50 protein-coding genes and 3 tRNA genes (1 of these 53 running past the window's edge) are annotated in these 56,213 nt (G+C 71.5%); 21 read left to right on the plus strand and 32 right to left on the minus strand.

Annotated features, from left to right (window positions below):
* The first annotated feature begins 507 nt into the window (after positions 1–507).
* The 4 genes from ABZ374_RS15550 (at position 508) to ABZ374_RS15565 (ending at position 3,491) form a co-directional block, all read left to right on the plus strand.
* The gene (locus ABZ374_RS15550; RefSeq protein WP_360311066.1) at positions 508–801 is read left to right on the plus strand and encodes a hypothetical protein; all 294 of its coding nucleotides are present in this window, start codon (positions 508–510) and stop codon (positions 799–801) included.
* A 102-nt stretch (positions 802–903) separates the two neighbouring features.
* On the plus strand, positions 904–1,356 hold the full coding sequence (locus tag ABZ374_RS15555) for a hypothetical protein (protein WP_360311068.1): 453 nt from the start codon (positions 904–906) through the stop codon (positions 1,354–1,356).
* A gap of 130 nt (positions 1,357–1,486) precedes the next feature.
* The gene (locus ABZ374_RS15560) at positions 1,487–2,536 is read left to right on the plus strand and encodes a 5'/3'-nucleotidase SurE (protein ID WP_360311070.1); all 1,050 of its coding nucleotides are present in this window, start codon (positions 1,487–1,489) and stop codon (positions 2,534–2,536) included.
* A gap of 85 nt (positions 2,537–2,621) precedes the next feature.
* A complete protein-coding gene (locus tag ABZ374_RS15565; RefSeq protein ID WP_360311072.1) occupies positions 2,622–3,491 on the plus strand; it encodes a fused MFS/spermidine synthase in 870 nt (289 codons plus the stop codon).
* A 42-nt stretch (positions 3,492–3,533) separates the two neighbouring features.
* On the opposite strand, the gene ABZ374_RS15570 is transcribed toward ABZ374_RS15565, so the two are convergent.
* From ABZ374_RS15570 to ABZ374_RS15605, 8 genes are all read right to left on the minus strand, one after another.
* Positions 3,534–4,343 (minus strand): ABC transporter permease subunit, encoded by an 810-nt coding sequence (locus ABZ374_RS15570; protein WP_360311074.1) that lies wholly within the window; start codon positions 4,341–4,343, stop codon positions 3,534–3,536.
* Positions 4,324–5,238: a 2-aminoethylphosphonate ABC transporter permease subunit gene (locus ABZ374_RS15575; RefSeq protein ID WP_360311076.1), complete on the minus strand. Its 915-nt coding sequence runs from the start codon at positions 5,236–5,238 to the stop codon at positions 4,324–4,326. The genes ABZ374_RS15570 and ABZ374_RS15575 overlap by 20 nt, the downstream gene beginning before the upstream one ends.
* Positions 5,235–6,434 (minus strand): ABC transporter ATP-binding protein, encoded by a 1,200-nt coding sequence (locus ABZ374_RS15580; RefSeq protein WP_360311078.1) that lies wholly within the window; start codon positions 6,432–6,434, stop codon positions 5,235–5,237. The genes ABZ374_RS15575 and ABZ374_RS15580 overlap by 4 nt, the downstream gene beginning before the upstream one ends.
* A gap of 55 nt (positions 6,435–6,489) precedes the next feature.
* Positions 6,490–7,578, minus strand: coding sequence for a 2-aminoethylphosphonate ABC transporter substrate-binding protein (locus tag ABZ374_RS15585; RefSeq protein WP_360311080.1), 1,089 nt, complete (start codon positions 7,576–7,578; stop codon positions 6,490–6,492).
* Between the two features lie 27 nt (positions 7,579–7,605).
* Entirely contained in the window at positions 7,606–8,283 is a 678-nt protein-coding gene (locus ABZ374_RS15590) for a phosphonatase-like hydrolase (protein ID WP_360311082.1), read from the minus strand.
* A gap of 51 nt (positions 8,284–8,334) precedes the next feature.
* Positions 8,335–9,459, minus strand: a complete 1,125-nt coding sequence (locus ABZ374_RS15595) for a TIGR03364 family FAD-dependent oxidoreductase (RefSeq protein ID WP_360311084.1) — start codon at positions 9,457–9,459, stop codon at positions 8,335–8,337.
* Positions 9,460–9,601: 142 nt separating this feature from the next.
* Positions 9,602–10,273: a GntR family transcriptional regulator gene (locus ABZ374_RS15600; RefSeq protein ID WP_360311335.1), complete on the minus strand. Its 672-nt coding sequence runs from the start codon at positions 10,271–10,273 to the stop codon at positions 9,602–9,604.
* Between the two features lie 93 nt (positions 10,274–10,366).
* Positions 10,367–11,530, minus strand: coding sequence for a glycosyltransferase (locus ABZ374_RS15605; protein ID WP_360311337.1), 1,164 nt, complete (start codon positions 11,528–11,530; stop codon positions 10,367–10,369).
* 170 nt (positions 11,531–11,700) lie between these two features.
* On the opposite strand from ABZ374_RS15605, the gene ABZ374_RS15610 reads away from it, so the two are divergent.
* The 4 genes from ABZ374_RS15610 to ABZ374_RS15625 all read left to right on the plus strand — a co-directional run bounded on the left by ABZ374_RS15610 (position 11,701) and on the right by ABZ374_RS15625 (position 14,097).
* Positions 11,701–11,955: a hypothetical protein gene (locus tag ABZ374_RS15610; RefSeq protein ID WP_360311086.1), complete on the plus strand. Its 255-nt coding sequence runs from the start codon at positions 11,701–11,703 to the stop codon at positions 11,953–11,955.
* 209 nt (positions 11,956–12,164) lie between these two features.
* Positions 12,165–13,073: an LLM class F420-dependent oxidoreductase gene (locus tag ABZ374_RS15615; RefSeq protein WP_360311088.1), complete on the plus strand. Its 909-nt coding sequence runs from the start codon at positions 12,165–12,167 to the stop codon at positions 13,071–13,073.
* A complete protein-coding gene (locus ABZ374_RS15620) occupies positions 13,070–13,540 on the plus strand; it encodes an NIPSNAP family protein (protein ID WP_360311090.1) in 471 nt (156 codons plus the stop codon). Before ABZ374_RS15615 ends, ABZ374_RS15620 begins: the two co-directional genes overlap by 4 nt.
* Entirely contained in the window at positions 13,537–14,097 is a 561-nt protein-coding gene (locus ABZ374_RS15625; protein ID WP_360311092.1) for a Dabb family protein, read from the plus strand. Before ABZ374_RS15620 ends, ABZ374_RS15625 begins: the two co-directional genes overlap by 4 nt.
* Before the next feature lie 3 nt (positions 14,098–14,100).
* Here ABZ374_RS15625 and ABZ374_RS15630 read toward each other — a convergent pair whose 3' ends face one another.
* On the minus strand, positions 14,101–14,370 hold the full coding sequence (locus ABZ374_RS15630; RefSeq protein ID WP_360311094.1) for a DUF397 domain-containing protein: 270 nt from the start codon (positions 14,368–14,370) through the stop codon (positions 14,101–14,103).
* 202 nt (positions 14,371–14,572) lie between these two features.
* On the opposite strand from ABZ374_RS15630, the gene ABZ374_RS15635 reads away from it, so the two are divergent.
* The gene (locus ABZ374_RS15635; protein ID WP_360311096.1) at positions 14,573–15,010 is read left to right on the plus strand and encodes an ATP-binding protein; all 438 of its coding nucleotides are present in this window, start codon (positions 14,573–14,575) and stop codon (positions 15,008–15,010) included.
* Positions 15,011–15,035: 25 nt separating this feature from the next.
* On the opposite strand, the gene ABZ374_RS15640 is transcribed toward ABZ374_RS15635, so the two are convergent.
* A complete protein-coding gene (locus ABZ374_RS15640; protein WP_360311098.1) occupies positions 15,036–18,569 on the minus strand; it encodes an AAA family ATPase in 3,534 nt (1,177 codons plus the stop codon).
* Positions 18,566–19,822, minus strand: a complete 1,257-nt coding sequence (locus ABZ374_RS15645) for a DNA repair exonuclease (RefSeq protein ID WP_360311100.1) — start codon at positions 19,820–19,822, stop codon at positions 18,566–18,568. Before ABZ374_RS15645 ends, ABZ374_RS15640 begins: the two co-directional genes overlap by 4 nt.
* Before the next feature lie 195 nt (positions 19,823–20,017).
* Here ABZ374_RS15645 and ABZ374_RS15650 point away from each other — a divergent pair, with 195 nt between their 5' ends.
* Positions 20,018–20,365 (plus strand): hypothetical protein, encoded by a 348-nt coding sequence (locus tag ABZ374_RS15650; protein ID WP_360311102.1) that lies wholly within the window; start codon positions 20,018–20,020, stop codon positions 20,363–20,365.
* Positions 20,366–20,387: 22 nt separating this feature from the next.
* A tRNA-Val gene (locus ABZ374_RS15655) sits at positions 20,388–20,459 on the plus strand.
* Positions 20,460–20,463: 4 nt separating this feature from the next.
* Here ABZ374_RS15655 and ABZ374_RS15660 read toward each other — a convergent pair.
* The 3 genes from ABZ374_RS15660 to ABZ374_RS15670 form a co-directional block, all read right to left on the minus strand.
* Positions 20,464–21,012: a transglycosylase family protein gene (locus ABZ374_RS15660; RefSeq protein WP_360311104.1), complete on the minus strand. Its 549-nt coding sequence runs from the start codon at positions 21,010–21,012 to the stop codon at positions 20,464–20,466.
* Between the two features lie 153 nt (positions 21,013–21,165).
* Complete coding sequence (locus ABZ374_RS15665; protein ID WP_360311106.1) at positions 21,166–21,465, minus strand: hypothetical protein; 300 nt, start codon at positions 21,463–21,465, stop codon at positions 21,166–21,168.
* Between the two features lie 173 nt (positions 21,466–21,638).
* Positions 21,639–22,217, minus strand: coding sequence for a GNAT family N-acetyltransferase (locus ABZ374_RS15670; RefSeq protein ID WP_360311108.1), 579 nt, complete (start codon positions 22,215–22,217; stop codon positions 21,639–21,641).
* Between the two features lie 198 nt (positions 22,218–22,415).
* On the opposite strand from ABZ374_RS15670, the gene ABZ374_RS15675 reads away from it, so the two are divergent.
* From ABZ374_RS15675 to ABZ374_RS15685, 3 genes are all read left to right on the plus strand, one after another.
* Positions 22,416–24,548: a bifunctional glycosyltransferase 87/phosphatase PAP2 family protein gene (locus ABZ374_RS15675; protein WP_360311110.1), complete on the plus strand. Its 2,133-nt coding sequence runs from the start codon at positions 22,416–22,418 to the stop codon at positions 24,546–24,548.
* Positions 24,549–24,674: 126 nt separating this feature from the next.
* Complete coding sequence (locus ABZ374_RS15680; protein ID WP_360311112.1) at positions 24,675–25,106, plus strand: ATP-binding protein; 432 nt, start codon at positions 24,675–24,677, stop codon at positions 25,104–25,106.
* 274 nt (positions 25,107–25,380) lie between these two features.
* Entirely contained in the window at positions 25,381–27,339 is a 1,959-nt protein-coding gene (locus ABZ374_RS15685) for a phosphatidylglycerol lysyltransferase domain-containing protein (RefSeq protein ID WP_360311114.1), read from the plus strand.
* 96 nt (positions 27,340–27,435) lie between these two features.
* On the opposite strand, the gene ABZ374_RS15690 is transcribed toward ABZ374_RS15685, so the two are convergent.
* Positions 27,436–28,866, minus strand: coding sequence for a WGR domain-containing protein (locus ABZ374_RS15690; RefSeq protein ID WP_360311116.1), 1,431 nt, complete (start codon positions 28,864–28,866; stop codon positions 27,436–27,438).
* 628 nt (positions 28,867–29,494) lie between these two features.
* Here ABZ374_RS15690 and ABZ374_RS15695 point away from each other — a divergent pair.
* Positions 29,495–30,520 (plus strand): MBL fold metallo-hydrolase, encoded by a 1,026-nt coding sequence (locus ABZ374_RS15695; protein ID WP_360311118.1) that lies wholly within the window; start codon positions 29,495–29,497, stop codon positions 30,518–30,520.
* On the opposite strand, the gene ABZ374_RS15700 is transcribed toward ABZ374_RS15695, so the two are convergent.
* The 4 genes from ABZ374_RS15700 to ABZ374_RS15715 form a co-directional block, all read right to left on the minus strand.
* Positions 30,498–31,472, minus strand: a complete 975-nt coding sequence (locus ABZ374_RS15700) for a universal stress protein (RefSeq protein WP_360311120.1) — start codon at positions 31,470–31,472, stop codon at positions 30,498–30,500. The two genes, ABZ374_RS15695 and ABZ374_RS15700, sit on opposite strands and share 23 nt — an antisense overlap.
* Entirely contained in the window at positions 31,469–32,902 is a 1,434-nt protein-coding gene (locus tag ABZ374_RS15705) for an amino acid permease (protein WP_360311122.1), read from the minus strand. Before ABZ374_RS15705 ends, ABZ374_RS15700 begins: the two co-directional genes overlap by 4 nt.
* A 360-nt stretch (positions 32,903–33,262) precedes the next feature.
* Positions 33,263–33,335, minus strand: a tRNA-Arg gene (locus ABZ374_RS15710).
* 581 nt (positions 33,336–33,916) lie between these two features.
* Positions 33,917–34,005 (minus strand) — tRNA-Ser (locus ABZ374_RS15715).
* A 144-nt stretch (positions 34,006–34,149) separates the two neighbouring features.
* On the opposite strand from ABZ374_RS15715, the gene ABZ374_RS15720 reads away from it, so the two are divergent.
* Positions 34,150–37,416 carry a PAS domain-containing protein gene (locus ABZ374_RS15720; RefSeq protein WP_360311124.1) on the plus strand — a complete coding sequence of 1,089 codons (3,267 nt, stop codon included), beginning with the start codon at positions 34,150–34,152 and terminating at the stop codon, positions 37,414–37,416.
* 208 nt (positions 37,417–37,624) lie between these two features.
* Here the strand turns inward: ABZ374_RS15720 and ABZ374_RS15725 are convergent, their stop codons facing one another.
* The gene (locus ABZ374_RS15725) at positions 37,625–37,942 is read right to left on the minus strand and encodes a hypothetical protein (RefSeq protein WP_360311126.1); all 318 of its coding nucleotides are present in this window, start codon (positions 37,940–37,942) and stop codon (positions 37,625–37,627) included.
* A 338-nt stretch (positions 37,943–38,280) separates the two neighbouring features.
* Between ABZ374_RS15725 and ABZ374_RS15730 the strand changes: the two genes are divergently transcribed.
* Positions 38,281–39,936 carry a long-chain fatty acid--CoA ligase gene (locus ABZ374_RS15730; protein WP_360311128.1) on the plus strand — a complete coding sequence of 552 codons (1,656 nt, stop codon included), beginning with the start codon at positions 38,281–38,283 and terminating at the stop codon, positions 39,934–39,936.
* A gap of 77 nt (positions 39,937–40,013) precedes the next feature.
* Here the strand turns inward: ABZ374_RS15730 and ABZ374_RS15735 are convergent, their stop codons facing one another.
* The 6 genes from ABZ374_RS15735 to ABZ374_RS15760 all read right to left on the minus strand — a co-directional run bounded on the left by ABZ374_RS15735 (position 40,014) and on the right by ABZ374_RS15760 (position 45,894).
* Entirely contained in the window at positions 40,014–40,820 is an 807-nt protein-coding gene (locus ABZ374_RS15735) for a DUF1906 domain-containing protein (protein WP_360311130.1), read from the minus strand.
* A 158-nt stretch (positions 40,821–40,978) separates the two neighbouring features.
* Positions 40,979–42,160: a lipid-transfer protein gene (locus tag ABZ374_RS15740; protein WP_360311132.1), complete on the minus strand. Its 1,182-nt coding sequence runs from the start codon at positions 42,158–42,160 to the stop codon at positions 40,979–40,981.
* Positions 42,157–42,606 carry a MaoC family dehydratase gene (locus tag ABZ374_RS15745; RefSeq protein ID WP_360311133.1) on the minus strand — a complete coding sequence of 150 codons (450 nt, stop codon included), beginning with the start codon at positions 42,604–42,606 and terminating at the stop codon, positions 42,157–42,159. The genes ABZ374_RS15740 and ABZ374_RS15745 overlap by 4 nt, the downstream gene beginning before the upstream one ends.
* Positions 42,603–43,730 carry an acyl-CoA dehydrogenase family protein gene (locus tag ABZ374_RS15750; protein WP_360311135.1) on the minus strand — a complete coding sequence of 376 codons (1,128 nt, stop codon included), beginning with the start codon at positions 43,728–43,730 and terminating at the stop codon, positions 42,603–42,605. Before ABZ374_RS15750 ends, ABZ374_RS15745 begins: the two co-directional genes overlap by 4 nt.
* Positions 43,730–44,704, minus strand: a complete 975-nt coding sequence (locus tag ABZ374_RS15755) for a bifunctional MaoC family dehydratase N-terminal/OB-fold nucleic acid binding domain-containing protein (protein WP_360311137.1) — start codon at positions 44,702–44,704, stop codon at positions 43,730–43,732. Before ABZ374_RS15755 ends, ABZ374_RS15750 begins: the two co-directional genes overlap by 1 nt.
* Before the next feature lie 8 nt (positions 44,705–44,712).
* Positions 44,713–45,894, minus strand: coding sequence for an acyl-CoA dehydrogenase family protein (locus tag ABZ374_RS15760; protein ID WP_360311139.1), 1,182 nt, complete (start codon positions 45,892–45,894; stop codon positions 44,713–44,715).
* Between the two features lie 281 nt (positions 45,895–46,175).
* Between ABZ374_RS15760 and ABZ374_RS15765 the strand changes: the two genes are divergently transcribed.
* Entirely contained in the window at positions 46,176–46,787 is a 612-nt protein-coding gene (locus ABZ374_RS15765; protein ID WP_360311141.1) for a DUF4291 domain-containing protein, read from the plus strand.
* 12 nt (positions 46,788–46,799) lie between these two features.
* On the opposite strand, the gene ABZ374_RS15770 is transcribed toward ABZ374_RS15765, so the two are convergent.
* Positions 46,800–47,582, minus strand: coding sequence for a glucose 1-dehydrogenase (locus tag ABZ374_RS15770; RefSeq protein ID WP_360311143.1), 783 nt, complete (start codon positions 47,580–47,582; stop codon positions 46,800–46,802).
* Between the two features lie 172 nt (positions 47,583–47,754).
* Between ABZ374_RS15770 and ABZ374_RS15775 the strand changes: the two genes are divergently transcribed.
* Together ABZ374_RS15775 and ABZ374_RS15780 are read left to right on the plus strand one after the other, a co-directional pair.
* Positions 47,755–48,300: a nuclear transport factor 2 family protein gene (locus ABZ374_RS15775; RefSeq protein WP_360311145.1), complete on the plus strand. Its 546-nt coding sequence runs from the start codon at positions 47,755–47,757 to the stop codon at positions 48,298–48,300.
* 409 nt (positions 48,301–48,709) lie between these two features.
* Positions 48,710–49,711 (plus strand): helix-turn-helix domain-containing protein, encoded by a 1,002-nt coding sequence (locus ABZ374_RS15780; RefSeq protein ID WP_360311147.1) that lies wholly within the window; start codon positions 48,710–48,712, stop codon positions 49,709–49,711.
* An 18-nt stretch (positions 49,712–49,729) separates the two neighbouring features.
* On the opposite strand, the gene ABZ374_RS15785 is transcribed toward ABZ374_RS15780, so the two are convergent.
* Positions 49,730–50,629 (minus strand): MmgE/PrpD family protein, encoded by a 900-nt coding sequence (locus tag ABZ374_RS15785; protein ID WP_360311149.1) that lies wholly within the window; start codon positions 50,627–50,629, stop codon positions 49,730–49,732.
* A gap of 190 nt (positions 50,630–50,819) precedes the next feature.
* Positions 50,820–52,226, minus strand: coding sequence for a VWA domain-containing protein (locus tag ABZ374_RS15790; RefSeq protein ID WP_360311151.1), 1,407 nt, complete (start codon positions 52,224–52,226; stop codon positions 50,820–50,822).
* 137 nt (positions 52,227–52,363) lie between these two features.
* Here ABZ374_RS15790 and ABZ374_RS15795 point away from each other — a divergent pair, with 137 nt between their 5' ends.
* Positions 52,364–52,540, plus strand: a complete 177-nt coding sequence (locus tag ABZ374_RS15795) for a hypothetical protein (protein ID WP_360311153.1) — start codon at positions 52,364–52,366, stop codon at positions 52,538–52,540.
* Between the two features lie 314 nt (positions 52,541–52,854).
* Here the strand turns inward: ABZ374_RS15795 and ABZ374_RS15800 are convergent, their stop codons facing one another.
* From ABZ374_RS15800 to ABZ374_RS15810, 3 genes are all read right to left on the minus strand, one after another.
* Complete coding sequence (locus ABZ374_RS15800) at positions 52,855–53,553, minus strand: transglycosylase family protein (protein WP_360311155.1); 699 nt, start codon at positions 53,551–53,553, stop codon at positions 52,855–52,857.
* A 1,042-nt stretch (positions 53,554–54,595) separates the two neighbouring features.
* Entirely contained in the window at positions 54,596–55,252 is a 657-nt protein-coding gene (locus ABZ374_RS15805) for a response regulator transcription factor (protein WP_360311157.1), read from the minus strand.
* Positions 55,253–55,257: 5 nt separating this feature from the next.
* Positions 55,258–56,213 carry the 3' portion of a sensor histidine kinase gene (locus tag ABZ374_RS15810; protein ID WP_360311159.1) on the minus strand. It continues 229 nt past the right edge of the window, so the window shows 956 of its 1,185 coding nt (coding positions 230–1,185); its start codon lies beyond the right edge, outside the window — the gene reads right to left on this strand; the stop codon is at positions 55,258–55,260.

A 56,213-nucleotide genomic window follows, 5' to 3' on the forward strand; every position in this document is an offset into this window, starting at 1 on the left:
CGCTTTCCTCGCTTTCGGCTTCCACCGCGTTTCCGCGCTTTCCGCCTTCCGGACTCTAGCAGATCCTGCGACCCGCTTTTCGTCCGTTGCTTTCCACCTTCGAAACTCTCGTTTCCTCGGCTTCCGGCTCTTCGAGCTTACCAGGTCTTTCGACCCGCTTCGCTCACCGCTTCGGCTTCGGAAATTTGTTCTTCCCGCTGCTTTCTGCGACGCCCCGAACATTAGCGGATCGCATTTCCCACCGTCTAATCGGCAGTAATTTGCGTTCCGGCAATCCGCAGGGACTCCCGAGCACAGGACGACATGTGTGATGCGCATGCGCACCACACCCGGTTCAAGTGATCGGAATGGCCACCCCGGGACCAGCCAGCGCGGGCGCCTAGGCTCGCATCTGTCTCAGGTCTCCCTGTCGGGCAACTTGGAGGACCCTACCGGGGCCGGGGGCCGACTGCAAACCGGCGCCCACGGGCTCCGTTTCGGGTGTTCGAGTCCGAGCAGACTCCCGGCATGGTGACCTCTACCGCACGGCGAGTGAACCCGATCGCGACGGTCGTCAGCGTCGTCGCCGCAGGGATCGCAGTCGTCATCCTGCTGCACATCATTCTGTTCGTCTTCGAAGCCAATCCCGCCAACGGCGCGGTGGAGACCATCGCCGACTGGGCGGATTGGCTGACCCGGTGGGCGAGGGATCTCTTCACCCCCGACAACGTCAAGGCACGGGTCGCGGTGAACCAGGGGCTGGCCGCGGTGGTCTACCTGGCCGCCGGTGCGCTGATCTCGCGGCTGGTCGGCCGAGTCTGATCACGAGCGCAGTCGGCTCGATACTTCCGTACGGTGGCGGCGCATCAGTCGTAATGATTGGTGTGGAGTACCGAACTGCACCGCCGCCGACCGGAGGGCCCCATGTCCCTGCTCACCCCGGACAGCCTGGGCGATCTCCTGGGCTTGTTCGATTTCGGGAACGGGTGTGTCACCCGAGTACAGATCGACGACCCGTTCAGCCCGGGTGGGGCGACCGCGCGGGTGCTGGTCGATGCCCGGGACCGGGAACACGGCTGGCCGTGGATTCCGGTCGAGTTCACCCTTACGGGGCTTCGCGACTACCGGGTCGAACACGGCAAGGGTTTCTCCGGAATGCTCTATTTCGACCCGGTGCTGTCGCGTTTCACCGATGAGACGTACGGCGACCTCTTCTATCTGGACTTCGATCCGGTCGACGGGCCCGGGGCGTACGAACCCGTCGACGCCGGCGATGTCGTCGGACGCTCCCAGTGCTTCTTCGCCGCCGAGAGTTGCTCGTGGCGTGCTCTGCCGCCCACGGAGAGTCCCCGACTCAGGCTCATCGGTAACGCTTAGGTCTCAAACCTTTTACTCACTAGGTTTAGCTTCTACGTTCACTCGCACCTGAATCGGCCGCGAGTGTCGACGTCGTGGACACGCGACGGTCGATTCCTCCGTATTCGCCACGAAGTCGAGTCGAGGAAACATGAAGCTTCAGCGAAAGCGCTTCGTCGCCCTGCCCGCCGCCCTCGGCGCGGGCGCCCTGCTCCTGGCCCTGACCGGGAGTGCCGACGCGGCGCCCGGTCACGGCGACCACCGACCGTCCGTCGCCGGGATGCGCATCCTGCTGAGCAACGACGACTCGATGCAGAACGCCAAGCCCGACGGCGCCGACGGGCGGGGCGTCTACGAGGTACGGCGGGCGCTGTGTGCCGCCGGGGCGGATGTCGTGGTGATGGCGCCGTGGCAGTACATGAGCGGCTTCGGTACCGCGGCCACCGGCAGCGGCGCGCTCACCGTGTCCAAGCGCACCGCGCTGCCGACCGGCTTCGAGGGCGACTGTGCCCAGGCCCCGAGCAAGGGAGCCGTCTTCGGCGTCTGCAAGGGCAATGCCCCGTGCGGCCCGACGACCCCGAGCGCCACCCCCGTGGACACCGTGCGGCTCGCCCTGCGCGGCGGACTCGCCGCCAAGGTCGGCTGGCGCAACGGTCCCGACCTGGTGCTCACCGGCATCAACTCCGGGCCCAACGTCGCCTCGGTCACCAACGACTCGGGCACCCTGGGCGCCGCGATCGCCGCGATCGAGAACGGCAAGCCGGCCATCGCACTCAGCGGCGGCTTCGACATGGAGACGTTCAAGGTGACTCCGGCCACCTACCGGGCGTTCGCCGACTTCCTGCCCTCGTACGTGGCGCAGCTCAAGGACCGCAAGGCGCTGTCTGACGAATACGTCATCAACATCAACCACCCCAACGTGGTGCCCGGGAAGCAGCCGGGTCGGCCGGTGTGGACCGAGATCGGCACCGAGACCGTGGTCGCGATCGCGTATTCGGCCGCCCCCGACGGTGACACCTTCGCGATCGGTCAGGGCGACTGCGCGGAGCCCGGCACCTTCTGCCGTCCGGAGACCAAGCGGCACGCCGACTGGACCGAGCTGAACAAGGGGAACATCACCGTCTCCGCGGCGACCGGCGACCGCACCCTGCGCGGCGGCGCGGACGACAAGCTGGAGCGCTTCGTCAAGACCGGCCGCTGATCCTTGCCGGGAGTGCGCGGACCGTCTCGATCCGGCCGGATCGGGGCGGTCCGCATCGCGCGTCGACCGGCTCGATACTGGTCGGATGGCAGACAAGCAGCGTCGACGCGGGCGCGCGCCCGAGCCGGTCCGCGCCGAGGTGGGTTCCGGCAGTGTCGAGTTGGAGCCCGATCCGGATCGGGCCGGGGCATGGACGCTGCGCCTGCACGGGTCGCCGCAGTCGCATGTGGATCTGGGCGACCCGACCTGGTTGGAGTTCGAGTACGTGCGTCGGCTCGGCCACCTGGTCGACCTGATCGCCGACGCCGGCAAGCCGCTGCGGGCCTTCCACCTCGGTGGCGGTGGGCTCACCCTGGCCCGCTATGTGGCGGCCACCCGGCCTCGGTCGCGACAGCAGGTGGCCGAGTTGGACGCGGAGTTGGTGGAGTTCGTCCGGCGGGAACTGCCGTGGGACAAGAACTGGCAGATCCGGGTACGCGCCGGCGATGCCCGCGAGATCGCGGGCAGGGCGCCGGACGCGGCGTTCGATCTCGCCGTGGTCGACGTGTTCGCCGATTCCCGCGTGCCCGCGCATCTGACGTCGGCCGAGTTCGTCGGCGAGGTGGCCCGGACGCTTGCTCCCGGTGGGGTGTACGCGGTGAATCTGGCCGACGGGGGCCGGCTCGACTTCGTCCGGTCGCAGGTGGCGACGGTGCGCTCGGTGTTCCCGAATCTGCTGCTGATCGCCGACCCCGCGGTGTTGCGCGGACGTCGGTTCGGCAATGTGCTGGTGGTCGCCTCGCACGGCGAGCTGCCGGTCGCCGCGCTGGCGCGGCGCACGGCCGCCGACCCGTTCCCGGGTCGGGTCGAGCACGGCTCCGCGTTGGCCGACTTCCCCGGCGGGGCGGCCGTGGTGCACGACGCCACGGCGGTCGCGTCGCCGGCCCCGCCCGCCCGGACCTTCGGCCGGAACTGAACCGACGCGCACCGACGCACCACACGGCGAGTCGACGCACCGCTACCGCCGCCGCTTGCGCTCCTCCACCCGGCCCTTGAGCAGGCCGACGATCGTCAGCACGACCAGCGTCGCGACCAGCAGCACCACCGTGACCGCGGACCCGAGCAGCACCTTGCCCCGGTCGGTCAGGGTGAAGACCGAAACCGGCAGCGTCCGCCACTCGGCCGGGTAGACCATGATCGTCGCGCCGACCTCGCCCATCGACAGGGCAATCGCCAGGCTCGCCGCCGCCGTGATCGACGGCAGCAACATCGGCAGCCGTACCCGCAGCAGCACCCGGGCGGCGCTCGCACCGAGCGAGGCGGCCACGTCCGCGAAGGCCGCGTCGGTCCGGTCGAGTCCGGCCGACACCGTCGAGTAGGCGAACGTCACCACCAGCACCGCGTGGGCCGCGATCACGATCCACTTGGTGCCGTTGAGCAGGATCGGGCCGTCGCTGAAGGCCACCAGCATGCCGAGCCCGACCACCACCGACGGCACCGCGACCGGCAGGTGGAAGACCGCGTCGGTGAGCCGGCGAAGCCAACGCGGCGCGGTCCGGGCGGCGATCGCCGCCCAGGTGCCGACCACGATCGCGATCAGCGACGCGCCCAGCGCGGTCTCGATGCTGACCACGAGGCTGTCGTGGTTGGTGCCCGCCGTGGCCTCGCGGATGTTCTCGCTCGTCCAGGACGCGGGCAGCACGCTGTTCCAGTCGCCGGCGAACGCGGCGATGCCCAGGATCGCCAGCGGAGCGAGCACGAGAGGGGCGAAAACGAGTGCGAAAAGCGCCCAGACGAGGGCACGTCCGCTACGCGACCAGACCAGCACGGCCGGCTCCTGTCCGGGAGAAGACGAATCGGTAGACCGCGTAGAGCGTGAGCGAGAGCGCGACCTCGACCACCGCGACCACACACGCGCCCGGGTAGTCGAAGGTGACCGCGCCCTTGGCGTGCACGAGCATCGGCAGCGTGGTGACGTCCTTGGCGCCGATGAACAGCACGATGCCGAACTCGTTGAGGGTGAGCAGCAGGGTCAGGCTGCCGCCGGCCGCGAGGGCGGGCCACGCCTCGGGCAACAGCACCTGACCGATCACCCGCAGCGGCCCCGCGCCGAGCGAGGCCGCCACGTCGAGCCGGTCCCGGGGGACCAACGCGAACGCGGCGAGCAGCGGGCGCATCACGAACGGCGTGTAGAAGGTGATCTCGGCCAACACCACGCACCACGGCGAGTACAGGAAGCCGACCAGCGGCTCGCCCAGGCCGAGCTTGTCCGCCGCCGCGTTGACCACGCCCGCCGTGCCGTACAGGAAGGTGAAGGCCAGCGCGATCAGGAAGGACGGGAAGGCGAGCACGGTGTCCACGATCCGACCGACCGCACGGGCGCCGGGAAACGGGACGAAGGACAACACCAGGGCCAGGAAGAAGCCGACCACCAGGCAGCCGAGCGTGGACAGTACGGCGATCTTGACCGTGTTCCACAGCGCGTCGCCGAACGAGGGCGAGTTCAGCACGTCGCGCCATACGTCCAGGCCGACCCGCTCGTTCTTGTCGACGAAGGACTGCTTGACCACGAGGGCGAGCGGATAGAGGAAGAATCCGGCGGCGAGCACGAGCGGCGGGAGCACCCACAACGCCCGGGACGCCCCGCCGCGGGCCTTGCTCGCGCGCGCCGGGGCCAAAATCGACTCGGCCGCGCTCGTCGGCTCGGTCAGGGTCGCGCTCATCCGGCCGCTCCCGCCGGGACCAGGACGCACGGTTCGGCGGGCAGCGCCACGCCGAGTCGCTCGCCCAGCGCCGGGACGTCGGCCAGGTCGGTCACATCGATCCGGATCTCCCGACCGGCGCGACCCGACTGCTCCGACCGCCCCGACTCGTCCGACTCGTCCGCCGGACCCGCCGCGCCGTCCAGCACACAGGTCAGCCGGTAGTCGGCGCCGCGCCACTGGGTCGCGGTGAGCGTCGCGGGCAACGTGTTCGGGTGGTCGACCGCGGTCACCCCCAGGGTGTGCGGGCGGGCCACCAACAGCGCCCGCTCGCCCTCGGCGAACGCGCGGGTGGGATCGGCGGTCACGGTCAGCCCGCCCACCGCGACCTCGACCGCGTCGTCCCCGGCCGTGCACGCCGCGAGCAGCCGCGCGCCGAACAGGTTGGCCGCACCCAGGAAGGACGCGGTGAACTCGCTGGGCGGGCGTCGATACAGCCGATCCGTGGCGTCCAGGTCGACCAACCGCGCGTCCCGCATCACCGCGATGCGATCCGCGAGCGCGAGCGCCTCGGTCTGGTCGTGCGTCACGTACATGATCGCCACGTCCGGCAGGTCGGCGCGCAGCCGCTGCAACTCGCCGAGCAGGTCGGCGCGCAGCGTCGCGTCCAGCGCGGACAGCGGTTCGTCGAGCAGCAGTACGGGCGGCCGGATGGCCAACGCCCGGGCGATCGCCACCCGTTGCTGCTGCCCGCCGGACAACTCGCGGGGGTGGCGCCGGGCGTAGCTCGCCATGCCCACCATGTCCAGCGCCTCGGTGACCCGGCGGGCCACCTCGGCGCGCGGTATCCGGCGGGCCTTGAGGCCGAACGCGACGTTGTCCGCGACCCGCATGTGCGGGAACAGCGCGTAGTTCTGCACGACGACGCCGATTCCGCGCTTGTTCGGCGGTTCGTACGTCACGTCGCGACCGGCCAGGGTGATCCGCCCACCGGCGGGTCGGAGGAAACCCGCGACCGCCTTGAGCGCCGTGGACTTGCCCGAGCCGGACGGGCCCAGCAGGGCGACCGTCTCGCCTCGGGCGACCTCCAGGCTCAGTCCTTCCAGGGCCACGACGGATCCGTATCGGACCGTCAGATCCTGGATGCCGATCGCCGGCGGGGTCGGCGCTGCGCTCACGGTGATCGCCTCGGTGCGCTCGATGGCTGGTGCGGTCATGCGGGTTCCCTCCCTGTCCGCGGTCATCTCGGGGTGTGGGTGGACCTCGGTCGGGTCAGCGACCGACGGCCTTGTTGTACGCGGCCAGGTCGGCGTCCAGGTCCTTGAGGACCGTGTCCCACTCCGGCGCCCAGATCTCGACGCCCTCCAGGGCCTTGGTGATCTCGGCGGCGTTGGCGTCGGTCGGCTTGACGTCCTCGCGGGCGGGCAGGCCGAGCGCCTCGGCGGAGACCGAGGTCTGCGCCTCCGGGGAGAGCAGGTAGTCCATCAGCTTGCGACCGGCGTCGGCGTGCGGGGCGCCCGAGGACAGACCCATGAAGTAGGGCAACGCGAACGTCGACGCCTTGCCCGCGTCGTCGGCCGGGAACCAGACCTTGAAGTTGGACTTGTCGTTGTGGATGGACGCCAGGTTCATCTGGAGGTCGCCGTTGGCCACGGTGAGTTCGCCCTTGCCGACCTTGGGCTGGAGCTTGCCGGTGGAGGAGGACGGGCCGACGTTGTTCGATTCGAGCCGCTTGAGGTAGTCGAGCGCGCCCTGCTTGCCGTACAGGTGCTGGAGCTGGATCAGCACGGCGGTGCCGTCCCCGGCCTGGCCCGGCGTCGAGTACTGGAGCTTGGACTTGAACCGGCCGTCGGTCAGTTCCTGGAACTTGGTCGGCGCGGGCTTGGCCTGGTCGGGGTTGTAGATCCAGGACGCGTAGTTGTTGACCACGGCCACGTAGCGGCCCTGCGCGTCCTTGGAGGTCGCGGGCACCTGGTCGGCGCCGGCCGGCGCGTACGCGGTGAGCAGGTTCGCCTGGGCCGCGCGCTGGATGAACGGCGGCAGCGTGATCGCCACGTCGGCCTGCGGGTTGCCCTTCTCCTTCTCCATCCGGGTGACCACCTCGCCGGAGCCGGACTCGACCAGGTTGACCTTGATCCCGGTCTTCTTCTCGAAGTCCGCGAAGCGCTTGGTGTACCAGTCGGCGAGCCCGTCCACGGAGTAGACGGTCACGCTGCCCGAGCCCTTGGCCGGGGCGCTGCCGGGGGCGGCGTTCGCGGCGGGCCTGGTGTCGTCCGAACCGCTCCCGCCGGTCCCGCCGCAGGCGCTCGCGCTGAGCACGACCACGGTGGCTGCGGCGGTGAGGCCGAGAATGCGTCGCATGGGAAATCGCCCTTTCGAAAAGACGAATCAGCCCTGGAGCAGGGCGGGAAGTTCACGGATGGAGCCGAGTACGTGGGTGGCACCGGCCGCTTCGAGCGCGGTGCGGTCGTGGGCGCCGGTGAGCACACCGGCGGCGATACGGGCGCCGGAGCGCAGGCCGGTGAGCACGTCGAACGCGGTGTCGCCGACCACGGCGACCGCGCGCAGGTCCTCGACGCCCAGCCGCAGTACCGCGGTGAGCACCAGGTCCGGGTACGGCCGGCCGCGCCCGGCGTCGGCCGGGCACAGGGTCAGGTCGGCCAGGTCGGTCCAGCCGAGCGCGGTCAGGATCGCGTCCTGGGTGGGCCTGCCGAAGCCGGTGGTGAGGGCGACCTCGACGCCCGCCGCACGCAGTGCGCGGATGGCCTCCTCGGCGCCGTCGATCGGCGCGCAGCGGCCCTGGGACACCAGGTCGGCATAGGCGCTCTCGAACGCGAGGTTGGCGGCCTGCGCGCGTTCCTCGTCGCCGTCGAGCAGGGCCCGGAAGACGGTGATCTTGCTCTCGCCCATGGTGGCGTGGACGTAGCCGAGCTTGTCCTCGAAGTCGGCGGAGCCGGCCTCGACTCCGGCCGCGCCGATCGCCCGGGTGAACGCCTCGACGACGAGGCCGTCGTCGGCGACGGTGGTGCCGGCCATGTCCAGGACGGCGAGTTGATAGTGCGTCATGAGTAGTGCTCCGGTTGGGCTTTCGGCGACGGGCGGGGGAAGCGGGAGGGCTTAGAGACCGGCGAGCCGCGCGGTCTGTTCGGCAATGGCGGGCGAGCAGGTCATCCCGCGTCCGCCGGGGCCGGTCACCAGCCAGGTCGCCGGGGCGACCTGCTCGCGGTGCACGACGCGGGTGGTGTCGGTGGTCTGCGCGTACACCCCGGCCCAGCGGCGGCGAACGGCCGGCAGCGGGCGACCGAGCAGCGCTTCGGCGACCTGGGCCAGGTGCTCGTAGGGCGCGGAGTCCACGTCGAAGGTGAACGGCTCGTCGTATTCGTGGGTGTCACCGATGGTCAGGCCGCCGTCCAGGCGCTGGACCATCAGCAGCTGCATGCGGTGTTCGGTGGGCACCGGCGCCTGCGGACGGGCGCTCCTCAGCGCCTCCAGCGCGGTGCCGGCGTAGGCCGGGTAGTAGCGGAAGCTGTCCCCGTCGGCGACCGAGGTGGTCAGTGGCTCGTCGAGCGGGTCGGTCTGCATCATCTGCAGCCGCACCCGGCGCACCGGCAGCTCGGGGGCCAGCTCGCGCACCAGGCCGGTCAGCCAGGCGCCGGTGCACAGCAGCACCAGGTCGCCCTCGTGCACGTGTCCGTGGTCGTCGCGCACGCCGGTGCCGCTCGGCAGCAGGTCGCGCACCTCGCGGCCGGGCAGCCAGGTGTAGCGACCGCTCGCCGCGAGGTGCGTACGCAGTGCGGGCAGCGCGACCCGGGATTCGACCGCGCCGTCCCGCTCACACCACAGCGCCGCGTCGAAGGTGCCGCGCAGCGCCGGGTTGTGCGCCCGGGCCTCGCCCGGGGTGAGCAGCTTCAGGCCGCGCTCGGTGGCGTCGGGCAGGGCGAGGGCCGCCTCGGCCACCGCGACCTCCTCGGCGCCTCGGCACATGGTGAGCGAACCGTTGGGCCGAAAGCCGGTGCCGGGCACGTCGGCGCCGATGCGTTCCCACAGTTCGCGGGCCCGGACCGCGGTGTCCAGTTCGTCGCCACCGGCCCGGCCGCCGATCCACACCAGGCCGAAGTTGCGTACCGAAGCACCGCGCGCCTCGCGCTCGCGCTCGATGTGCACAACCTCGTGACCTCGATCGATGGCCTGCCAGGCGTGCATGGTGCCCAGCACGCCACCTCCGACGACGATGACTCGCACCGGCTTCCTCCACGTACTCGGGGGTGAATGCGACCAGCTTGGGAGTGGTCGATGCCGAGCATGCGGAGGCGGTATGTCGCCCGGGTGAACAGTCCGTTAAGGTCCGAACCTGTTACCTTTCCGTTATCGAAGCGGGTCGGGCCTACGCCCGCAGGCGGGTGGCGAATCCCATCCGGTCCCCCCGGAACAGCGCCCGGACCCGCTCGATGGGCACCCCCTCCGGGTCGTAGGACGTGCGCATCACCAGCAACATCGGCAGCGCCGGGTTGGTCTCCAGGAGCAGTGCCTCGCGCGGCGCGGCCAGCACGGTCTCCACCGTCTCCTCTATCTCCGCGAACACCACGCCCAGATCCTTTTGCAGGCACTGGTAGAGCGAGCCCTCCGGGCGCAGCACGTCCAGCAGGGTGGGAAAGCGGTCCAGCGGCAGATAGGTGCTCTCCAGGCCGATCGGTTCGTCGTCGGCGAGCAGCACCCGCTCCAGGTGCACGGTCAGGTCGCCGGTCCGCAGCCGCAGCCGGTCGGCCAGGTCGGGCTGCGCGACGTGGTGTTCCAGGGTGACCACGCGACGCCCGGGGGTCAGTCCCATCGAGCGCACCGCCTCGGTGTAGCTGCCGAGGCTGACCGGCTGCATCAGCTTGGGCGGCGCGACGTAGGTGCCCCGACCGCGGGCGGAGCGCAGTCTGCCCTCCATCACCAACTCGCCGATCGCCGATCGCAGGGTGCTGCGGGCGACCCCGTAGGTCGCGGCGAGCTCGCGTTCGGAGGGCAACAACGCGTCCTCCCCCAACTCGTCCATGAGTTGGAGCAGGCTCATCTTCACCGTGTACGACTTGGGGACGCGGCCGTGTTCGGGGACGCCGTCGCGATAGGGACGGGCGGTGGAGTCTGGGCTGGGCACGAACGGAGCCTATTCGGCCGGCGCCGGGTACGTGCGACCCTTCCACGCCGCCCCGCGCCCCCGAGCGTGCCGCAGCGCCGAATGCACCGTCATGCCCAGGTACAACAGGGCCGCGAACGGCAGCAACACCGCCGCCGCGGCGGGTTGTCGGTAATAACGCACCATGGGCAGATAGGTCGCGGTCATCAGCGCCCACACCGCGAGCCCGAGCAGCGCGAGCGGGCCGTTCGCGCCGACGATCCCGGCGAACAACGCGACGGGTGCCGCCAGATAGACCAGGGCCAGGCCCGGCACGGTGCCCGCGAGCAACAGCCAGGAGTGCCGCAACTGGGCGAACGCGCTGCGCGCGACCATGTTCCACAGATCGGCCAGTGCCGGATAGGGCCGCACACTGTCCACGTGCTGCTCGGGGTCCGCGAGCACGAGTCGGATCCGGCCGCCGGCGCGCTTGACCGCGGTACCCAGCGACACGTCGTCGATCACCGCGTCCCGGATCGCCGCCACGCCGCCGGCCCGCTCCAGCGCGGTGCGCCGCACCAACACACAACCGCCGGCGGCGGCCGCGACCCGTGAGCCCGGCCGGTTGACCCGGCGGAACGGGAAGAGTTTGCCGAAGAAGTACACGAAGGCGGGCACGATCAACTTCTCCCACCGGGTGTGGGTGCGCAGCCGGGCCATCACCGACAGCAGGTCGAGCCGGTCCCGCTCGGCCTCGCCGACCAGGCGGGCGAGCGAATCGGGCGCGTGCGCGATGTCCGCGTCGGTGAACAGGATCCAGTCCACCTCGCCGACCGATGCGACGCCGTGCCGCAGCGCCCACAACTTGCCGGTCCAGCCCGCGGGCGGATCGCCGGGCGAGGTCACGCTCAGGGGCACCCGGCCGGCCGTACCCAGCCGCCGGGCCAGCTCGCCGGTCCCGTCGGTGCTGCCGTCGTCGACCAGGAGCACCGCGGCCCGGCCGGGAAAGTCCTGCGCGAGCAGCGTGGGCAGGCTCTCGCCGAGCACCTCGGCCTCGTCCCGGGCGGGCACGATCACCGCCACCGACACGGTGTCGGCCACCGGCCCGGCCGAGGCCGCGAGGCGCACGTCGGTGCGCCAGAACCAGCCGTGGCACAGCGTCAGATAGAGCCACACGAGACCGGAAACGGCGGTGATCCACCACAGGACGTCCACACCGAAAGCCTGCCGGCTCGGCCGCGCCACTCGGGCGCTCCTTCCGGGTGAAGTCCGCGCGCGAACGGAGTCCTTGTCTCAAGAGCGTGCTCGCGCGGCCCGATATCGGGTACGGGACCCGTTCTCGAAGGTTGAGTCAACTACCCATCGGCAGAAGGGCGGTGCCCGTCATGGGCGACGCGACGACGAGGACCCAGGAGCATGTTCGCGGCGGGGCCACCCGCTGGCAGGGATTCGAGATCGGCACCCGGGTGCAGGTCCAGGTGGGTCTGAGTACCGGCCACATCGGCGAGGTGTGCGAGGTGTTCGCGGACGCGCATCGGCCGCCGTTGTCCCCGTACCAGTGGTACATGGTGCGCTTCGCCGACGGTCTGCGCCCGCTGTATCGCCACGACGAACTCGTCGAGCTCGCCCAGGGCGGGTAGCCGGGCCGCCCCACCGGTCTCCGCCCCTGCCGCTGCCCACCCGAACCGCGTGCGCCCGCGCCCCGATGGCGGGCGCACGCGGCATGCAGGGACCGAACACCGAGGTCAAGCGCCCTTCGGCCGCGTGTCCAACGACACCGTCGGTCGGGTCTTGCGCTCGCACGCCCGTCGCGGCAGGGTGCGGACACGGGATCTGAAAGGGCGTCAGAATGACGATCAAGCTGGGCGTGATGGCGCCCTTCGCGGACGGTCTGATCACCTCGGGCGGCTTCCTGCGCGACTTCGCCGGGACGCTGGAGGAGTGCGGCGTCGAATCCGTCTGGACCGTCGAACACGTCGTGGTCGCCGAGGACTACGAACCCCTGTACCCGTACTCGGATTCCGGGCGCACCCCCAGCGCCGCCGGCGTCGTGCCGATGCCCGACCCGCTGGAGACCATCGCCTTCCTGGCGGGCGCGTCGCGCACGTTGCGATTCGGCACCGCGATGGTGGTCGCCCCGCTGCACAGCCCGGTGGTGCTGGCCAAGCGGGTCGCCACCATCGACCGACACTCCGCCGGCCGATTGATGTTGGGTCTGGGCATCGGCTGGCAGAAGGAGGAGTACGCCGCGGTCGGCGCGACCTTCGGCGAGCGCGGCGCCCGCCTGGAGGAGTGCGTCGGCGCGATGCGCGCGTTGTGGGCCGACGCGCCGGCCACCTTCCGCGGTCGGTTCACCGACTTCGAGCGGGTGCACTGCCTGCCGCAGCCCGAGCGTGGCGCGGTACCGGTGATCCTGGGCGGCAACAGCGAGCCCGCCGTGCGCCGGGCGGGGCGGATCGGCGACGGTTGGTTCCCGTACACGATCACCGCCGAAGACTTCGAGGCCCGCGCCCAATTGTTGCGCGCGTCGACGCTCTCGGCCGGTCGGGCCGAGCACGCGGTCGAGATCACCGCGTGGCCCGGCTCGTGCGACCGGGAGCGCCAGCACGACCCGAACTGGGTGCGCCGGTTCACCGAGGCGGGCGCGAGCCGCCTGGTGTTCGCGCCCAACCCGGCCGAACTGGCCGGGCCGGGTGGGCTGGACACGTTGCGCGAGCGGATCGCGCAGTACCGCGAACGAGTGCTGGAAAAGTTGTGAGCAGCATCGACCCGGCCGCCGACTCCGCCGTCGAGACGGTCGACATCCTCGACCAGGTCACCCTGACGAACGATCAGGTGGCGTGGTGGCTGCGTCAGTTCCATGATCGTTACCTGCCCGGCGCGCAGCGGCGCGGGATGCGACTGGAACGGGTCTGGCGCTCGCCGGCGGGCCGCGAGGCGACCACCGTGCACATCCTGTGGGTGTTGCCCGGGATCCGGGCCTTCTACGCGATGCGCGGTGCCGCCGCGGCCGATCCGGACGTCGCGGCGTTCTGGGCGGCCACCGACGGCTACGCGTTGCACCGGCAACGTCGGGCGTTGCAACCGGCGATGCCCCCCTCCGGGGACGACCCGGACCCCGGGGCGGCGGACCCGACCGCGGCCGGAACGACCGGGACGCCTCCCACCGCCGCGGTCCCCGCCGAGGCGGACCGCGCCGCACACCGCACCGGAGCGCACGCATGACACGTTGGGTGGTACTCGCCCCGACCATGCCCGAGCCCGGACTCGGCGCGGTGCGCTCGGCCGGACCGGATCTGCCGGGCAGCGTCGGCGGGCACGGCTTCTCCTGGGATCTCGACGCCGACGCGGCTCCCGAACTGCCCACCGGGGCCCAGGCGGTCGCGTTGCGCCCGGTGCGGGCCGCCTTCGTGCCGCTGGACGGTCCCCGGATCAAGCGCACGCTGCTGTTGACCGTGCGTACCGGCGCATCCGCCGACGTGCTCGCGGAGTTCGAGTCGGACCTGCTGGGGATGCCGGAGCACATCGCGACGATTCGTTCGTGGGCGCTGTCCCGGGTGGCCGAACGGGCCGGGCCGGCGTCGCCGTGGACGCATGTATGGGAGCAGGAATACGCCACGGTCGAGGGGCTGACCGGCGAGTATCTGTTGAATCCGTACCACTGGGCGCATGTGGACCGCTGGTTCGACGGCGAGGTACCCGGGTCGATCGTCGAACCGGGTCTGGCCCACGTCTTCCGCCGCAGCGAGCCGCCGGTGCTCACCGCCGATGATGCTGACTGACCGTCAACTCCGGGCCCCGACAAGGGCAACCAACAGGTGCGTCCACTCTCGATCGGCGAATCGCAGGACCGCGCAGGCACGTTGCTTGGAATCGCGGACCGCCACCTCGCGCGGACACCGATTCGCCACCTCGACGCAGTTCCCCTGCACGCTGCTGTAGGAGCTTCGCCGCCACGTCGGTGCGTGGGTTTCCTGCAACAAGGTCGCCATCGGCCCGTCACCCCTGACTAGTCGAGGCCACGCCGACGGACGAGCAGAACCCGCTTCCTCCATGTGAGGGCCAGGGGCATCGCCCGATCGGGTGAACCGTGTACACGCGGACACCGAAGTGGCGGCGAGAGTTGCACCACCGGGTTTCGTGGAGCATCCTACCGAGCACCCTCACTTTACGCGCTTACAAGATCACTTAAAGCGACGGGACGGGGCGGGGCCGCTTGCGGGGGCAAACGCAGCCCACGCAACAGGAGGTAGCTGCATGACCACCCTGGCCGATCCGGAAGTGGCGGATGCAGAGGACGAGGTCAGCCCGACCATCACGCTGCCGGCGATGCCCGCCTGCGTGTCCGCCGTGCGGGAGCATGTCCGCGTGGCACTGACGGTCTGGGACCTCGACTCGTTGTCCGACATCGCCGTACTTCTCGCCTCCGAACTGGCGACCAACGCCGTACGCCACGCGGGCCTGGGACGCCCGTTCAGCGTCGTGGTCCGCCGAGATCGCGCCCCCGACGGCGCCGCCTGCGTCTGGATCGAGGTGCACGACACGGACACCCGGACGCCACAGGTGGTCGAGGCCGGCGACGACGACACCACCGGTCGCGGCCTGCTGCTGGTCGAATCGCTCTCGGACGGCTGGGAGTCGGTCCCCGAACCCGGTGGCAAGTGTGTGCGCTTCCGACTCGCGATGACCGCCTGACCCCGCACCCGGCAGGCCCGCCCGCTCACCCCGCCGCCGGCTCGCCCGTCACCGATCGGGCCGCGTAGACCGGCAGTTCGTGCACGTGGGCGCGGCCCGGCGCGAGCGTGTCCACGGCCAGCCGACCCAGGTGCGGGTGGTGGGTGAACAGCACCACCTGGAACCGGTCGGCCATCGCGTCCAGCACCGCGAGCATCGCCCGGGTCCGCCCGTCGTCGAAGGTCATCGCGATGTCGTCGAGCACGATCGGCATCGCCCGGCCGGCATCCGCGTACGCGTCCAACGAGGCCAGCCGCAGCGCCAGATACAGCTGATCGCGGGTGCCCTCGCTCATCTCGTCCACGCCGACCGCCCCAGCCGCGAAAGCGCTGCCGACGGCGTCCGCCGCGGCCGACGAGGAGCCGCCGGCGCGGCGCGCGCGCAACACCGGGGCACCCTTGCGGCCGTCGGTCTCCACGAGCAGCCGATCGAAACGGCCTGCGGTCAGTGCGGTGAAGACCTCCTCCGCGCGGGCCAGCACCGGGGCCTGGTTCTGTTTGCGGTAGTCCTCCATGCAACGCAGCAGCACCTCGCGGGCCAGCCGCAACCGGACGAACTCCTCGGTGTCCTCGGCGATCGCCGCCACCGTGCCGGCCGCCTCCTCCTGCGCCCGGGCGGCGGCCGTCGACTCGCGTTCCATCTCCAGCAGGATCTGCCGGCGCCGACCCAGCGTCTCGCCCGCCGCCGCGTAGGCGGTCTCGGCCTCCTCGACACGACGCGCGGCGTCCTCGATCTCCACGTCGAGTTCCTCGCCCGCGTGCCGCGCGACCTCCTGTTCGACCTCCGGTGTCAGCAACTCGCGATGCTCGGCGAGGGCCCGCTCGATCTCGCGCAGCCGGGCCGATCGCCCCACCGCGCGGCGCAGTTCGTCGGCGTCGGCGGTGCCGGCCGCGGCGACCAGCGCGGCGAGTTCGCCCGCGATCTGCTCGATGGCCGCGCGCCCGGCCGCCACCGCGAGCTCCAGCCGGGCGATGCGCTCGGCGATCCGATCGCCGGCATCCTCGGCGCCGCGGGCCGCGGTCAGCTCCTCGTGCAACGCGCGCACCGCCGCGAACGCCGGCCAACCGCCGTCCGCGCCGGGCACCGGGCGTCCGCAGGCGGCGAACACCTCGGCCACGCGCGCGTCGAACCCGGCCACCCGCTCGGCCGCGCGACCCCGGCGCTGGTCCGCCTCGGCCGCGTGGCCGACCGCCGCCGCGACGCCGGCCAGGGTGCCCACCGCGGCGGCGACCGTGTCGGGGTCGCCCTCGGGCAGGTCCAGGCCGTGCACCAGGTCGTGCCAGCGCCGCTCCCACGCGGCGCGCTCGTCCCGGGCCCGGTCCGACTCCGCGCCCGCCTCGGCGAGTTCGGCCTCTGCCTCGCGCACGGCCGCCAGCGCGCTCTCGCGCACCCGCGCCGCGTCGGCGAGCGCGTCGCGGCGGGCGTCGGCCTGTTCGATCAGCGCGGCCAGCGTGCCCGTCGTGGTCGGTGCGCCGGATTCGGCCAGCGCGGTACGAAACGCGGTCACCAACTCGGCGGCGCGCTCGCGACCGGCGGCCAGCCTGGCCCGCGCCGTGCGCGCCTCGACCTCGACCCGGGCCAGCTCCCGGATCGCGTCCAGCAACGCGGCGGCGTCGTGCGGTTCGGGCGCGGGCAGCCCGCCGGCCGCCCAGGTCCGCACCCAGCCCGCCGCCAGTTCGTCCCGACGCGCACTCGCCTCCTGCCGACGCTCGGCCAGCCGGGCCAGCGTGCGTTCGTCGTGTTCCAGGTCCACCTGGAGCCGGCCGCGCCGAACCGCGTCCTCGGCCCGGCGGGCGATCCGCTCGGCGATCTCGTCGGCGGCCCCGACCGCCTGCTCGAACGCGTCGATCCGGTCGTCGGTCAGCGGCGGGCTCGCGCAGATCTGCGTCCACAACCGATCGCGCTCGGCACGGGCGGCGGCCCAGTCCGCAGGCGTGGGCGGCGGATCGGCCAGGGCCGACACGGCCCATTCGCGGCGCCGCTCGTCGTGCTCGGCCACCGCCGCGTCCTGCGCCCTGGTGATCGTGTGCAGTTCGTCCAGGGCCCGGGCGAGCTGCTCCACGTGCTCGGCGACCCGCTCCCGGCCGGGCAGCTTCAACCGCGCCGCGTGGTCGTCGGCGAACAGGGCCGGATCGTGCAGATCGTGCCGGGCGCGCAGATCGGCCGCTTCGTGTTCCAGCTCGGCCACCCGCTGCTCGTCCCGGACGACGTCCTCGACCAGGCTGCCCGGCACGGCCCGACGCAGCGCGCGCAACGCGGCCGGGTCGCCGGGCTCGGGGGTCAGGTCACAGGCCGCGCGGGCCGCGTCCAGCCGGGCCCGACGATGCGCGACCTGCTCGGCGGCGCCGGCGAGCCGGGCCTCGCACATCTTGAGCCGATCGCGCAGCTCGGTCACCCGTTCGCCGACGCCGGCCGGCACGTCGTACGCGGTGGGATCGTCGAGGGCTCGATCCGGGCGCACCCGGGCCAGCAGGTCGGCGGCGCCGGCCCGAGCCGCCGACGCCTCGGCATCGGCCTCGGCGGCCAGGTCCACCGCGTCGCGAACGGCCGCGACGTCCGCGTGCAGCGCGTCCACCTCGGCGGCATGCGCCGACAGCTCCCGGTCCACCACCACCTCGGCCGATTCGAGCCGGGCCTCGGCCAGGTCCCGGGCGAGCCGGTCACCCTCCGCCGCCACCTCGCGGGCACGTTCGTCCAGGGCGGCGAGTCGGGCCGCGAGGTCGGCGGCGACCGGCGGGCCCTCGGCCAGCAACTCGGCCCGCTCGGCGGCCAGCGCACCGTGCCGGGCCAGCACCGGAAGCGCCTGCCGGATGCGATCCAGCCGGTTCGCCGCGGCCCTCGCGTCGCTGCGATCGCGGCCGAGCCGGTCCCGCTCCTCCTCGGCGCGCCGAGCCTCCTTGACCGCCTCGCCGAACTCCGAGGGGGCCAGGCCGTCGTCCTGGACCCGCTTGCGCAGCCTGCCCAACTCGGTCAGCCCGGCGTTGATCCGCTGGTTCTTCCCGCGCGTCTTGTACAGCGCGTCGGCACGCTCCTCCAGGCGGGTCAGCACCTCGCCGAGCCGGGCCGAAGAGCGCGACTCGAACAGGGCCCGCCCGATGTCGCCCTCGCCGCGCAGCAGTTCGACCCCGCCCTCGCGCAGGCCGGCGTGGTCCAGCGCGAACACGTGCCGGAAGTCGTCCCGGCTCACGCCCGCGAGCACCCGGGTCAGCTCGGTCTCGGCGAGCACCGTGCCGTCCGCGCGGGTGAGCGGGTTCTTGTCCCGCTTGTGCCGCACCACGTCCAGCACGCCGCCGTGCTCGTCGCGCACCAGCGCGCCGAGCCTGAGGTCGCGCATCGCGTGCACGAAGTCGTACGAGGTCTGCCGGTCCATCCCGTACAGGAGTTGGTCCAGGGCGTGGCGCACGGTGGACTTGCCGGCCTCGTTCGGGCCGCAGATCACATGCACGCCCGGTGCGCCCAACTCGATGTGCCGGTCGGTGAAGCAGCCGAACGCGAACAGGTCGAGTCGGTCGATTCTCATCCGGACTCCCCGTCGGTCCCGGTGACCAGCGCGGTGAGCAGGTCGACCGCCTGGTCGAAGATGTCCGCGCGCCAGGTCGGGTCCGCGGGCGCGATGCCCTCCTCGGCCACCTTGGGGTCGAGGGTGCGCAGCCCCGGCACGGCCCGGACCAGGTGTTCCAGCGCGGTGGGGTCGGCGCGCAGTGCCTTGGCGGTGCGCGCCAGGTCCTCCACCAGCGTGGGCAACTCGACGCCGGCGTCGCCCAGATCGCGGTGCCGGGTCTCCAGCCGGATCTTTTCCAGCCACACCCCGGAGAACTCGGCGGCCAGGGCGCGGGTCTCGAAGACGAACCGGCGTTCGTCCCGCCACAGCGCCTCGTGCGCGTCGCTGGCGCCGACGATCGCCACCCGCGCGGCCAACAACCGGTCGCCGGCCGCGGCCCGTGCGTCGGCCAGGTGCCGACGGACCGAGTCCAGCACGTCCTCGACCCCGGTCGCCCCGGTGGCGTCCACCTCCAGCCGAGCCCAGCGCACCACGTCGAGGTCGCGGTGCTCGATCACGGCCCGCCCCCGGTCGCCGTCGACGGTGATCAGCGTCGCGCCCTTGGGCCCGGTCTCCCGGGCGTGCCGGCCCTGCGTGTTGCCCGGGAAGACGATCCACGGCTCGGCCTCGTGCACCACCGCGCGCGTGTGCACATGGCCGAGCGCCCAGTAGTCGTAGCCGCGGGCGACCAGGTCGCCGACGCTGCACGGGGCGTAGTTCGCGTGCCCGTCCGCGCCGGTCAGCGCGGTGTGCAGCAGTCCGACGTTGAACATCCCACCGCGCGGCGCCGGGTAGCTCACCGCAAGGTTGTCGGTCACGTCCCGGACCGCGAAGCCCTGGCCGTGCACGGCCAGGCCGAGATCCTCGAACGCGACGGTCTCCGCACGCGCGGTGGAGAACCGGTGCACGTTGGCGGGCAGTCGCAGTTCGCGGGTGATCCGACTGTCCGCGTCGTGGTTGCCCGCGACCAGCAGGACCGGGATCCCGGCCTCGGCCAGGCGACGCATCTGCACGGTGAAGAACAGACCCGTGTGGTAGTCCTTCCAGTCGCCGTCGTAGATGTCGCCCGCGAGCAACACCGCGTCGACTTCCTCGGCCAGGGCCAGGTCCACCAGGTTGACCACCGCGTCGCGGGCCGCGCCGCGAATGCGGGTCGCGGGCGCTCCCTCGTAGCCGGAGAGGCCCCGCAGCGGGCTGTCGATGTGCAGATCGGCGGCGTGCAGCAGCTTCATCGAGCGGGGCGCCTCCGGTCGGCGGTCACACGGGCAGCCCAGGATAGGCACACGGCACCGACAGGGCGGGAGTTCGGGCCGATCCGGCCGGGGGTGGGGCTGGCCCCACCCCTGATCCGCCAGGCACCTACCTGGTTCGCCGGGGGTCGTCGGGCCAGGCTGGAGGAAACGCTGCACAGCCGTCCTGGAGTCACCGTGACAGTTCGCCGTACCGACCGGAGCCGGCCGGTCCCGGCCGCGCTCGCCGCCTGCGCGGTCTGCGCGGTGGCCGGGGCGGTCCTGTGTCTGGCGGCCGCCCGTCGGGACGGATTCTCGGCCGACCTGGACGTGGTCGGGCTGCTGCGCCGGCCCGCGCCGACGCTCACCCTGGTGCTCGGCGTCTGCGGTCTGCTGGTGGCGCTGCACACTCGTCCCGGCGGCGGAAAATCGGTTGAACCGCAGCGGCGTTCGGCGGCACTGTGGAGCCTTCGCCGAAGGGCGGAACGTACGAGCGGGCCGCCCCGTCACGGGGAGGGGGCGACCCACTCGCGCACTACTGGTTAGGATGTGCACGAAACCTACGCAGGCTCGCGTAGCTCAGCGGGAGAGCGCCTCGTTCACACCGAGGAAGTCACTGGTTCGATCCCAGTCGTGAGCACCGATCATCCGATGATCCGCATCAATCGAGGGCCGCTCCTACGAGCGGCCTTCGGCACGTCCAGGACGGTGCCGGGCAGGAGTCGGTCCGGATCCGGGCCGATCACGTCGCTGTTCGCCGCGTACAACGCCTGCCAGCCGCCGATCACGCCCAGGTCGCGCGCGATCGAGGACAGGGTGTCGCCCTCCTGGACCGTGTAGGTCGCCCCGAGCAGCCCGACCTGTCGGGCGCACTGCGGCCACGCCTCCCAGCCCTGCAGCCGCAGGATCTCCTCGGCAACGGTGATCTGCTCCCGGCGGGTGGCCCGATCCGGGCGCGTGGCGTACTCCTGCCCGCCCGCCTCGTCCCAGGTGCTCGGCAGGATCTGCAGCCCGCCGTAGTAGCCGTTCCCGGTGTTCAGGTCCCAGCGACCGCTGCTCTCGCAGTCGGCGATCCGGTCCCAGACGCGGTCCTCGACCGCCGCGGCGGGTGCGGCCGGCAACACGACCAGGCCGGCACCCACGACGCCGGCGAGCAGTAGCAGGACGGACGATCCGATCATCAGCTTGGCCATGCCAGCCGACAGTAGGCAGTGAACGCCCGGAAACGGCCGACCCGACCCGGGGCCGGCCGAGGAATCACCCGAGTGCCGCAACGCGGGCAGCCGCGCGCCCGGCACGACCGACACCGGGCCCGACGGCGGGCACCGTCGGATCCGCAAGCCGTCCTAGCCGAGGTCCGGCAGCAGGTCCGAGGGGATGTCCAGCCCCGAGGGGAGCAGTCCGGACGGCAGCCCCGAGGGCAGGCCCGGTTGTTGGGGCGCCCGGGTCGTGGGGGTCTTGCCCGGGCTGTCGTCGCCGTCGTCCCCGCGGGCGATCAGGATGATCGCGGTCACCACGGCCGCCACCACCACGAGCGCGATCACCAGCGTGATCAACGGGTTGCCGCGCCGGCCGCCGCGCTGGGTGGGCGGGGGCGGCTGCCCGGGTCGTTGCGAATGGGGCGGTGGCGGTTCGTGGTGCGACACGGCTTCGAATCCCCCGATCGACCGGTGCCGGGGCCGAAATATCCCCGAACACCCATGCTGTCACGATCGCGACGCCCCGGCGGGGATCCACCGAAGTCCGGCCCGAGAGCACATCGAATCGAGGGGAATCCCGAATCGACCCGGCGCGCCGCAGCGGCCGGCACCGGTTTCGGTCAGCACAGGTCCTTGGTCAGCAACTCGAACTCCAGGTCGTCGCGCAGCGGCCTGCCGAACCGTTCGTTGCCATAGGGGAACGGCGTCGACACGCCGGTTCGGGCGAAGCCGCGCCGCTCGTACCAGGCGATCAACTCCTCGCGCTGGCGGATGACGGTCATCTGCATGCGCTTGCCGTCCCACCGCCGCACCGCGACCCGCTCGGCCTCGGCCAGCAACGACCGGCCCAGGCCGCCGCCTTGCCGGCCCGGTCGGATCGCGAACATCCCGAAGTAGACGACCGAGTCCGCGCGGCGCTCCAACTGACAACAACCGAGCAGCGCGCCCTCGCGCTCGGCGATCCACATCACACTGTCGGCCCCCTCGACCACCGCCGCGACGCCGTCGACGTCGGTGCGTTGCCCCTCCAGGAGGTGCGCCTCGGTGGTCCAGCCCCGCCGACTCTCGTCTCCGCGATAGGCGGACTCGATCAGCTCCACCAGGGCAGGGATGTCGGTTGATCCGGCCTGACGAAAGGAGACCGGGATGAGCCCCTCGGGGGACTCGTGCGTCCGCGTCGTCGCGTCCTGCGGCACCATTGTTGTTTCTCGCCCCTCGTCGATTCGGCGATGTGTTCCATGCCGTCCCCGAGCGTACGGCGCGGGTCCGGCGAGGACCCCTCCGCTTTCGGTCACGCCCGGGCGGTGACAAGGTGTCCGGAGCGTGGCAACCGGATGGCCTCGCCAGGGATCGAGGACCATCGGGCGACAAGACACGGAAAACGGGAGAAGTCGCACATGGTGAGGGCAGGCGTTCGCCGGCTGCTGGACATACGACGGACCAGGCTCTCCCTGGCCCTGGTGGGTCTGTGGCTGCTCGCCGCATGCGTCGCCGTCCGACAGGCCAACGAGGTACTCGACCGACCCCAGGACCGCAGGCTGCCGGAGTTGGACGCCTGGCTCGGCCCCGAGGGTGTCCTGCACCTGCCCGGCTCGCTGTACGACACCGACTCGCGCGGCACCACGTTCAGCGGCACACCGTTCGCCGGCTGGGTGCTGCGTCCGCTCACCAACGCGGCGGAGAACGCGTTGGGCGTCGCGTGGACGATCGTGACGCTGCTGATAGTGGTCGCCATCGGCGTGCTGGTCGCGTACGCCCTGCCGGCGTTTCGCACGCGTCGCGCGCGGCTGCTCGCGGCCCCGCTGATCATCAGCCTCCTGGTGATGTCGCTGCCGGTTCGGGGCAACCTCTCGCTCGGTCAGATGAGCCTGCTCCCGGTGTTGCTCGTGCTGCCCGCGATGCTCAAACCCGCTCCGGGCAAGCTCGCCTCGATCGCCGCGGGTGTCGCCGCGGCGCTGCACCCGGCGATGTTGCTGTTCGCCGTGTACCTGTGGATGACCGGCAAACAGCGTGCCGCCGCGAACGCGACCGCCACCTTCCTGGCCTGCACCGCGCTGGCCTGGATCACCATGCCGCGCGACTCGTTCGCGTACTGGGTGCACCATGTCGCGGGCGCGGGTCTGGGCGGCGACGCCGACGCGTTGTCCAACCAGTCGCTGCACGGCCTGCTGCTGCGGATCGGGCTCTCCGGGCCGCTGGAGATCGCGCTCGTGGTGCTGCTGTCCGCGGCGGTGTTGTGGTTCGGTCTGCCGCGCGCGGTGGCCTACGCCAAGGACGGGCAGGCGCTGCTCGGCGTCGCGCTGGCCGGCTGTGTGATGGTCGCGGTGGCGCCGGTGTCCTGGCAGCACCAGCAGTTGTGGATCCTGCTCGCCGCCGCCGGTCGCCTGGGCGCCCGGCAGACCGACCGCATGGTGTGGCCGGTCGCGGTCTTCATGATCATGACGTTCGACAGCAAGACGCTGATCTGGGGCAAGTTGGCCGCCGTGCGGACGATCGCCGACAACGGGCCGCTGTTGCTCGCGATCGCCTCGGCGTGCGTGGTGCCGTTCATCACCCGGGCCTCGGACAAGTGGAACCCGCAGGCGATGCCGCAGGGAGCCACCGCGCAGAGCCGGTTCTCCTGGATCCCGGCGCTGCCGTTCGGCTGGCGTCCGCTGTCCCGGCCCAACCTGCTGCTCGAACTGCTGATGATCCGGGTCGGCTACCAGGTCTACTCGTTCATCCGGGCCTCGGTGCCCGATCAGCGCCGGGTCGCCGAGACGCACGGGCAGCAGATCATCGACCTGGAGAAGTTCCTGCACATCGACGTCGAGCACGCTCTGAACCACTTCGTGGCGAAGATCGGCTGGCTCGAGAACGGCATGAACTTCTTCTACGAGACGTTCCACTTCGTCGTGCCGCTGACCATCCTGGCGATCCTGTACATCCGCAAGCCCGCCGCGTACCGCTCGGCCCGCACCGTACTGAGCGTGGCCACGATCACCGGCCTGGTCGGCTTCTGGCTCTACCCGCTCGCGCCGCCGCGACTGATGCCCGGCTACGACTACATCGACACCGTGCACGGCGTGCAGGACCTGAACAATCCGAACTTCGGCGCGCTCACCAAGATCTCCAACCAGTACGCGGCGATGCCCTCGCTGCACGTGGGCTGGTCGTTGTGGTGCGGCCTGATGATCCTGGCCATCGCCCCCAAGGGCTGGCGCTGGCTGGGTCTGCTCTATCCGCTGTCCACCACGCTGGTGGTGATGGGCACCGCGAACCACTGGATCATGGACGCGGTCGGCGGCGCCGCCGTGGTCGGCCTCGGCTTCGCGGTCCAGTACCTGCTCACCGGGCGCTCGGCCTTCTCGGTGGAGCCGCCCGCGGTGCCGATCGCGGCCGGGGTCGGGGCCGGGTCCGCCGACGGGACCAACCCGGCGGTGCCGGCCCAGGTCGGCGAGTCGGTGGTGGTCACCCGTTCGCCGGAGTCAAAGCGGGACGATTCCGATCCACGCGACGATCCCGACAAACAGCCGGTCAGTCACAAATAGTGACGGCACGCCTTGGCATTACCAATACTTTGCCAACTATGCCCGCAACTCGAAGGTGCTTCGAGCGGTAGTCACTGTGGTCGGTGCCGGAGGGGCCCGACCTTCAGCAACACCACGAGGAGCACCATGACGCACATCTCGCGCCGCGTAGCCCAGGCCGCACTGCTGATCGCCGCGGGCGCCGCGCCGATCATCGGCGCGTCGGCCGCGCACGCGGCGGACCTGCCCACGGGTGGCCTCGGCGCACTGACCCAGCCGGACGTCGGCGGCCTCGCCGACAAGCTCCCCGCGGCGTCCGAGAGTGCCGGCGACGCGGCGGGTGGAACGGCCTCGAAGACCCTCCCCGCGGCCACCAAGACCGCAGGTCAGACGGCCGGCACCACCGCCGTCAACGCGAACAGGACGCTCGGCGAGACCGCCGCCGCAGCCGCCCCCGCCGCCGGTCAGACGGTCGGCCAGACGGCCCCCGCCGCCGGTCAACTCACCGGTGGCGGGCTGCCTGCGGCGCCGTCCCTGCCCAGCACGTCCGCCCTCGGCGGTCTCCCGCTGGGCGGCTGACCGATCGGGTTGGAATCCCGGTGAAACCGGCGGGGCCGGTGCGGCGTGTCCATTGATGCCGCACCGGCCCCGCCGTATGTCCGAACCGTGCGTCTCCACCATTGGGAGTAGCAAACGATCGGGTATCCCTCCGTGGGATGACGTACAAAGGGCCATCGTGCGCATCCAAATTTCTTGGTGCATGTCTACGCTGTTGTGCGAGCGTTACGAAGAGTCGCAATCCTGGACATAAGACACAGGAGACCCTTCCACCACCCCACAATCGAGGAGCACGGTGTCTGCCACGACGCGGGCCGCCGCGAACGGCCACAACAAGAACGGCACCGGCACCCCGGCCGCCGAGCGCGTGCGCGGGATCTCGGCGGGGGTGTTGATCTGGTACCTGCGGATCGTGGCGGCGCTCGACTTCGTGTCCGCGATCTCGGTCCCGCTGCGTGACCGGGTTCGCCACCACGACACCGGCGAGTACTACACCCCGTTCCTGGTCACGTCCGGTTTCACGTCGGCGGCGCTCGCCGCGTTCCTCGCCATCATGCTCGGCCGACGCAAGCGGGCCGCCTGGGCGTTCACGGCGATCCTGCTGGTCCCGTCCACCGGCGTCTACATCTGGGCGCTGTGGTTCGACGACCTGCGCCAACACCCGTTCAACTGGTCCTCGACGATCATCACCCTGCTGATCTGCGTCGCGCTGCTGCTGAGCTTCGCCGAGTTCGGCGCCAAGGGCGACCGGGGCAACGTGCTCAAGGCCGGCCTGGTGCTGGCGTGCGGCGCGGTGGTCGGTGTGGTCCTGGGTTCGACCCTGGTCAACGCCACCGACGAGATCTCCACGTCGAGCATGGGCGACCGGATCCTGTACGCGGTGCTGCGCATCTTCACCCTCGCGCCGGACAGCGATCTGGGTTCGGTGTCGGTGCCGCGCTGGGTCGACATCCTGATCAACGTGGCCGGCGTGGTGCTGTTCCTGCTGGTGCTTTACGTGCTCTTCCGCGCGCCCAAGGGCCGCGAGTTGCTCACTCCCGACGACGAGGTACTGCTGCGCGAGCTGCTCGACAAGCAGGGCGAGCGCGACTCGCTGGGCTACTTCGCACTGCGTCGGGACAAGGCGGTCATGTGGTCGCCGAGCGGCAAGGCGGCGGTCGCCTACCGGGTCGTGGGCGGCGTCTCGCTCGCGTCCGGCGACCCGATCGGCGACCCCGAGGCGTGGCCCGGCGCGATCGACCGCTGGCTGGCCGAAGCCGAGGACCGCGCCTGGGTGCCGGCCGTGATGGGCGCCAGTGAGGAGGCCGGCACGATCTTCGCCCGGCACGGCCTGGACGCGCTGGAGCTGGGTGACGAAGCGATCGTCGAGGTGGCCGAGTTCAGCCTGGAGGGCCGCGCGATGCGTGGGGTCCGGCAGGCGTACAACCGGGTCAAGCGGGCCGGGTACACCACCCGGGTGCGTCGGCACGAGGACATTCCCGAGGGCGAGATGCGCGAGCTGCTCGACCTCGCCGACCACTGGCGGGACGGCCAGACCGAGCGCGGCTTCTCGATGGCGCTGGGCCGGTTGGGCGACCCCGACGACGGCCGCTGCCTGATGGTCGAGTGCATGGACGACGAGGGTCGGCTGCGCGCGGTGCTCAGCTTCGTGCCCTGGGGCTGCAAGGGCGTCTCGCTGGACCTGATGCGCCGCGACCGGGACTCGGACAACGGTCTGATCGAGTTCATGGTGCTGGACGTGATAGAGGGTGCGAAGGCGTACGCGGCGGCGAACGCCAAGCCCGCCAAGGGCAAGGGCAAGGGCCGACCGGCGCCGGAGGCCGAGGCCGTCCCCGAGCCGTCCTCGCCGATCGACATCGAGCGCATCTCGCTCAACTTCGCGATGTTCCGCTCGGTCTTCGAGCGCGGCAACAAGCTCGGCGCGGGCCCGGTGTTGCGACTGTGGCGCACCGTCCTGGTGTTCTTCTCGCGCTGGTGGCAGATCGAGTCGCTGTACCGGGCCAACGAGAAGTACCGGCCGATCTGGGAGCCGCGCTACATCTGCTTCCGCAAGGCCAGCGAGCTGCCCCGGATCGGCATCGCGGCGGCCCGGGCCGAGGGCTTCCTGACCACGCCGACGCTGCCCCAGCTCTTCGGCGCCCGGCACGAGCAGCGGGTCGCGGCGATGGCCAAGCGCAAGGCCGAGGAGACGACTCCGCCGCTCACCGGGTGGACCGCCGAGGAGCGCGAGCCGGCCGAGCACAAGCAGCCCTGATCGGCGATCCGATCGGTTCGACCACGCCGAAGGGCGGCGCTCCCATCCGGGGGCGCCGCCCTTCGGCGTTCGAGTCCGCGCTGTCGCGGAAGCGGCTCAGACCAGCCGGCGGATCTCGCCGCGCACACGGTAGAAGCCGCCGCGTTCGGCCGGGTGTACCGCGTCCACCACGTAGCGCGCGCCGGCGACCCGCACGTTCTTCGGGAACTGCACGTTCCAGCCGCTCTCGTAGCCCGCGGTGACCACGTGCACCCGCAGTCGGCCGCCGCCCTGGTCGACGCACTCGACCACGACGCCGGTGCCCGCGTCGGTGGTGGTGGCCACCTCGGTGGTCGGCACCACGGCCTCGATCGTGGCCGCCTTGACGTCGCGCACCTGCGGCACGGTGCCGGCCTGGGCCGCCTCGATGGCGGCCTCGCTCACGTCGATGCAGGCCAGCGAGCCGTCCGTGGTGACGATGTACAGCCGCTCGTCGCGGTACTGCATCGAGTAGGCCGAGCCGCACGTGGTGCCCAGCTTCCACAACCGGCGGCCGTCCTCGGCGAAGCAGTACACCGTCGAGGAACTGTCGCCGGCGAACACGTACTTGCCGTTCTCGGCGGTCGCGCAGGAGAACACCGAGGAGTCGCAGTCGTAGGTGGTGCGGATCGTGCCGTCCGACTTGGCGATCCGGTGCACCTTGTTGCCGGAGGTGCCGGCGTAGACGTCGTCGCGCTCCTGCCAGCCGAAGAGCACGCTGCCCTTGGTCTTCTGGCGCCACAGTTCCTTGCCGTCGTCGGCGGCGAACGCCTGCACACCGGCGCTGTGTCCGTGGTAGATCGCCTTCTCGTCGCAGCGCACCATCCACGCGCCGGTGCCGTTGGTCGCCGCGGCCCACAACGACTCGTCCTCGTGGTCGATGGTGGTGCAGCCGCCGTTGGAGTCGGACACGCCCAACACGCCGTCGTGGATGTCGAGCCAGTAGATGTCGATGTTGTCGGTGATCTCGTAGGCCACGCGCGGGGCCTTGCCGCCGACGTCGTACACGTTGCCGTTGTCGCACCCGGCGTAGATCCACGAGTCGTCCGCGACGATGCACTTGACGCCGTTGGGCAGTTGGTAGCGACCCGTCACCACACCGCTGTGGTCGAGGAACCACACGTCGCCGCGCTGGTTGCCGACCAGCACCCGCTCGGCGTCCACAAAAATGCCGAACGCCGAGGAGCCGGTGCGGTAGCGCCACAACACGGGCGCCGAGTTGCGGGCCGTGGTCGGGCGGGACACGATCTCGCGGCGGGTGATCGAGCGCGGCTGGCGCACCCCCTGGACGGCCGCCTCGTAGCCCTTGCGCAGCTTCGCGGCGACCTTCTTCTTCGCGTCCGCCTGGGCCTTCTCCGGGCTCGGGTGGGTGGCCGTGCTGGTCTGGCCCTTGGCGCCGATCCGGCCGTACGTGACCGTGACGTCGACGCCGTCGACGACGACCTCGTAGTACTTGTGCGCGCCGTCGCCTTCTTCGGACAGCTCAAGGTAGGTACGGGTCTCGGCCATGACGACTCCTCGGCTCCGCTGCTGTGTTGCTGCTGTTGTTGTTGCCGTGCTCGGGATGTGTGACTGCTGGTCGTACCGTGCTGCCGCCGCGGGCGGCTGCGGCCCGCGGTGGTGGACCTCGCGGTGGTGGACATCCGCCGCGAGACTCGTGGCGGGGCGCGGGAGGTGTGCCGTACGCGGGTGCCGTTCAAGGGGACTGATGCGCCGTCATCCCCCGTGGCGATGGTCAAGACCCTACTCACGCGAGCCGACAGCCACCGGGCCGGCGCGGTGCGGTTTCGCTCACTCGGACGGCGCAACCCGGGATCGAGCGGTTCGTTGTCGGGCAAAGCGTTGCGGAATCGAACCGTCCCCTACTCCGAGCGGAGGAGCGAGCCGGGTGCGGCCCCTCCCCCGGGACGACGTTTCAGCCTCGGAGGCCGGGTTAATCTCCACTCATCCCGATCACCGGTCGCCGGTCCGACCTCAGCACGGTCGGCCGAAGGCCCCGCTTGCCCGAGGAGTCCATGTGGCCGGGCACTTCTTCACGTCTTTGGCTCCCGCGGCGTTCGGCGCCAGACCCGCCGGCGAGCGGTTGGCCCGCATCCACAAATCCCCGCACTTCCGGGACGGTGCATTCCAAAATCCCGTGCCGACCCGTCGTGGCAGCCCCGGCGCGGTCGGCAAGATGTTGCGCGCGCAAAAGGCCGCGGCCGGGCTGCGTCGGCCGGCCCGCGCGATTCCGCTGGTCACCGCGTCCGCGTTGGACTTCGCCCGGGCGCCGCTGACCGGGCTGCGCGCCTGCTGGCTCGGGCACGCGACGGTGCTGGTGGAGATGGACGGCGTACGGGTGTTGTTCGATCCGGTCTGGAGCACGCGCTGTTCGCCGTCGGCGGCGTTCGGCCCGGCCCGGATGCACCCGGTGCCGGTGCGCTTCGCCGACCTGCCCGATCCGGATGTCGTGGTCGTCTCGCACGACCACTACGACCACCTCGACATGGCCACCATCCGGGCCCTGGGCAGGCGGGACGCGAAGTTCGTGGTGCCGCTGGGCATCGGCGCGCATCTGGAGCGCTGGGGCATCGCCGCGGATCGCATCACCGAGTTGGACTGGCACGAGGCGGGCGAGGTCGCCGGGTTGACCTTCACCGCGACGCCGGCCCGGCACTACTGCAACCGCGGCGCCCGGGTGCTCGGCACCGTGCTGTGGGCGTCCTGGGTGGTCGCCGGGCCCGAGCACCGGGTGTTCCACAGCGGGGACAGCGGCTGGTTCCCGGGCTTCGCGGAGATCGGGCGCGAGCACGGGCCGTTCGATCTGACCATGATTCAGGCCGGGGCGTACGCGGAGGCGTGGCCGGAGGTGCACCTGCACCCGGAGGGCGCGGTGCAGGCACACGCGGAGCTGGGCGGCGGGCTGATGTTGCCGATCCACTGGGGCACCTTCGACCTGGCGCCGCACGCGTGGGAGGAGCCGGCCGAGCGGTCGGTGGCGGCGGCCCGGGCGCTGGGCACCGACCTGGTGATCCCGCGGCCGGGTGCGCTGTTCGAGCCGGCGCTGGTGGACGGCGCGACGGTGGAGCCCTGGTGGCGCGACGTGGCCGCGGAGCCGACCCGATGGGCGGGCGCCGCGGGCACGGAGCGGGCGGCGGCGATCACGGCGGTGCCGGCGGCCTGAGCGGGGGCGGTGTGTGGCCGGCGTCGGGTCGGGAGCCGTCCCAGAGGTCGGCACGGACGCCGCGCGGGAGGACCATGACCGGGGTGCGGGCGTTGCGGACGATCTTGTGCGAGGCGTCGCCGACGAAGACCCGCTTGACCGGGCCGACCGTACCGGACGCGCAGATCAGCAGGTCGTCCGCCCAGGTGACCGCGTCCAGCGCGGTGCGCACGTCGGCGCCCTCGGCGGTCTCGCCGTCGGCCGGCACCGGAATCTCGGTCATCGCCGCCGCGAGGTCCTGCCGGGCCTGCTCGCGTGCGGCGCGCAACACCTGCTGTTCGGCGGCCTGGTGCTGCCTGCCGGAGTACAGCCGCACCGGGCGCAGCACCAACGTGAGCAAGCGCACATCCGCGCGCAGCCGACGGGCGAACTCCACGCCACAGGTGAGCACTCCGCTCGGGTGTGTCTCGCGCTGGTAGGCGATCGTGCAGCGGGCGATGCCGGGCGGCGGATGGTCGGCGAAGCCGCGTGGGGCCAACACGACCGGCACCGGCGAGCCGTGCAGGAGCTGATCGGCGGTACTGCCGACGGCGACCCGCGCGCTGCGGCCGCCCGGGGCCGGGCCGATCACCACGAGTACGGCGCGGTGTCGTTCGGCGATCCGGGCCAGCCCACGACCGCTGCCGCGGTTGTCCTCGATCGCCCGCTCCACCGGCAACTCCGGCGCCCAATCCCGGAGTCGGGCCTGGGCGCCGTCCAGCAACCGGTCGGTCTCCTCGCGCAGGAACGCGCGCCACTCGGCGTCCACCGCGCCGACCCCGGCACCGGGCGACGCGGGCGGACGCACGTGCGCGAGTACGACTTTCGCGCCCAGTTGCCGGGCCAGCAGCATGCCCAGCACCAGCGCGTCCCGGGCCCGCGGTTCCGGTTGGCAGCCCACCACGATTCGCATCCGCGCGTCGTCCCCGCTCATCGGCCCACCTCGACGCCGTCGGCGCCCTCGGCCCGCCAACGCGAGTGGCGGTAGCCGTACAGGAAGTAGATCGCCACGCCGGCCGCCATCCAGACCAGGAAGACCTGCCACGTGGTCCCGGACAGCCGGGCCATCAGGTAGATGCAGAATCCGACGCCCAGCAGCGGGGTGATCGGGAAGAACGGGGAGGTGAAGCCGCGCGGCAGGTCCGGTCGGGTCCGACGGAGCACGATCACCCCGATGTTGACCAGCATGAACGCGAACAGGGTGCCGATGCTGGTGGCTTCGGTGAGTCGGCCGAGCGGGACCAGTGCGGCGAGCAGGGCCACCCACGCGCCGGTGATCAGCGTGTTCGCCACCGGGCTCTGGGTGCGCCGGTTCACCTTGGCGAAGATCGGCGGGATCAGGCCGTCCCGGGACATCGCGAACAGGATCCGGGTCTGTCCGTAGAGCACGGTCAGCACGACACTGGCGATCGCGATGATCGCGCCGCCGGACAGGATCGTGGAGGCCCAGGAGCCGCCGGTGACGTCGGTGACGATCTTCGCCAGGGTCGCCTCGCTGCCCTCGAACTCCTGCCACGGCATGGCGCCGAGCGCGGCGAGGGCCACCGCGACGTAGACGACCGTGACGATCCCGAGCGAGATCAGGATGGCCAACGGCAGGTCCCGGCGCGGGTTCTTGGCCTCCTCGCCGGCCGTGGAGGCGGCGTCGAAGCCGATGTAGGAGAAGAACACCTGGGACGCGCCGGCGCTGATCCCGGCCACGCCGAGCGGTGCGAACGGCGACAGGTTGTCGTGCTCGAACGCGGTGAACGCGATGGCGCAGAAGAACGCCAGGGTGATCAGCTTGATGAAGACCATGATCGTGTTGGCCACGGCACTCTCCGAGACGCCGCGCACCAGCAGGATCACCGCGAGCAGTACGACGATCACGGCCGGGATGTTGAACGTGCCGCCGTCGCCCGGAGGTTGGCTGATCGCGTCGGGCAGGCTCACCCCGAACGCGGAGTCGAGCAGCTCGTTGACGTACTGCCCCCAGCCGACCGCGACGGCGGAGATCGACACGCCGTACTCCAGCAGCAGACACCACCCGCACACCCACGCCACGCCTTCGCCGAGCGTGGCGTAGGCGTAGGAGTAGGACGAGCCGGACACCGGGATGGTCCCGGCCAGTTCGGCGTAGGACAGGGCCGAGAACAGCGCGGTGACCGCCGCGAGCACGAACGAGATCACCACGGCCGGGCCGGCCTTGGGCACCGCCTCGCCCAGGATCACGAAGATGCCGGTGCCCAGGGTCGCGCCGACGCTGAAGAAGGTCAGTTCGAGCAGCCCCATGGTGCGCCGCAGTGGCGGGCCTTCACCGGCGCCCTCGTCCGCGCCGTCGGAACTCTCCTCGAGGATGGCGCCCACGGGTTTCGTCCGCAGCACTCCCCGAAGCGACCGGGGTACGGCGTGGCTGGCGGGCAATCCGGCCTCCCTGGAGAACAGGTCCTGAGGAGGGACGGGTGCCCCGATGGCGGGCTGTCGAACGGGCCTTCAGCCATTCGGCCGGGCCTGGGCGCGGGCGCCGGGCGCGGTGGCCACATCCGGTGCGCCCGGGCGATCCGCGAGCGGGCCGTGCACCGCCGCGTGGAGTGCGCCGGGCCGGGTCCGGGTCGGCGCGCCGTTCGGCCGACCCTCGGCGAGTCGAACATCCAGCGCCCGCCCGTGATCCGCCGTCGGGTCGAAACGCGAAACAGGTCGGATGCCCTTTCGGGTATCCGACCTGTGTTGGAGCCACAATCCGTGTGCGCTCGGCAGGATTCGAACCTGCAACCTTCTGATCCGTAGTCAGATGCTCTATCCGTTGAGCTACGAGCGCTTGGTCGCTTGGACCGAGGTCAACAATACATGGTCCCCGGCCGGGGGTGAAATCCGTTGTTCGAGGGTGGCCGAAAGTCGGGCAAGCGGTGATCAAGCGCCTTTTACGTGTGGGTGTTCGGTGCCGGAACGGGCGGTCGTGGGGCGGCGTTCGAGGGACCGTGTCGATCGGCGGGCGGCCTCGGCGGGGTGACGGGCGGCGAACGGGCGGAACGGGCCGGCGAACGGGTCCGCCGGCCCGGGTGCTCCGAGCGGGCGCGACCCGAGGGTCGGCGACGCGCGCGAGGATGGGCTCGGCGCGTTCGCTGTGAGCTGAAAGCGCCTTTTCGGACATGTCGGCTCGTGGGGGAATCGCCGGACGCATGTTCGGGGTGCGACGGTCGCTCGGCGGCGGCCGGCCGCGGGTCGACCGAGCGGTCGTGGCCGGCGGACGAGAGGTCGGGGACGCGGCTTCGGAAAAGAGCCGCATACCGGACATCACGTCCGGTGTCGTGACCCGGGGTCGTCGTGCGCTCACCGAAACGGCATCGTGACGGGCACGAAACAGCCCGCCTGGTGGGACCAGACGGGCTGTTCGGGAAGCGGAGGCTCCGGGATTTGAACCCGGGATGGGGATGAACCCAAACCGCATTAGCAGTGCGGCGCCATAGACCGGACTAGGCGAAGCCTCCATCGGTGTTTGCCGACGAGGAACAGATTACTAGGCTCGTCAACGTGACTGCAAAAACAATGGGATAGTCGGTCGTGACATGCCCCGGCGGCGACGGGCAAGATGGCCGTCGCGCAGTCCGAGGACCGGAGGAGGTACGCGCTTCGTGAGCAGCAGGCCATCCCGAGGCGCTGCTCGCCTCGCCGCCATACTCGACGCCCTGCCGGATGCTCTCCTGCTGGTGAATCGCAACGGCACCGTCGTCAACGCGAACGCCATGGCACTGGAGGTTCTGGAGGCGCCGGGCACACCCGTGGTCGGGCGCGGTCTCCTGGACCTGTTGCCCTCGTTCGACCATCGACGCATCCCGGGTTCGGTTCGACCCGACGACTCGCGCGACACCCGGACCAAGCCGACCCGGATGTCCGCGCACCGTACCGACGGCGGCGTCTTCCCGGTCGAGGTGACCAGCGCGAACCTGCCCGCCGGATACGACGACGAGTTGCTGATGATCGTCGTGCGCGACCTGACCGGCAAGGTCGACGTCGAGGCCGAACTGGCCCGCCAGCAGCGGCAGACCGAGATGATCCTGCGCGCGGCCTGCGAGGGCATCGTCGGCATCGACGCCGAGGGCAACATCGTGCTCGCCAACCCGGCCGCCGCCCGGATCCTGCGCCATCGCGCGAGCGACCTCGGCGGCAAGAGCGTGCACGAACTGCTCATGCACGCCCGCGCCGACGGCACGCCGCTGCCCGCACAGGAGTGCCCGCCGCTGGTGACCCTGGGCAACGGCCGCCGACAGCGGCTGCGCGACCAGGTGTTGTGGCGCGGCGACGAGGGCTACGTGACGGTGGACATGATCACCGCGCCGATCCTGCTCGGCGGCACCGTGGTCGGCGCCGTGATGACCTTCAGCGACACCGGACGGGAAAAGCTGCTCGCCGAACGGCGCTCCCAGCTCGCCGAGTTGGTCGACGCGGAGATACTGGGCCGACTCGCCGCGGTGCGTGGTCGGCTGAAGAAGGTGGCCGACGGCGCGGTCGGCGAGGTCGGCCACGGGGCCCGACGGATGGTGCGTCAGGTCGCGGGCGAGTTGGAGAGCCTGGAGGAGCTCGCGGGCGAAGTGCTCGCGCACCAGGCGGCCGGCGGTACGGACAAGGTCGAGCCGAAGGACGACGCCGACGCGGCGACCGAGCCGGAGCGGGTGCCGACCACGGTGGACGATCTGGTCGATCGGGCCATGGAGACCGTGACCTACCTCGCCCGCGGCGCGGGGGTGGAGTTCGCGGTCAACGCGTCGCCGGTCGGGGTGCGGGTGGACGTGGACGCGATGACCCGGGCCCTGGGGCATCTGCTCGCGGACGTCGTCGCCGCCGGTCCGGAAGGATCCACCGTCGTGGTCGCGGCGGCCCAGCGCGGCAACGTCGCGCGCATCGAGGTGCGCGGCCCGGAGAGTCGGGGCAGCGCCGTTCGGGTCCCGCTCGCCCGCGCGGTGGTCGAGGCGCACGGCGGCACCGTCGAGTCGCACACCATGGCCGGTCGGGGCAGCACGTACGTGGTCGAGTTGCCCGCCGACGCCGAGGCCGCCGAACAGGCCGAGAGTTCCGGCGAGCACCGCGCGGCAAAGGGCCGCCGGGCCCGCCAGACGGGCCGACCGGACCCGGCCGCCGACAAGGGCGGCAAGACCGGCAAGGACGCCGGGAACACGAAGGACGCCAAGGCCGAGGACGCGAAATCCGACGCCGACGACGCCGAGGACGCCACGACGTCGACCGACGAGGCCCAGGACACGCCGGCCGAGACGAGCGAGCCGAAGGCGGACGACGCGGCCGCGACCGAGACCGCCGAGAACGAGCCGGAGAGCGAGAACGCCCCCGACCCGAAGGCACGTTCGGGCGCCGCCCGCACGAAGGACGTCGCCCCACGCCCCACGCCCGGCAGCGGAGTCGAACTCGCCGTGCGCGGACGCGGCGCACAACCGCCGCGCGCCCGCCTGGAGCCGGTCGGTTCCGCCACGCCGCCGGTGCCCGCGCCGCCGCCGCCCGGTTCGGTGGCCGCCGCGCCGCAGGGGCCGTTCGCGTTGCCGCCCGGCACGGTCGCGCCGGTGCCGCTGGTGCCCGCGGGTTCGGGTGCGTCCGAGGGGCAACACGAGCGACCGGACGCCGACGCGTACGACGAGGCCGAGGAGGCCGCCCGCAACAACAGCGGCGCGTTCGAGGCGGTCTATCCGCCGCGCTCGCGTCGCGGTCGGCCCTCGCGCGACGCACACGACGCCGGCGAGTCCGCGGCCGGACCCTCCGGTTCGCACCGCGGCGTCGCCCACCACGGCGGTGCCGAGGTCGAGCGGGTCGAGCCGACGCCGCTGCCGCAACGGCCCGCCGCCCCACCCGCTCCCCAGGCACCCGCGGCCGGTGGGCGGCTCAACGGCACGCACGCCCCACAGGGCGCCCAGGCGCGTCGCCGGTTGTCCACGCCACCGGCGCCGATCCCGGCGCAGGGCCGCACGTCGGACGGTTCGGGGCGCAGCACCAGCGTGCAGGATCGGCCGGGCCGGCCCGCCGCCGCCGACATGCCCACCGAGTTGTTGCCGCCGATCCCGGCCGCGCCGGATCAGCCGATTCCGGTCCAGGGCCGGCGGTCCGGCTTCCCGGGCGGGCCGCCCGGTGACGTCGAGGCGATGTCCGGGGCCGACCTGCCGACCATGGTCACGCCCGCGCCGGACGGCCAACCGCGCCGGCTGCTGGTCTGGCCCGAGCCGGACACCGCGACGGCGGGCGCGCTGACCGCGCGCGGCTGGAGTCCGTTGCTGGTGCGTTCGCGCGAGGAGGTCGACGCGAGCGTCCCGGTGCAGCCGGCCGCGCTGTTCGTGGATCCGCTGACCGGCCCGATCACCCGGACCGCGCTCCAGTCGCTGCGCACCGCCGCGACCGCCGCGCAGATCCCGGTGCTGGTCACGGCCGGCCTGATGCAGGCCACCCGGGACGCGGCGTTCGGCGCCGACCCGGCCGTGCTGTTGCGCTCGCTCGCCCCGGCGGACAGCGCCGGGCACGCCTCGCGCGTACTGCTCGTGGAGGGCAATCCGGACATCGCGTCCGCGTTCACCGCGTCCCTGGAGCGGCGTGGCATGGACGTGGTGCACGCGGCCTCGGAGAGCGAGGCGGTCTCCAAGGCGTCCAGCGTCGAGCCCAACCTCGTGGTGCTGGACCTGATGTTGGTGCGCCGGCGCCGGATGGGCGTGGTCGACTGGCTGCGCAACAACGCGCGCCTGCACTCGACCCCGATCGTCGTCTACACCACGCTGGACCTGGTCGAACACGACCTGCATCGGCTCCAGACCGGCGAGACCGTGTTGTTCCTGGCCGAGCGATCGACCCGCGAGGACGTCCAGCAGCGCATCGTCGACCTGCTCGGCAAGATCGCTTCACCCTCGTAGCCGTCGGGTGACCCGCGCTCCACCCGCGCGTCACCCGAACGGGCGGACCACCCGGGCGCGCCCCGGAGGCCGCCCACCCGACGTCCCGGTCATCCGCACCGACGCCGGGGACCGCTCCGGCAGCGGGGAATCGCACACGTACGCACCCGGACCGCCGGCACCCGGGGCCCGCACGGCACCCGCCGTATCCGCACCGAACCGCACCGCCTCACCATGCCGCCGGCCCCTGGGCGTGCAGCCGACGGCTCATCTCGCCGACGGCCAGCGCCAGTTCGGTGGCCAGATCCATCGCCTGGGGGTGGTCGTGGTGTTCGCGCATCCACCAACACATGACCTGCACGATAGGCCCGGCGGACTCCGGATGTCCGATGATCGCGGTGCGTGCGCACAACGGACGCGGGGGCCCGTCCCGATCGAGTCGGAACCAGTAGCCGTCCCGGAAGCCGAGCACGGGATGGCCGAGCGCGTCCGGTAACACGACGTCGTACGGTCGGTGCGGTTCGGGTCGCACCTCCAACGGGTACATGGGGCGCCCTCCAAGCGGGAGTCGAGGGCTCGCCGGTCCCCCTCCGGAAGCATGGAAAAGCGGGAATTACCGAACGCTCGCGGCGTTATGCCGAAAACGATGTGTCATCCGGATCAACCGGGACACCGTCGCATTCTTCCGCTCGTCCGGCCCGATCGGCCGATCGCCGCGCCTGGTTCACCCGTACGGGCGCACGGCGGATCGTCGCCGGCGCGTGCGTCGGCGCTCGACACGGGCCCGATTCCGAGAGCCCCGGGGGCTGACAACCACCCGATCGGCGAGAAAGAATCCCTTCACCTCGACCGGTCCCCGTCCGGCGAATGCAGGGAGGCCACACAGTGCTGAGCACGATGCAGGACGTGCCCTTGACGATCGCTCGCATCATGCGCCACGGCACCACGGTGCACGGTGGTTCGGAGGTGGTGACCTGGACCGGTGGTACGCCCCGGCGGGCCACCTACGCCGAGGTCGGGCGCCGGTCCGCGCAACTGGCCCACGCCCTGCGCGAGCTCGGCATCACCGGCGACGAGCGGGTCGCCACGTTCTTGTGGAACAACCAGGAGCACCTGGAGTGCTACCTCGCGATCCCGTCGATGGGTGCGGTGCTGCACACGCTCAACCTGCGCCTGCCGCCGGAGCAGTTGATCTACATCGCCAACCACGCCGAGGATCGGGTCCTGGTGCTGGACGGCTCGCTCGCCGCGCCGGCCGCCCCGCTGCTGACCCACCTCGCGACGGTGGAACACGTCGTGGTCACCGGCGCCGACACCGATCTGGCCCCGCTCGCGGACTGCGGCAAGCAGGTGCACCGCTACGACGACCTGCTCGCCGGCCGGCCGACCGAGTTCGACTGGGCCGAGGACATCGACGAGCGGCAGGGCGCCGCCATGTGTTACACGTCCGGGACCACCGGAAACCCGAAGGGGGTCGTGTACAGCCACCGGTCGACCTACCTGCACAGCATGCAGGTGTGTGCGATGGAGGGCTTCGGCCTGGGCTCGGCGGACCTGTTGTTGCCGGTCGTGCCGATGTTCCACGTCAACGCGTGGGGATTGCCGTACGCGGCGATGTTGTGCGGCGCGTCCATCCTGATGCCCGACCGGTTCCTCCAGGCGGAGCCGCTGGCCACGATGATCGCTGCGGAGAAGCCGACCTTCGCCGCCGCGGTGCCGACCATCTGGACCGGGCTGCTGGACCACCTGGACGTGCACAAGACCGACGTGTCCTCGCTCAAGGAGGTCGTGGTGGGCGGCTCGGCCTGCCCGCCCGGCCTGATGCACGCGTTCGAGGAGCGGCACGGGGTGCGGATCATCCACGCGTGGGGGATGACCGAGACCTCGCCGCTGGGTTCGGTGGCCCGCCCGCCGGCGGGGCTCACCGGCGACGAGGCGTTCCCGTACCGGATCTCGCAGGGTCGGCTGCCCGCCTCGGTGCAGGCCCGGCTGGTCGGCCCGGACGGCGTGGACGTCCCGCTCGACGGCGAGGCGGTCGGCGAACTGCTGGTGCGCGGGCCGTGGATCGCGGGCGCGTACATCGGCGACGAGGGTTCGGTGGACGCCAGTGGCGGCGGCCGGTTCAAGGACGGCTGGTTGTGTACCGGCGACGTCGGCACCATCACCGCCGACGGCTTCCTGCGGCTGACCGACCGGGCCAAGGACGTGATCAAGTCGGGCGGCGAGTGGATCTCGTCGGTCGAGTTGGAGAACACCCTGATGGGTCACGACGACGTGGTCGAGGCGGCCGTGGTGGGCGTGCCCGACGACAAGTGGGGCGAGCGCCCGTTGGCCACCGTCGTGCTGCGCGAGGGCGCCACGACCACGGTCGAGCAGCTTCGCGACTATCTCGCGGGCCGGGTGGCGCGCTGGCAGGTGCCCGAGCGGTGGAGCCTGATCACCGCCGTGCCCAAGACCAGCGTGGGCAAGTTCGACAAGAAGGTGATCCGGCGTCAGTACGCGGAGGGCGCGCTGGAGGTCAGCGAGCTCGACCGGGGCTGAGCCCGGGTACGGACCTCGCCGGTCGGACCGTTTCGGGTCCGGCCGGCGCGGGGCCGTGCCGGTCCGTCCCGGAGCGGTCACAACACCCCGACCGGTCCGTCGACCGCGTTGCGGTCGATGACCACGCGCTTGCCGCCGTGTGTCTCCGAGACGTTGCCGGTGTACTGGTGCACCCGCCGGCCGCGCCAGTATCCGTCGGGCAGCGCGCCGTCGCCGGTGGTGCCGGCGTGCCCGTCCCAGCGGGCGTACCAGACCGCGTCCGGGATCGGGCGTTTGTCGACCGCCTCGATCAGGTCGGCGATGCCGGAGCTGAGACTGCTGTAGTAGCCGGCGACGTAGCCGCGTTCGCGGACCCGGTCGGACCACGCGGACACGAAGTCCAGCACCGCGGTTCGGCAGCCAGCGTCGGTGTTGTCGTACGCCTCCATGTCGAACCAGATCGCGCTGCCCGGCCGGAAGCCGAGGGTGGCACTGCGGTCCACCGCGTCGTTCGCCTCGGCGACCCCCTGTCGGGCCGCGCGCGCCGGGTCGATCCGGCCGGTCTTGCCGGACTGCGTGCACGGTGCCTGGAGGCCCACCTGGATGGGCAGGAAGTCCCAGCCCTGGGCGTGGACGGCCTTGACCCAGTCGAAGGTCAGCCGGCTGCTCTTGCAGGCCCGGTTGTCGCCCGCGACGTAGATCCCGACCACCCGGTACGGCGATTCCCGCCAGGCGCGCATGGTCTCCACGGTGGGGGTCTCGCACGTGTCGAAGCCCGGCGCGGTCACCCTCCGGGAACGTTCCGGTCGGGCGCCGGCGGCTTCGGCGAGCCCGGCCGGCAACAGGCCGAGCACGGCGGTGAGCAATACGGTCGAGGCGATCCGACGAGTGGTCAGCGGGCGCACGAGAGCTCCTCGCGTGGTGGGAATCGGGCGTCCCACCACGCTGCGCACCACGTACGGCCGTACCGGTGGACCGCACGGGTGACGCGCCGACGCGTCACCCGTGCGGCCCAAACCCTCGGGGGTGTTCGCCCTGTTCGCCCCCGTCGGCACCGCTCCCGCTACTCGACGCCCAGCACCAGCCCCGACGTCGGCACCCCGGTGCCGGCGGTCACCAACACGTTGTGCACGTTCTCGACCTGGTTGACCGAGCTGCCGCGGATCTGCCGCACGCCCTCGGCGATGCCGTTCATGCCGTGCAGGTACGCCTCGCCCAACTGGCCGCCGTGCGTGTTCGTGGGCAGCTTGCCGCCCAGTTCCAGGCCGCCGTTCGCGACGAACGCCGGCGCCTCGCCGCGCCCGCAGAAGCCGAACTCCTCCAACTGCATCAGCACGAACGGGGTGAAGTGGTCGTAGAGCACCGCGGTCTGGATGTCGTCGGGAGTCAGCCCCGACGTCTGCCAGAGCTGCTTGGCCACCACGCCCATCTCGGCCAGTCCGGTCATCTCGTCCCGGTAGAAGCTGGTCATCTGGTCCTGCAGGCGACCCGCGCCCTGCGCCGCCGCGTTGATGATCGCGGGCTTCTGCTTCAGGTCCTTGGCCCGTTCGGCGCTGACCACCACGATCGCCTGGGCACCGTCGGTCTCCTGGCAGCAGTCGAGCAGCCGCATCGGCTCGACGATCCAGCGCGAGTTCTGGTGGTCCTCCAGCGTGATCGGCTTGCCGTGGAAGTACGCCTTCGGGTTGTTCGCCGCGTGCTTGCGGTCGGCGACCGCGACGTGGCCGAACGCCTCGGTGGTCGCGCCGTACACGTGCAGGTAGCGCTGCGCGAACATGGCCACCCACGAGGCCGGGGTGAGCAGCCCGTGCGGCATGTTCCAGCCCAGGCCCACACCCTCGACGGTGGGGTCGCGCTGGAGCACGCCGGAGCCGAATCGACGGCCGGAGCGCTCGTTGAACGCGCGGTAGCAGACCACCACGTCGGCGACCCCGCTGGAGACGGCCATCGCGGCCTGCGCGACGGTGGCGCAGGCCGCGCCGCCGCCGTAGTGGATCCGACTGAAGAAGGTCAGGTCGCCGATCCCGGCCGCGGCGGCGACCGCGATCTCGGGGTTGGTGTCCATCGTGAAGCTGACCAGGCCGTCCACCTCGGACGGTGCGATCCCGGCGTCGTCCAGGGCCGCGCCCACCGCCTCGACGGCCAGGCGCAGTTCGCTGCGACCGGACTCCTTGGAGAACTCGGTCGCGCCGATGCCGGCGATGGCGGTCCTGCCGCGCAGGTTGTCGGCGTGCTTGAGGCTCACGCTTCGGCTCCTTCCGGCAGCTTCACCGTGACCGTGCCGGTGACGTGATTGCCGAGCTTGTTGGCTCCGACGACGGCGATCTCCACGAGGGGGGTGCCGTCCTCGGCGGTGGTCTTCGCGGTCACCGTGCCGGTGAGGGTCATGGTGTCGCCGGGGTAGTTCGGGGCGCCGAGCCGGATCGCGACCTTGCGCAGCTCGGTCTCGGGGCCCGCCCAGCCGGTGATGTAGCGGCTGACCAGACCGTTGCTGGTCAGGATGTTCATGAAGATGTCCGGCGAGCCCTTGTCCGCGGCAAGCTGCGGATCGTGGTGCACGTCCTGGAAGTCGCGGGTCGCCAGCGCGGTCGACACGATCAGCGTGCGGGTCAGCGGGATGGCCAGCGGCGGCAGTTCGTCGCCGACGGACACCTCCGCGTGGGTCCGGCTCACGAGGTCCTCGGTGGTCATCGGCTGCCTCCCTGGGCGGGCGCGTGGGCGAGCAGCTTGCCGAGCGCGGCGAGCTGTTGGATGCCGCTGCCCAGGGTCACGTCGATCTGACGGCCCCACAGGAAGTGGCGGTGGATCGGGTGGTCGATGTCGGAACCGGTGCCGCCGTGCAGGTGCTGGCACGCGTGCACCACGCGCTTGCCCGCCTCGGAGGCGAACCAGCGGGCGACCAGTGCCTGTTCGGTGGCCGCTTCGCCCCGGTCCATCCGCCACGCGGCCTCCAGCGTGGTGACCCGGATGGCCTCGGTGTCCATGTACGCCTCGGCGGCGCGCAACATCACGCCCTGCTTGGTGGACAGCGGCTTGCCGAACTGCTCGCGGGCGTTCACGTGTTCGACCGTGCGGGCCAGCCCGCGCGCGCACACGCCCACCTGCTGCGCGGCCAGCGCGACGCGCGCCCGGTCGACGATCCACCCGGCGATCTCCGGGCCGGCCTCGGCGGTGCCGACCAGTCGGGCGGGCGCGTCGGTCAGCCGCAGGTTGCCCGACGCCCACGGCGCGGTGGTCGGCGCGGCCTCGATCGCCACGCCGTCCGCGTCCACGTCCACGGTGAACACGGCGAGCGCGCCGTCGAGGGAGGCGGTGACCAGGACGCGGTGGGCGACGGTGAGCCAGGCCACCGCGCGCTTGTCGCCGTCCAGACGATGGCCGGTGCCGTCCCGCCGGGCGGTCACCTTCGGTACGGCGGGCAGTCCCGCGCCGACCTCGGCGAGCGCACCGGCCACGATCCGCGAACCGTCCAGGAGGGCGGGCAGGTCGGCCTCGATCAGCTCGTCCGAACCGAAACGCAACAGCGGCAGCAGCCCGTACACGACCGTGTCGAGCAGCGGGATCTGCGCGGTGAACCGGCCCTGCTGCTCCAGCAGCAGCGCCAGGCCCACCAGGCCCAGCTCGCCGCCGCCGTGCCGCTCCTCGATCAACGCGCCGACCAGACCGGCCTCGGCGACCTTGCCCCACAGCTCGGCGTCCAGGTCCGCGTCGGACTGGGCGAGCTTCTTCAGCCGCTCGTCGGTGGACTGGTCGGCGAAGATGCGCTCGGCCAGCGAGGACAGCTCCCGCTGGTCCTCGGTGAGGTTGAAGTCCATCAGTTCTCCCCAACCGCTCGGAACGCGGGCACCGTCAGCTCGGCGTCGTGGGTGACGAATTCCAGCTCCACCGGCATCCCGATGCGGACCTCGTCGTGTGGGACGCCGAGCACGTTGCCGAGCATCCGCACACCCTCCTCCAGCTCGATCAGGCCGACCGCGTACGGCATGTCGAACGCCGGGAACTTCGGGTAGTGCATGGTGACGTGCGAGTAGACGACGCCCTTGCCGGCCGACTCGACGGTCTCCCATTCCAGCGACGCGCACTTGTTGCAGCCGGGCGCGAACGGGAAGCGGGGCGTCGCGCAGTCCACGCACTTCTGGAACAGCAGCTTCCCGTCGGCCACACCGTCCCAGAACGCCTGGTTGTCCTTGTTGACCACCTTGCGCGGGCGCAGCGGCCGCTCGACCGGCGGCGCGGCCGCGGCCTTCTTCTTGTGCGGGGTGTAGCGCAGGATCCGGAAGCGGTGCGTGCCGACCAACTCGCGGCCGGCCTCGCCCTCGACGTAGATGTTGGTCAGCGTGGTGATGAAGTGGCCGGTGCCCAGGCCGGTGGTCTTCTGCTCGGACACGGTCTCGATGAGCTGGTCGTACTGCACCACCTCGCCCAGCCGCAGCGGGCGCACGTACTCCTGCTCGCAGTTGGTGGCCACCACCGAGCCGAAGCCGTTGTCGGTGAAGTGCTTGTACAACTCGCCGGTCGCCGAGTTCGCCGGGGCGCCGCCCTCCAGGCCGCGCATGATCCACACCTGGAGCATGGCCGCGGGCGCGACGATCTCGCCGAAGTGGGTCCGGGCGGCGGCCTCGGGGTCGGTGTACACCGGGTTGGTGTCGCCCATGGCCTCGGCCCAGTGCCGGATCATCGGCCCGTTGACCGGGTCGAGCGCGAGCACGCCGGAGACGTCGTGCACGCCCTCGTACTTCTTGACGACCGCGAGGAAGGCGGCCTTGTCCTGGCTGATGGGGTCGGTCATGTCGTCCTTCACCGCTTCACTCGGGTCATGCCAAGGCGAACCATGGCGACGATCTCCCGCTGGACCTCGCTGACGCCGCCGCCGAAGGTGTTGATCTGCGCGCGGCGGTTCATCGCCTCCAGGAGGCCGTCGCTGAACGCGCCGGGCGACTTCGGTCGCAACGTCGCGTCCGGGCCGACGATCTCCATCAGGTTGCGATACACCTCGATGGCACCTTCGGTGCCGAAGAACTTCACGCCCGACGCGTCACCCGCGTTGAGCGTGTTGTTGCCCACGTCGTGCACGAGCCGCCAACTGAACATCCGGACGGCGGACAGGCGTGCGTAGGTCTCGGCGAACTTGAGCTGGACCCACGGCTGGTCGACCACCTTGACGCCCGGCTCGATCTCGGTCTCGCGGGCCCACTCCAGCACCTCGGCGAAGAAGTCCTCGGCCTGCATGCCCAGCGCGGCGAGGGCGACCCGCTCGTGGTTGAGCTGGTTGGTGAGCAGCTTCCAGCCCGAGTTCTCCTCGAACACCAGGTTGTCGTAGGGCACCCGGATGTTGTCGTAGTACGTGGCCGTCGTGGTCATCCCGCCGACGGTGACGATCGGGGTCCAGGAGAAGCCCGGGTCGGTGGTCGGCACCAGGATCATCGTGATGCCCTTGTGCTTGGGCGCGTCCACGTCGGTCCGGCAGGCGAGCCAGATCCAGTCGGCGCCCTGGGCGGTCGAGGTGAAGATCTTCTGGCCGTTGATCACCCACTCGTCGCCCTCGCGCACCGCGCGGGTGCGCAGCGACGCCAGGTCGGTGCCGGCCGAGGGCTCGCTGTAGCCGATCGCGAAGATGATCTCGCCCGCGAGGATCCTCGGCAGGTAGTAGCTCTTCTGCGCCTCGGTACCGAACTTCATCAGGGTCGGGCCGACGGTGTTCAGGGTGACCATGGAGACCGGCGCGCCGGCGCGGTACGCCTCGTCGAAGAAGATGAACTGCATCTCCGGGCCCTTGCCCTGGCCGCCGTATTCGGTCGGCCACCCGATGCCGAGCCAGCCGTCGGAGCCCAGTTGCCGGCGCACCCGCCGCGTGGTGGGGCCGCCGGCCTCGCCCTCGCGGTCGAGTTCCGCCCGGACGTCGGGGGTGATCAGGCGGGTGAAATAGTCCCGCAGCTCTGCCCGTAGAGCGTCCTGCGCTGGGGTCGGGGCGAGATGCACGTCGCTGCTCCTTCACGTGCGTGGATCGCGTGGTCGCGACGCGGGTCGACGCCCGCCGGGCACGGAAGGGTCGCGGTCGGGTCTGCCCCGCGCTGCACATCGATATGGACCGGGAAACGCGTGTCACCCGGCAACATCGAATCTCTCCGACTCGGGATCGCTTGTCAATATCAAGCATTTTTTGGGAGCCGGCTCACGCCCGGTTCACGCCCTCTCCGGCGCCTCCCGCGGGCCGGCGAAAACGGGTGGTCCGGGCCGGGCCGCACCGACACACTGCGGGCATGGAGACACCGAACCGACAGATCCGCGCCGCGTACACCGACGACACCATCACGGTGTATCAGGCGTACAAGCCGCAGATCGCCGATGCGGCCGTCCGCGATCAGCGGTTTCCGGACACCTGGAGTCGGGAGCGGATGACCTGGGTCAAGCCCAGCTTCACCTGGATGATGTACCGGTGCGGGTGGGCGACCAAGCCTCGGCAGGAGCGGGTCTTGGCGTTGGAGATCAGCCGCGAGGGGTTCGAGGCGGCGCTGGCCGGGGCGTGTCTGAGCCACTACGAGCAGCCGACCCACCCGGACCGGGACGCCTGGGGGCGGCGGTTGCACGCGACCACCGTGCGGATCCAGTGGGACCCCGAACGCGACCTGTCGCTGCGGCCGTTGGCGCATCGCTCGTTGCAGCTCGGGCTGGCCGGGTGGGCGACGCGGGCCTACGCCGAAGAGTGGACCCGCCGGATCACCGACGTGACCGCGCTCGCGCATCGGGTGCACGACCTGGTCCGCGCCGGTGATCCGGCCGCCGCCGAGGCGGTGCCGGTCGAACGCGTCTATCCGCTGCCGGACCCGCTGGTCCCGGTGATCGGCGCCACCGCGTCGTCGCACGGCACCTGAGCGCCGATCGGCTCAGTGCACGGTCAGCCCGCCGTCGATGCTGACGATCTGGCCGGTCATGAAGCTGCCCGCATCCGACGCGAGCAACAGCGCCAGGCCGGTCATCTCCTCCGGCGCGGCGATCCGGTTCAGCGGCGCGGCACCCTTCATCCGGGCCATCATCTCGGGGCCGGTCTTGCGGACCATGTCGGTCTCCACCGCGCCCGGGGCCATCGCGTTGACCCGGATGCCGTGCTCGGCGAGTTCGCCCGCCATCGTGCGGGTGAAGGCGACCAGGCCGGCCTTGCCCGCCGCGTACAGGCCCTTGCCCTCGGCGCGGGTGAACACCGCGGCGCTGACCACGTTGAGCACCGATGCGCGCCCGGAGGCGATCAGGTGCGGCAGCGCGTACTGGACCAGGAACACCGGTCCGCGCAGGTTCACCGCGAACGACTTCTCCCACGCCTGTGGAGTGATCTCGCCCACAGGTTGGGCGAGTTCGTTGGCCGCGTTGTTCACCACGATGTCGATGCCGCCGAAGTGGGCGACGGTCGCCTCGACCAGGGCGGCCAGGGCGTCGAGTTCGCCGCAGTGGGTGGGCACCGCGAGTGCCCGGCCGCCGGCATCGGTGATCTCCTTCGCCGCCGCTTCGCATGCGTCCGCCTTGCGGCTCGCGATCACCACCGAGGCGCCCGCCGACGCGTACGCGTGCGCGATCGCCCGGCCGATTCCCCGGCTGCCGCCGGTGACGATCGCCACTCGACCGCTCAGGTCGAACATCGCGTTCGCGTCTCGTACTGCGCCTGCGTCGCTCATTTCGTTGCCACCTCGTCGTCTGGAACACGGTGCGCCGCATCGGGCGAAACCGCCGATCCGTCGCCGCATGGGCCGGTCGGCCGGTGCGACACGTGTAGAGATTTGTATTGCACAGTCAATTACTTCGGTGCAAGGTGTCGGGGCGAGGCAACGACCGGCGGAGGGTGCACGCATGACCGGGCTCATCGACGCGCGACGCACGTGGGAACTGGCCGAGAAGCGCCTGGCGGCGGAGGACGATCCGCGTCGGCACGCGATCCTGACCACACTGGTCGCACACATGCGTGCCGAGCACGAGGGCGACCTGGACGCGCTGATGGCCACCGTGTCGCCGCGGGCGGTCTACCACCAGTGGGGAGCATCGCCGGTCGATCGGGCCCCCAAGTCGCACGCCGAGGTCCGCGAGTTCTATCGTGCCGTGGTCGACAACGACTGCGGCCGACTCGCGCACCACATCGACCGGCTGACGGTGGATCAGGACACGGTGGTGACCGAGGGGTTGCTCCGGATCGCCTATCCGGGCCGGGTACTGGCCGGGATGGGTCGGGTGGTGGCGGACGTCGACGCGTTCTACCTGTACGAGACGCAGATGGCGATCGTGTGGGGCTTCGACGCGGACGCGCTCGTGGTGTGCGAGGACAGTTACTCCACGGGTGACGGGTTCGCCGACATGCGCCGCCTGGACCCGGACGAGGTGCCCGCCCGCAAGGGGGTCTGACGGCGTGTCCCCGAGGTGGTGCGGTCGGCCCGGCCCACGATGGGACACGCCTTGTCCACAGGAATCCCCGGCATCCACCAGAAGTTTCCACAGCCTGTGGATAACTTATGCACACCCGAGGCATCGGGTCGTGGCAGGAATCCATTCATGGTTGGCGTTTCCGCCACTCACGGCGACCCGACGCCGGCGACGAGGATCGAAAGCGAGCCGGCGTACCCCGCATCCCGCCCCGAGGCTCTTCCCGGGAGGTGGGGTACGCCGATCCGCTCGCTCGATCCCATCGGTCACGGGGCCGATGGGCGCGGGCCGCGCCAACGACGGCCCCGACGACAGGGGTCGGTCGGGAACGAGGACGGCCCACTCCCGGGCCGTGCTCGCTCCGGAGTCGGTACAGGCATAGGTTGCCGCCATGCGCCGCGTGGGAATCCTGCTGTTCGACCCGGTCCGGGTGTTCGAATACGCGGTCGCCTTCGAGATCTGGGGCGTCGATCGAACCGGCCGGGGGGTGCCCGCCTTCGAGGTGCGCGTGTGCGGCCCGCGGCGCGCCGGCGTGGACCTGGGCGCCGGCGTCGTCTGCGTCCCCGATCACGACCTGGACGGCCTGGACACGTGCGATCTCGTGGTCGTTCCGGGCAACGAACAGCGGACCGAGCCGCGACGCGAGGTATTCCCCGACGACGTGCTCGAAGCCCTGCGGTCGGCACACCGGCGGGGCGCCACGATCGCGTCGTTGTGCTCGGGCGCCTTCGTCCTGGCGGCGGCGGGCCTGCTGGACGGGCGGCGGGCGACGGCCCATTGGCTGGACACCGAGGACCTGGCCCGCCGGTATCCGAAGGTCACGGTGGACGCCAACGTGCTGTTCGTCGGCGACGGTTCGATCTGGACCTCGGCGGGCTCGGCCGCCGGCATCGACCTGTGTCTGCACCTGGTCCGGCTCGACCACGGCGCCGCCGCCGCCGGCGAGATCGCCCGGACGATGGTGACCGCGCCGTTCCGGTCCGGCGGGCAGGCCCAGTTCATCAGCAACCCGGTGCCGGCCTCGCCCACCGAACAGGGCGACAGCCTCGGCCGGCTGCGCGACCTGGTCCTCGACGACCTGCGGCATCCGTGGACCGTCGCCGAACTGGCCGCCCTCGCCGGCATGTCCGAGCGCAGCTTCGCCCGCCACTTCGTCCGCGGCACCGGCACCTCGCCGCTGCGCTGGTTGGCCGGCCAACGGGTCCTGGCCGCGCAGCGCCTCCTGGAGATCGGCGACCTGTCGATCGCGGCCATCGCCCGCGAGTGCGGCTTCGGCTCGCCGCTGACACTGCGCCAACACTTCACCCGCCATGTCGGCGTCGCGCCCAGGGACTACCGCGCCGCCTTCCGCGGCGGCCGGGGTCGACCGACCGCGAACGGCGGCATCGGGTAGCCGGCCGGCCGCACCCGCTCACGTGCCTGCGGCGATCCGCACCGTCAGGGCGAGGATCGAGTCCAGGGACGGGGCGAAGGCCAGGGCGCGAATCTCGGCGACCAGGGCGCGGGCGTCGCGACGGCTGCCGCCGAGACGTTCACAGATGTCCAGGTCGAATCGGTAGTCGGTCGTCCCGGCGGCGGCGGGGTGCGGCGCGCAGGCCCACTCGACGCCGAGTCCGGCCCGGACCGTCTCCGGCCGCAGCCGCCAGACACGGAGCAATTCGTCCATCCCGCGCGGCGGCCCGTTCGCCCCGGCGGCGGCCAGCCGCGCGGCGACGATCGCGTTGCCGGCCGCCATCCCGCCGGCCGGCCCGAGGATGCCGCCGGCGCCGATCGGCTCGCCCACGAACCCGCCCGCGATGCCCACCGCGTCCCGGATCCGGGCCCGGTCCAGCGCCATCAGCCGGGCCGCGGCCAACGCGCCGCCGAGCACCCCGACCGAGCGTGAGCCGTCCGACGCGGCCAACCGGCAGGCCAGTTCGTGCCCGGCGATCACCGCGATCAGCACCTCGTCGCCGCGTGCCTTGACCTCCTGGCCGACTGCCAGCGCGACCGGCAGCACCACCGCCATCGCCCCGCCCACGTCCACGTGCTCGGGATCCGGCCGCGTCGCGCCGATCAACATGCCATTCGCGAACGCGGCGGCGGGAGCGGCCAATCGGCCTGCGGCGTGCCCGATCAGCTCGGCCTCGGGTGGGCCGCCGATCCCCACCGCCACGTGCACCGCCGGGTCCACCAGCCCGATCCGCGCCGCGACGACGCCGCCGGAGATCGCGGTCAGGATCCGCCGACCGGTCGCCCGTCGTACCGCCACCGGAATATGACGCATTGTCAGCTCTGCGGCCCACTCGGCGAACTCGCCCGATACCGGCATGGAACACCTCCCCGTACCCAGGCTGCACGACGACGTGCGGCAAAGCACGGCGCAATGTCCCATTGTGACCATTCCGACGACATCGCGTCGGCTTCCGGTCACCTCGGGCGCACGAGCCGCGGACGCGGGCGCGGGCCCGCAGGGCGCCGACCCGGAGCGCCGACCCGGGACCCCGCGCTCCCGCGCCGGATCAGCGCACGACACCCGCCGCCCGCGCGGCGGTCAACCACTGCGGGAACTCGGCCAGGATGCGCTCGTACAGCTCGACGTCGGAGATCCGGTCGATGTCGTCGACCTGGAAGAAGCCCGCGTTGTCCACCAGTCGCCCGGGCATCGTGTCGATGCGCTCCAGGATCCCGTAGTTCGACCGACCCAGGCCGACGAACTGCCAGAAGATCGGCAGTCCGGCCGCGTCGGTCAGCAGCCGCTGGATCTGCTTGCTGCGGTTGACCCCGCCGTCCGAGTAGAACAACACCAACACCGGCGCGCCCGGCTCGCGCCGGTAGCGCGCGATGATGTCCTCGATCACCGCGGGCTCGTTGTTTCCGCCGAACACGCCGGAGAGGTGGTCCGGTACACGCTGCCCGCCGTCCGGCAACGGCGGCGACTGCGGCCGGTTGTTGCGGCCGTCGATGTAGACGTTGTCCGCGATCCAGCGCGGCAGTTCGGGGATCCGGACCGGTGCCAGCGGCGCGAACTCGTCGGCGAAGATCCACGCGTCCAGCTCGCCGTCGTCGTCGAGCCGGGCCGCGATCGGCGCCATCCGCTCGACCAGCCGCCCGACCGCGCCGTTCCCGTACAGCTCCCGCATCGAACCCGACCGGTCCAGCACGATCGCCACCCGGGCGCGCACCTCGCGCAGGCCCTTCTTCTCCAGCGTGATCCGTACCGCCTCCTTGCGCAGCGAGATCCGCGCGCCCACCTCCGGCGGCAGCCCGGCCAGTTGCGGGTCCTCCGAGGGCGCGGGCAACCGCATCGTCGGCTCGTCGCTGTACGGCGGCGGCGCCCACCCGGGCGTCCCGCCCACCGGCGCGACCGGCAGCGTCCCGGCGGGCCGTGCGGCGTCGGCCGCGGCGGGCGTCTCGTCCTCCTCGCCGACGTCCACGCCGTAGTCGCTCGCGAGCCCGGCCAGCCCGGTGTCGTAGCCCTGGCCGATCGCGCGCAACTTCCAAGCGCCCTGGCGCCGATACAACTCGCCGAGCACCATCACCGTCTCGCTGCCCGCGGCCTCGACCGCGAACGTCGCGACGGTGGCGCCCGATCCGTCCAGGACCACCAGCGCCAAACCGCCCACCGCGGCGAAGGTGCCCTCGTGCACCGACGCGGCCAGCACCACCCGATCCACGTCGGCGGGCAGCGCGGCCGGATCCGCCACCACCGCCTCGCCGCCGGCCGTCGGACCGACGTGGCGCACCGCGCCGTCGGCCGCGCTCGGTTGGTTGTAGAACACGAAGTCCTCGTCCGAGCGCACCTTGCCGTGCGATCCGAGCAGCAGCGCCGAGACGTCCGCGATCGGCGCGTCCGCCGCGCGGCGGATCACCAGGGTCAGCGGGCCCGCGGGAACCGGGACATTGGCCCCGGCGATCAGAGTCGTCATGGTCGTCAGTGTGGCCCGAATCGGCCTCCTGCCGCTGGGGTGTGGCCGACCTCCGGGGAACGGACGTGATCGGCATCACGAGTGATGAGCCGGCACATCGTGAATGATCGGCCCCATCCGGTGGGAACCAAGCGGTTATGGGCAACAACGGTCATCATCCGGGCGGACATCGCGCGGACCCCGGCGAGTGGAGCGAGGCCGAGCACGAACGTGCCCGGGCGCTGGTCGAACGCGCGGCGTCGATCGCCCGCCGCCTGGAGTCGCTGTGCGCCGCCGAGGCGGCCCGGACGCAGCGCGGCCCCGGTCGCACCTGACGGTGCCACCGAGGCCGGTCGAGAGGCCCGTGGGACCCCTCGCGACGCCCCGTCCCCTCCACGGCGCGTCGGGGTACTGCCGTCACCGCGGTGACCGAAAGCGCACCACACCGACCGAATCGTAGGAAAAGGTCGGGGGCGACCGCATCTCCCGGTGTTCCCACAGGAGATACGGCCGCCCCCGACCGAACACGCGGGACTCGCCCCGCGCACTGCCTTGTTCCACGCACCACTCACTCGACGCCGTGCACCGCGTCGCGGGCACCACACGGCGTACGCCGAACGCTCGAGGACCGACCCGGCCCCGGGGAGTTCTAGCGCAGGACCAGCTTCTGGCCCGGGAGGATCAGGTCGGGGTTGCTGCCGACCACGCCCTGGTTCTTCGCGTACAGCGCCTGCCAGCCGCCGCCCACGTTGTTCGCCGCGGCGATACCGCTGAGCGTGTCACCGGTCTTGACCACGTATTCGCCCGCGGTCGAGGTGGTCGAGGTGGTCTCCACGACCGGAGCCGCGGCGGGCTTGCTCGCCGGGGCGGCCTTCTTCGGCGTCTCGCTCTTGGGCGCGACGGCGACCTTCTTGGGGGTGCTCGTCTTGCTGGTCGACTCCTTCTTCGGGGTCGACGCCTTCTTCGTGGTGGTGCTGCCGGCGTCCGAGGACGGGCTGCCGCCGCCGCGGGTCAGACCGGCCTTGACCGAACACACCGGCCAGGCACCCGGGCCCTGGGTCCGGAGCACGTTCTCGGCGACCCGGATCTGCTCGGCCTTCGAGGCGTTCTGCGGGCTGCCGGTACCGCCGTTGGCGCGCCACGTGCTCTGCGTGAACTGCAGACCGCCGTAGTAGCCGTTGCCGGTGTTGATGGACCAGTTGCCGCCGCTCTCGCACTGGGCGACCTTGTCCCACGTGGAAGTGGTGGCAGCGCCGGCCGAGGTCGCGGTCGCGAGCCCGACGAGCGGGGTGGCGGCGACGACGCCGACGATGGTCGCGGTGCGCAGGCGGCGCTGGGTACGACCCATGCCGCGGTGCGTGTTGGTGCGACCGAAAGCGTTGCGGAGAGACATACATTCCTCTCGGAATTCCCCTGGGGCGGATGGACCGGCGCGACCCTCGCGGATCACCCCCGCCCGGAACCGAACGGTCACGTCCAAGACGTGATGTCCGATGCCGCAACCCCGCGGCCCTCCCAGACCGCGAGTTCCGCCATGCCGTGCCGGCGGGAACCCAGGAGGTGCGATTTGCACATCGCCAGGACCATAAACAGGTTATCCGGCCCGTATCAACCCGCTCGGGCATTTACGCAGGTCAGGATAGGTATTAGAAATGCCCACCGGGGCCCGTGGGACGGCCTTCCGGGCCGGATTCGCGTTTACCGGGCCGCAAACCAGGGAACGTTTTGCCCCTTTTGACCCCCAGCCATACACAATACGCAGTCGACACGTGACGCATTGTCGAATCATCACCGAAGGCGACCGGGCGATCACCCGGCCCGAGGGGTCGAAAGCCGCATTTCGACCGAGCCTTAAATGCCTTTATGTCCGGCTTACGTGCCGGGCGTGAGCGGCATCACAATTCCCTCGATGGTAGTCCGCGGGGGCGCCGGGTATAACCGGCCGGCCATGGCCCGGCGAACCGTCCCCGGCCTGCGTGTATTCACGCTGCGACAGCACTCCGCCACCGGCCGGAAAAGTATGCCGAATGCGATCCGAGCCACCCGGGGAACTGTGACCCGCGCCACTTTCCCGCACGCGTGGGGCTATTCACCCCCCTTTCGAGGGACACCGGCGCGGAACGCGACCGTCCGGAAGCCGGCATGCCGGGAAAGCGCGCCGATATCACGATGCGTGGCTCCGGGAAAGCGGATTCCTTGCGCCGAAAGTCGCGCCCGGCGTACCCCCTATATATAGGAGCGCTCTTCCGGGGTCCGGCGCGCCCCGGTACGGACGAATGCAGACCCGGCGCGGATCGGGGCCCGCGGGGTTCGCCGGGGGTCGCGAGGTCGCCGAATCCGCCGCGGGCCCGCCCGGGGGTGGGCCCGGCCCCGAAGCCGGTGGGACGTGCTCAGTCGCGAATTCCGTCGGCGGCCCGCGGCAGCAGGCCGCTCTCGATCGCGATGACCACCGCGTGCGTGCGGTCGCTGACGTCGAGCTTGGCGAAGACGCGCAGCAGATGTGTCTTCACCGTCGCCTCGGCGATCACCAGCCGCTTGCCGATGTCCGCGTTGGAGAGCCCGTCCGCCACCGCGTCGAGCACCTGCACCTCGCGGGTGGTCAACACCACCGGGGCGGGCCGGCGCATCCGGGCGACCAGCCGCTCGGCCACCCTGGGGGCGAGCACGGTCTGGCCCCGAGCCGCCGAGCGAATGGCGTCGACGAGTTGTTCGCGAGTGGTGTCCTTGAGCAGGTAGCCGATGGCACCGGCCTCCACCGCGCGCTCGATCTCGACGTCGGTGTCGTACGTGGTCAGGATCAACACCCGGGTCCGGCCGCCGAGTCCGATGATCCGAGTGGTGGCGGCCACCCCGTCCAGGACCGGCATCCGCAGGTCGATCAGCGCCACGTCGGGCTCCAGTCGCTCGACCAGTTCGACCGCGGCGAGCCCGTCGCCCGCCTCGCCGACGATCTCGATGGTGGGCTCCGAGGCCAGCAGCGCGACCACTCCGGCGCGCATCACCGAGTGGTCGTCCACCACCACGACGCGCAGCCTGTCCTGTGTCATGTCCTTCACTCCTGACCATCGGTGGGAATCATCGCCAGGATCCGGGTGCCGTCCCCGACCGAGCTGGTGACGGTGAACTCGCCGCCGAGTTCGGCCAGTCGCCGCCGCATGCCGTCGAGGCCGAAACCTCGCGCCGCGTCGACCACGAATCCTCGGCCGTCGTCGGTGATCTCCAGTTCGATGCCGTGCGGGTGGGCGGCGAGCAGCACGCCGACCGTCGTGGCACCCGCGTGTTTGCGCACGTTGGCCAACGACTCCTGGGTGCAGCGCAACAGCGCGATCCGGGTCGGTTGGTCGCATTCGACGTCGGGCAGTTCCGCGTCCACGGTGAGCCCGGTGTCCTCCACGAAACGGTCCAGTGTGCGGCGCAGGGCGCCGGCGACCGAGCCCGGGACGACCCCGCTCTGCGGGGCGGAGCCGACCAACACCCGGGCCTCGGCGAGGTTTTCCCGAGCGGTGTGCTCGATCGAGAGCAACTGCCGGCCGGTGGTCGCGGGATCGCTCGTGATGCCCGACCGCGCCGCCTCGGCGAGCACGATGATGGACGCGAAGCCCTGGGCGAGCGTGTCGTGGATCTCCCGGGCCAGCCGCTCCCGCTCCTCCGCGGCCCCCCGGCGCTGATTGGCCTCGGCCAACCGCCGCTGCGCGCTCTCCAGTTCGCCGTCCAGGGCACGCACCCGCTCGTCGCCCTGCTCGACGAAGCGAAGCACCGACAGCCCCAGCGGGACGCTGATCGCGTAGGCGATCAGCGTCGCCACGGTATTGCCGGTGAGCAGGTCCGGACTCCAGCCCTGCGGCGCGACACCACCGGCCACCGTGGCCGCGGCACCCAGGCCGCCGTAGACGATCGCCGACCGGGAGTCCCTGGTCAGGAACCAGAAGTGCGGGATGGTCGCGACGTACACCGACGCGCCGCCGTGGCGCGAATAGGCCATCGCGCCCAGTCCGACAATGAGCACCC

Origin of the sequence: Embleya sp. NPDC005971 (assembly GCF_040629175.1) — a bacterium.
Classification (GTDB): domain Bacteria; phylum Actinomycetota; class Actinomycetes; order Streptomycetales; family Streptomycetaceae; genus Embleya.

What these genes read in the sequence shown, in the direction of transcription:
- ABZ374_RS15550 (WP_360311066.1), top strand. Translation starts at nt 508, where the DNA reads ATGGTGACCTCTACCGCACGGCGAGTGAACCCGATCGCGACGGTCGTC.
- ABZ374_RS15555 (WP_360311068.1), top strand. Translation starts at nt 904, where the DNA reads ATGTCCCTGCTCACCCCGGACAGCCTGGGCGATCTCCTGGGCTTGTTC.
- ABZ374_RS15560 (WP_360311070.1), top strand. Translation starts at nt 1,487, where the DNA reads ATGAAGCTTCAGCGAAAGCGCTTCGTCGCCCTGCCCGCCGCCCTCGGC.
- ABZ374_RS15565 (WP_360311072.1), top strand. Translation starts at nt 2,622, where the DNA reads ATGGCAGACAAGCAGCGTCGACGCGGGCGCGCGCCCGAGCCGGTCCGC.
- ABZ374_RS15575 (WP_360311076.1), bottom strand. Translation starts at nt 5,238, where the DNA reads ATGAGCGCGACCCTGACCGAGCCGACGAGCGCGGCCGAGTCGATTTTG.
- ABZ374_RS15580 (WP_360311078.1), bottom strand. Translation starts at nt 6,434, where the DNA reads ATGACCGCACCAGCCATCGAGCGCACCGAGGCGATCACCGTGAGCGCA.
- ABZ374_RS15585 (WP_360311080.1), bottom strand. Translation starts at nt 7,578, where the DNA reads ATGCGACGCATTCTCGGCCTCACCGCCGCAGCCACCGTGGTCGTGCTC.
- ABZ374_RS15590 (WP_360311082.1), bottom strand. Translation starts at nt 8,283, where the DNA reads ATGACGCACTATCAACTCGCCGTCCTGGACATGGCCGGCACCACCGTC.
- ABZ374_RS15600 (WP_360311335.1), bottom strand. Translation starts at nt 10,273, where the DNA reads ATGAGCCTGCTCCAACTCATGGACGAGTTGGGGGAGGACGCGTTGTTG.
- ABZ374_RS15610 (WP_360311086.1), top strand. Translation starts at nt 11,701, where the DNA reads ATGGGCGACGCGACGACGAGGACCCAGGAGCATGTTCGCGGCGGGGCC.
- ABZ374_RS15615 (WP_360311088.1), top strand. Translation starts at nt 12,165, where the DNA reads ATGACGATCAAGCTGGGCGTGATGGCGCCCTTCGCGGACGGTCTGATC.
- ABZ374_RS15625 (WP_360311092.1), top strand. Translation starts at nt 13,537, where the DNA reads ATGACACGTTGGGTGGTACTCGCCCCGACCATGCCCGAGCCCGGACTC.
- ABZ374_RS15630 (WP_360311094.1), bottom strand. Translation starts at nt 14,370, where the DNA reads ATGGAGGAAGCGGGTTCTGCTCGTCCGTCGGCGTGGCCTCGACTAGTC.
- ABZ374_RS15635 (WP_360311096.1), top strand. Translation starts at nt 14,573, where the DNA reads ATGACCACCCTGGCCGATCCGGAAGTGGCGGATGCAGAGGACGAGGTC.
- ABZ374_RS15640 (WP_360311098.1), bottom strand. Translation starts at nt 18,569, where the DNA reads ATGAGAATCGACCGACTCGACCTGTTCGCGTTCGGCTGCTTCACCGAC.
- ABZ374_RS15645 (WP_360311100.1), bottom strand. Translation starts at nt 19,822, where the DNA reads ATGAAGCTGCTGCACGCCGCCGATCTGCACATCGACAGCCCGCTGCGG.
- ABZ374_RS15660 (WP_360311104.1), bottom strand. Translation starts at nt 21,012, where the DNA reads ATGGCCAAGCTGATGATCGGATCGTCCGTCCTGCTACTGCTCGCCGGC.
- ABZ374_RS15670 (WP_360311108.1), bottom strand. Translation starts at nt 22,217, where the DNA reads ATGGTGCCGCAGGACGCGACGACGCGGACGCACGAGTCCCCCGAGGGG.
- ABZ374_RS15675 (WP_360311110.1), top strand. Translation starts at nt 22,416, where the DNA reads ATGGTGAGGGCAGGCGTTCGCCGGCTGCTGGACATACGACGGACCAGG.
- ABZ374_RS15680 (WP_360311112.1), top strand. Translation starts at nt 24,675, where the DNA reads ATGACGCACATCTCGCGCCGCGTAGCCCAGGCCGCACTGCTGATCGCC.
- ABZ374_RS15690 (WP_360311116.1), bottom strand. Translation starts at nt 28,866, where the DNA reads ATGGCCGAGACCCGTACCTACCTTGAGCTGTCCGAAGAAGGCGACGGC.
- ABZ374_RS15700 (WP_360311120.1), bottom strand. Translation starts at nt 31,472, where the DNA reads ATGAGCGGGGACGACGCGCGGATGCGAATCGTGGTGGGCTGCCAACCG.
- ABZ374_RS15725 (WP_360311126.1), bottom strand. Translation starts at nt 37,942, where the DNA reads ATGTACCCGTTGGAGGTGCGACCCGAACCGCACCGACCGTACGACGTC.
- ABZ374_RS15745 (WP_360311133.1), bottom strand. Translation starts at nt 42,606, where the DNA reads ATGACCACCGAGGACCTCGTGAGCCGGACCCACGCGGAGGTGTCCGTC.
- ABZ374_RS15750 (WP_360311135.1), bottom strand. Translation starts at nt 43,730, where the DNA reads ATGGACTTCAACCTCACCGAGGACCAGCGGGAGCTGTCCTCGCTGGCC.
- ABZ374_RS15755 (WP_360311137.1), bottom strand. Translation starts at nt 44,704, where the DNA reads ATGACCGACCCCATCAGCCAGGACAAGGCCGCCTTCCTCGCGGTCGTC.
- ABZ374_RS15765 (WP_360311141.1), top strand. Translation starts at nt 46,176, where the DNA reads ATGGAGACACCGAACCGACAGATCCGCGCCGCGTACACCGACGACACC.
- ABZ374_RS15770 (WP_360311143.1), bottom strand. Translation starts at nt 47,582, where the DNA reads ATGAGCGACGCAGGCGCAGTACGAGACGCGAACGCGATGTTCGACCTG.
- ABZ374_RS15775 (WP_360311145.1), top strand. Translation starts at nt 47,755, where the DNA reads ATGACCGGGCTCATCGACGCGCGACGCACGTGGGAACTGGCCGAGAAG.
- ABZ374_RS15780 (WP_360311147.1), top strand. Translation starts at nt 48,710, where the DNA reads ATGCGCCGCGTGGGAATCCTGCTGTTCGACCCGGTCCGGGTGTTCGAA.
- ABZ374_RS15785 (WP_360311149.1), bottom strand. Translation starts at nt 50,629, where the DNA reads ATGCCGGTATCGGGCGAGTTCGCCGAGTGGGCCGCAGAGCTGACAATG.
- ABZ374_RS15790 (WP_360311151.1), bottom strand. Translation starts at nt 52,226, where the DNA reads ATGACGACTCTGATCGCCGGGGCCAATGTCCCGGTTCCCGCGGGCCCG.
- ABZ374_RS15795 (WP_360311153.1), top strand. Translation starts at nt 52,364, where the DNA reads ATGGGCAACAACGGTCATCATCCGGGCGGACATCGCGCGGACCCCGGC.
- ABZ374_RS15800 (WP_360311155.1), bottom strand. Translation starts at nt 53,553, where the DNA reads ATGGGTCGTACCCAGCGCCGCCTGCGCACCGCGACCATCGTCGGCGTC.
- ABZ374_RS15805 (WP_360311157.1), bottom strand. Translation starts at nt 55,252, where the DNA reads ATGACACAGGACAGGCTGCGCGTCGTGGTGGTGGACGACCACTCGGTG.